The organism is Neochlamydia sp. AcF95 (assembly GCF_018342455.1).
GTDB lineage: Bacteria > Chlamydiota > Chlamydiia > Chlamydiales > Parachlamydiaceae > Neochlamydia.
Genome location: NZ_JAEMUC010000017.1, coordinates 1 through 46,149, shown reverse-complemented (window position 1 = coordinate 46,149; position 46,149 = coordinate 1). Strand labels below are relative to the sequence as shown.

Genomic DNA, 46,149 nt, shown 5'->3' with positions numbered 1-46,149 from the left:
AATTTAGAGGGCCTGAAAGATAGGAGGCCTGTAATAACAGGAAGAAAAAGAGCTTTAACGTTTGAGCAAGAAAAAGCTTTCTTAGAGAGGGTAGAAAAAGGGCCTGAACCTGACGAAAACATCAATGTTTTTCACCTAGTTGATCTGCAAGCTATTCTAAAAAAAGAGTTTGGTAAAAACTTAACCTTGCAAGGAATTTGGACAATCTTACGTCGTTGCCGCTATACACCTTTGGTTCCTCGTCCTCAACATTATAAAGCTAACTTAAGAGAGCAAGAAGCCTTTAAAAAAAAATTCCAAAAGCCATCACCAGCTTAAACAAACGATTTCCCGAGCAAAAGATCGAAATTTGGTTTGAAGATGAAGCAAGGCTTGGACAACAAAGCACCTTTACTAAAGTATGGGCAAAGAAAGGAACGCGGCCAAAAGCTCCTAGGCAGACAGAATATAAGAATTTGTATGTAGCAACAGCTGTTTGCCCACGTTCAGGGCAAGCAGAAGGAATGATTCTGCCTTTCTTAAATAGCCAAGGAGTGGAAATTCTTCTTGAGCAAGTTAGTCAATCACTGTCTGCTTCTTCCCATGCTTTGCTAATTTTAGACCGAGCTAGCTATCATACTAGTAAAACGCTGAAAGTTCCTTCCAATATTCACCTGCTCTTTCTACCTCCTTATAGTCCTGAACTTAATCCTGTTGAAAACTTATGGCATTACTTGCGTAGCCATTTTTGGTCTAATCGTATTTATCGGGGTTATAAAGAACTAGAAAAGATGGCAATAGCTTCTTGGAGAAAGGTATGTCTGGAAGAAAAAAGAATGAAAAGTTTATGTGCTGTATCGTATGCCTAATTGTGTAAGGAGTAATTTAAAAGCGTATTACTAATCTGAAAGAACGCCATAGAATTATCCTTAAATGCTTAGAGTCTCCTTACCAAAAGTTCTATTATTCTGAAATGTGGTGAGAAATCACGGTTATAAGTAAAGAAATGGCTTTAGAAGCCAAATCCACCTAAATTAGGCATACCAGGCAGGCTAGGTATTTTGGGGTTTTGCTCTTTAAGCTTAGTAAAAGCATCTTTATAAGCTGCTTTAATAAGATCTTCAAGCCCTTCCACATCTTCAGGATCTACACATTCAGGCTTAATTTTAATCTGCTTTAGTTCGTGCTCGCCCGATAAAGTAATCGATACAAGACCGTTACCAGCACTTCCTACCACTTCAGTGGCTTGTAATTGAGTCTGCAATTTGGAGAATTGATCTTGTAGCATTTTAGCTTGTTTCTTTTGCTTTGAAAAACCTGTGCCCATATATTTCCTTAACTTAATTTCTTTTGAATGGTTCCTTCTAATTCTACCGCTGCAAACTGCATAATCGTATCATAGCGACTGATCTTGCTAGGATCCAGCTTCTCCTTTGTGACTTTACTATTGGCAAGCAGCCCTTTTTTTTCTACTATTTCTACGATTCCAAGGTCAGCAGGGGAAGGAGTAGGATCAACACTAGTAGAGGCAAACTTATCGCTAGTTTTAGATAATGAAGGTATTTCTTTTGCAGTTCTCTCTGCTAAGGGTTCTAACTTAGGAGCTGGAGGAGGAGGCGCTTCTGGCTTGATAGGTGAACCAAGTGGCGCAGAAGAAGGCTCTTCTAGCTTGATAGGCGAACTGGGTGGCGCAGAAGAGATAGCTGGTGTAGCACCAGGTGGTACAGCCGTAGCTTTAGAAGAGCCTTCTAATGTGGATCCTTCTTTACTTATCTTTTGCTCTAGATCCACTAAGCGACGCACAAGAATGTCTACAGGAATTCGGGATTGAGCACGAATAATCCGCAATAGTAAAGCTTCTAGAGTTGTTTTAGGCGAAGGAGCGAATCGGATTTGATGATGAGCTTCCACTAAAAAGTCTAAAATCATTAAGCAAGCTTCTTGAGAGTACAATTTAGCGGAAACTGCATATTTATCGCGTTCTTCCTCGGATAGATGCAAGAAAGGTGCTTCCTTGCCCGAGAGCTTGACAACCAAGATATTACGAAAGTGCTCTGTTAATTTCTCAACAAAATACACTATATCTTTACCTTGGGTAAATACCTCTTCGCTGATCTCAAAAGCTACCGCTAAATTACTTTCTTGGCTGGCTTTATCTAATTTAAAAAAATATTCGCTTTCCACAATACCTAACATGCAAGCTACCGTGGAAGCCGCAATCAAACCATCATGAAAAGATAAAACTTGGTCAAAAAGAGATTCGGCATCGCGTAGCCCTCCTTCTGCATGGTTAGCTATTAGACGCAGGGCTTCATCTTCAACCTGAATATTTTGCTCTTCTGCAATCTTACGCAGCTTTGCTTGGATGAGCAGGGGAGAGATGCGTTTAAGATTAAAACGTTGACAGCGACTTAAAATAGTAGGCAGAACTTTATGAGCCTCGGTAGTAGCAAATAAAAATTTAACTTTAGGAGGCGGCTCTTCAAGGGTTTTCAACAAAGCATTAAAAGCTTCTTTAGTGAGCATATGGACTTCGTCGATAATGTAGATTTTATATCCACCCGCTGAGGCAGCATACCCCACAGTTTCATTAATTTGACGAATGTCGTCAATTCCTCGGTTAGAAGCTCCATCAATCTCTAGAACATCTAGGGAATGGCCAGAAGTGATTTCTTGGCAAGATTTACATCGATTGCAGGGCTCAAACTGCTCAGTAAGATGATGACAATTTAATGCTTTGGCAAGGATACGAGCTAGGGTAGTCTTGCCTGTTCCTCTAGAGCCACAAAACAGGTAAGCTTGTGCCAGGCGATTATTCTTAATGGCATTTTTAAGCGTTGTTACAATAGCATCTTGGTTTAGAACTTCAGCAAAAGTTTGAGGTCGGTATTTTCTAGCCAGGACTTGATAGGAGGTCATAAAAGATGTTTGAATGTTTTTTTATCTATTTTACTTGCCTTGAGTAATTTTAAGGAAGGAGGAATTTGTGTTAAACAAAAAAACTTCTTAATAATCTACTCAGGATGGGTCCTTAACAGAATTAAGCTCTTCTAAAATGCAATTTTTTATGTAGAAAAATGGCCAATTTTAAGCCATCTTCTTAAGAAAAGGAAAGATTAAACCTAACGGCTAAAGAAGCTATAGCTCTATCCTCCAAAAAGAAAATTTAGCATTTGCAGGCTAGCTCTTTCCTTAAAATTAGGCTTTTATTAAATATAGAATTGCATTAACTCCTGCCTAAGGAGCCTATTGTAAACTTAATAGTCAGTGAATGCCTAAGCTGCCAAATACAAATTAATAAAGCGCATGCCAATGAAAAAAGCAGCTTTAAAGGATAGAATAATCAAATTAATTTTTAAATTAAAAGGCTAGCTTTCCATCTACAGACCAAGTGATTGTTTTATTTATTACTGTTCCAAAGAGGCCCAAGCGTGGTCAATCATCTCTTCAAGGCTAGGGTATTTAATTTGCCAGTTTAATTCATATTTAGCTTTATGAGCATTGGCTACAAGATAAGGAGGATCTCCCGGACGTGGGGGGCCTTCCAGGACTTGAATTTTTCGCTTAGTCACCTTTTCAGCGGCTTGAAGGACTTCTTGTACACTAAATCCCTTTCCATTTCCTAAATTATAAATTTCCGTGGAGCCTCCAGCTAATAATTTCTCCATGGCTTTGATATGTGCAGTAGCTAAGTCGTAGATATGAATGTAGTCTCTTAAACAAGTTCCATCGGGAGTAGGGTAGTCTTTTCCAAAAATAGTGACAGGTCGATTATCTAAAATAGCTTGAAGAACGATAGGAATAAGATTGGAGGAGGCAGAGAAATCATTTTTGATTTTTCCTTCAGGATCCCCACCGGCCGCATTAAAGTAGCGCAGTTTAGCAGATTTAATTCCATAAGTCCTATCCATATCATCTAAAATTTTCTCAATAATAAGCTTGCTTTCACCGTAGGGATTAATAGGATGAGTGGGATGATCTTCAGAAATGAAGTTAGCCTGAGGTAAACCATACACAGCTGCGGAGGAAGAAAATATAAAGACCTTAACACTAAATTCTTTAATACATTTCAATAAATTTAATGTAGAGGAAACGTTGTTAATATAATATTTTTCTGGGTTATGTACAGATTCACCTACATTAATAAAGGCAGCAAAGTGCATCACAGCATCAAACTGCTGGTTAGCAAAAAGTTTTTTTAAGAGAAGGGGATCACCCATGTCGCCTTCAATAAAAGTTCCCCACTTTACACGGTTGCGTTTGCCCTGGCTTAAGTTATCCAAAATGACAGTATCGTAGTCAGCTTCGTGAAGTAACTTGTTCACAGTTGAGCCAATAAAGCCAGCTCCACCGGTAACTAACACTTTTTTTTTATTACTCTTATGCATATGTAGATCGGACGACTAAAGGAATTGAGTAACTGATTTTGAAGAAAGCTGCCAATATGCTGCAAGAAATAAATAATAAAATGGATAATTTTGACCTGTCGGCAAAAAATATTTTTTAGCTAGGATAGGCTTGGGTAGGCTTTTTGCAAGAGAGACGTTAACAAGAAAGAAATAAGCTAGCAGCTGTAAATTAGTGCGTGTAGGCTCTAAAAAATTGTCTCATTTATCTTTGCAGCATGGCATGGCTCATGATTTGAGGGGGCAGCAACAAATAAAAGTGGGGATTAATTTTAATTAATATGTTATGATGGTGACTTGATGTAACTCTTGGTTCACTAAGCATTTTATAGGATGGGAACAAGAATTTATAGAAGATTAGGATAAAACAATATGAATGACAAAGCGAGCGAGATTGCCAACTATAATGAGTTAAAGTTTTCCCGCGAGCAAGGTTTTTTTGACAAAAGTTTTGGAATACGTTTACTCATTGGTACTATTTTTTTCATTTGCTTTTTTGCTTTTCTCCACTTTCGAGAAGTTCGTGTAGAAGTGCTTGAGTTAAATAGTATTGCTCCTAACTATACTGTTACACAAGTAGATTTTGACTTTTATGATGAAGAAGCCACCATCATTTTAAAACAAGAAGTAGTTAAAGATGTAGGCAAGATTTATGCTTTATCTGAAAAGTATGTACGGCAAAGACGAATAGAGTTTGAAAACTTTCTTATTTATAATCAGGATTGGCGCAAATACTCAGAAAAAAGCACTTTTGAAGAAATGTATAAAGGGGTAGATGCCCTGGAAAAAACTCTGTTAAAACTGCGTTTTACTGATCCTCGTACGATGCAGAAGATGCAAGATATAGGGTTATCAACGGAAAATTACTTAGCTTACACTCCAGAAGAAATGGAGGATGTTATCATTCCTTCATCCGTGTGGGATTATGTCAAAGAATTTACTTTTCCTACCACTTTTATATCAAATGTAACGGCTAATTTTATTATTGATTATTTTCAAGCTAAAACCTGGAAAGTTCAAGAAGATTTTCCCGCTTATCGCTACATTAGTAGAAAAATTCAAGCTTTAGTGCCTGATAAGTATACGCATGTAAGTGCAGGAAGTCGGATAATAAATCAGGGCGATAAAGTAACTGCTCGGCACATTGCCATGTTGCAAGCCATGAAAAAAGCTTTAGGGGAAAGCCGCAACCTATGGCATCCTTTGACTTTGCTGGGTAGCTTTGTTATGGCTTTGCTTTTGACAGGTATTTGTGTAGCCTATTTTCATGTTAATAGCCCCTCTATACTAACCTCTAATCGTAAGCTATTTCTCATTGTTACCATTGTGCTCCTCACTCTAGGGTTAACTAAGATTACCGAGTTTTTTTTACTTAACTCTAAAATCAATTTAATTGAAGTGGTGCGATATCCTCTATTCGTTCCCTTTGCAGCTATTTTACTTTGTAGTTTGATGAATTCAGCTGTTGCCACTTTTGTAAGCGCTCTTTTAACCTTTATTTTCACTATGACCCTGGCGTTTGATCGGCAAGGGTTTATGATTCTAAACTTAGCCACTGCCTTAGTGGCCATCTTAAGTACTCATTCGCTGCGTAAACGTAAAGAAATATTTGTAGTCTGTGGCAAAGCCTGGGTTAGTGCAGTGGGGCTGATATTAGCCATGTCTTTCTATAATAATTCTTTATGGAATTTTTCTCTTTTTCCCGATATTATGTGTGTAGCTTTTTTTCTACTTTTAAGTGCTATCCTCGTGGTAGGGCTTCTACCTCTTTTCGAATCAGTCTTTCGTATCATGACCGATGTCACTTTAATGGAATACATGGATCCTAATAACGATTTGCTACGCCGTCTGACTATAGAAGCCCCCGGTACCTATCAGCATTCGGTAGTTGTGGGTAATCTAGCAGAGTCAGCTGCTTCTGCTATAGGAGCCAATGGACTTTTTTGTAGAGTGGCCACCTTGTACCATGATGTGGGCAAGTTGGCAACCCCTCAATATTTTACTGAAAACCAACAAGGAGGGATGAATATTCACCAATTGCTAACGCCTTTAGAATCAGCACAGGTGATTTTGGCTCACGTCAGTGAAGGTGTAGCTATGGGGCGTAAAGCAGGTCTGCCTGAACAATTCATCGATATTATTAAAGAACATCATGGCACTACACGGGTCTATTATTTCTATCGTAAGCAATTAGAAAAAATGGAGGGGGATATCGATCGGGTGGATGAAAAAGATTTCCGCTATTCAGGACCTAGGCCACGTAGCAAAGAATCTGTCATCATTATGATTGCGGATACCCTAGAGGCTGCTTCAAGATCTTTAGATAAAGTAACTGAGCATACTTTATCCGAGTTGTCTAATCGCTTGATTCGTGAAAAAGCAGATGATGGGCAGTTTGATGATTGTTTACTGACTTTTGAAGAATTAGCTATGGTGAAAGAAACATTGATTAAAACACTGGTGGCTTCAGGTCACTCTCGTGTCAAATATCCTACCAAAGAGCTTAAAAAAGAAACAGCTAATGGTGAAACAATTCCTTCCTGTGAGGCGTAGAGTGCCAGCCCCTTCTTTAGCATTAGTGACCGGTGCCACCTCAGGAATTGGCTATGCTCTTTGTGAGGTTCTAGCTTCTGAGGGCATTCGTTTAATTATAAGTGGCCGTCATCTTGTTCAGCTGGAAAAAGCTGCGCAAGTCTTAAGACTAAAAGTAAGCGTGGAAACTGTCCCAGCAGATCTTTCTACCTCAGAAGGAAGGCAAGCTCTCGTAAAGATTATTCGTCAACAAGCTCCGGATCTAATTATCAATAATGCTGGTTTTGCTTTATATAATGAAGCTATTAACTATACTACAGAACAACAGATGCAAATATTAGAGGTTAACGGTGTGGCTTTACTTGAATTAAGCCTTGAGGCCGCTAAAGCTATGGAAAAAGCTAATAAAACAGGGGTAATTATGAATGTCTCTTCGGTGGCAGCATTCTTTACATTTCCTTATCTCTCGGTATATGCTGCCTCCAAAAGTTTTGTGAATAAGCTGTCCTATTCTTTAGATTATGAACTGCGTTCGAAAAGAATAAGAGTTTTGGTAGCTTGCCCAGGCATGGTTGACACTAATTTTAGAATCCGCGCAGGCGGAAATCCTGCGATGAATAAAAAGGGCATTATGACTTCTCAGTTTGCTGCTGAACAGATATGGAAGCAAATTAAAAGCTTAAAAACTATCCATGTTTTTAACTGGAAATACCGCTTAGCTGTCTTCTTTCGTCATTTTATCCCTAGTTTTATATCTATAAAAATTCTTGCGAATAATATTAAAAAACGGTGCCAATGACATTATTTGAAAATATGAACCTTGATCCTTTGATTCTTAAATCTCTTGAAAGGATGCAATACAAACAACCTTCTGCTATTCAAACCCAAGCTATCCCCTTGATACTACAAGGAAAAGACCTTATCGCTTTGTCTAAAACAGGCTCAGGTAAAACAGCCGCCTGCGCAATCCCGATTTGTAATAAAGTAAATCCTGACTCTCCTCACGTACAAGCTCTTATCATTGTTCCCACGCGTGAACTGGCTATGCAATATGCTACCGAAGCTCAAAAAATTGGCTATGAAAAAAAAGTGAAAGCTTTTGCTATTTTTGGAGGGGAAGATGCGACCATGCAGCAAGCTAAACTAAAATCGGGTGTGCAGGTGCTAGTAGCTACACCAGGGCGTTTAATTGACTTTATCTATAGCCGACAAATCGACTTGACACAAGTAGATATCCTAGTATTAGATGAAGCTGATGAAATGCTTGGCATGGGTTTTTATGATGACCTGGCCTTCATTATTAATTGCTTGGTTCATGAGCATCAAACGCTATTATTTTCTGCAACGATGCAAGAAGAGATTCGTAGCATGGCAAAAAAACATATGAAAGCGCCGCAAGAAATCTCTTTGTTGTCAAATGAAGTCTCTCCAGAGTCGATAGAGCATCGCTTTTTATATTGTCGTTATGATCAGCGGGATCAAGCTTTATGTAGCTTATTAGAAGAATTAAAGCCTAAGCAAACCATTATTTTTTGCCATTCAAGAATCCAATGCGAAAAAGTTTGCCGAACGTTGCAACGTAAAATGGGGGATGTTGATTTGTTGCATGCGGGATTGGGTCAAGATGTACGTTCTATAATCACCAATAAATTTCGCCATGGCAAAATACGTCATTTAGTAGCTACTGATATTGCGGCAAGAGGCTTAGATTTTTCTAATATCACCCATGTGTTTATCTATCAACTTTCTGATAGCCCCGATGTATATGTCCATCGCTCTGGCCGTACGGGCCGTCAAGAGCGAGCAGGAGTTGTCGTTACTTTGGTGACAGATAAAGAGCTAAAAGCTTTAAGCCGCGTCTTACACCACATTCGACGCAAGCCTATCTGGATAGGGAGTCCTCCTCCTGAGCGTAATCATCCTAGAAAACGGGCGGTTGCTCATAAAAATAATAAATCATAGGCTTCTTAAGTAACTTCTTAATCACTCATTCATCTTAAAAAAGTAGGCTTTAAAGTAGAGGGAAAATGATCGGAGAGGAGATTTTTTTTCAGGCTATCCACGTAATTTTTTTAAAAATCCCTCATACGTTTTTGAGTTGCTCCTTATGCCGCCCGGTACTTTATAAAATTCCTCTTGTTAAAGTAAAGAGAAGCTTTTTAAAGGATTGGGCATACAGACTTATGTTTTTTTAAACGTATAATAAGCCTTTTAAGCTACTCCCCATTTTATAAGCCCTCTTTTTAAGTAGAGAAATAACTATTAGAAAGTTTACTTGGTAAGCTTAAGTTTTCAAATCCATAATCATATTTTTGAAAGATGCCGAAAGTGCTCTCAAAAAAATTATCGATGAAGTTTTACAGAATTTTTTAAAGCCGCTAAGGCAATTTTGCGGTAGCGATGGGTATTCGCACTGTCGAAAAATATTTTCCAAAAGAGATCGTTTCTTTTAGACAGAAGGAAGTTTAGGGCTTTATCAATTAACTCTAAAAAAAATGTGTGAGCAGTTTGAGCTTTGAGAAATTCAGGATGAAATTGCAATAATATTAGGGGCGTGGCTCCCGAGTATTCAGTTTCAGAGGCCTTCACTAAGCCCTCATATTCTATTAAAGGCTCAATAAATTCAGTGGCTGCTAATTCCGTGGGAATCCCCTGATGGTGGGAGCTTAAGCTAATTATAGGCTTTTTTAAGGCTTTATAAGTAAGCCCGTGATAAAATTTTTTCGCACGATGTAATATTTGTAAAACATTGTTATGCCCCTCCACATGTTGCTCAAGCTGGGCTCCAAAATAAACATTGGCTAGCTGGAAGCCTCGGCAATTAGCCATTAGAGGAAGCCCTTGATGATGGACGTAATGCATCATCGACAATTCTAGAAAAGAACGACGATAATCTCTATCCCATTCTGTAGGCTTTTCCTGTTTTCTTCCATAAAGGGCAGGCGGTATATCTTCACCACCAGGCAGAAAGAAAGAATCTACTTCAGAGGCTAATGTATGAGCTTTTTTTAAAATTGAGGCACAGCTGGGGTAGAGATGAGGGTTTTCAGCTATAGCCTGCATGATGCGTTGAGGAATAGGAGTTTTACTTTTGTGATAGGGGCCTACCTTATTGATTAGAATGTCAGCTTCTTGATTTGTAGCTTCTTTAGTAAGCTTTTGTGGTTGAACGGTAATACGAAGCGGCAGCAAGCCAGCAATCTTATCTAATTTGATGAATACTTTGGGAACACTTAACCCTCGATTCTCAGGATCGACTAAAATAGCTGTAGCGGGTTTAGAAATTATAGCACTTTGACGAGATAGATCATTGGCAGGAAAATCAAACTTATCTAAGTTGCCAAAAAATACTGTATTTTTTAATTCACTTTTTTGGATGGCAGTATCAATGACTACCGCTTCAAGAAAATGTGTGGCTGGCATAATAACTTTATGAAAAGAACATTGGCGTAGAGTGGCGTCCTCAAAACTACAAGTAATAAGCGAGCTGCTTTTAAACGCCGTGTTATGCAGCTCGGCTGCTGTAAACATTACTTCGCGCATTTCACAGTGATTAAAGAAACAATTTGTAAGAGAGGTATTCATAAAAGATATATTCGATAAATTGCATCCCTGAAAAACCACATTTTCTAATTTTGATTTTCCAAAATGATTCCAGCGAAGGGTACAGTGGTTAAAAACAATTCCTTCCAAATCAGCATTCTTAAAAAATTGAAAGTCAGCAGAAAATTCAATATTTTTAAACTCGGCAGCATATCCATGCTCGGTTAGTAATTTTGCGAAGTTGATTTTATGGCTACCTTCCTGAGAGCAGGAGATTGCCTGGAGAAGTTTCAGAAAAGCCAGTTCAGTAATATAGGGTTTTTGTTCTACGGAAGTTTTATTTTTAAATAAAATCTTTTGAGCCACTAAGTGAGTAGCCATAGCAGTCATAATATTGAAAAAAGCTAATAAATGCTTTACCAAGGCTTTGCATTTGGCAAGCATTTGAGAAAGAATGGAATAATTGCGTGTGCTTGTTAAATTAGGCGTTAAATGATGAATGTTTTTTACTTGGCTTTTTAGAAAAAGAAAACTTTTTTTACTAACTTGCGCTTTAGCACCCTGACGAATGATTTTAAGAAGATCTTCTCGCTGGGAATAAGAGAGTTGATTCAAAAATAGCTTTTTTCGAGCAGGATCTATTTCTAAAAAGCTTTGCCTTAAGCAACTAAAAGGCTCATCTGAATTTATAAGCACCATACAAATATCTTTCCTTAATCTACCTTTGAAATAAGAAGCTTAATTATGTTGAAAAGTTAGTTATTTCTTACTAGCTTTGCTATTTGCCTTCACTAAGAACATCGCTTGGAAGAAAAAGTGGGGCTAATCATTGCTTATGCTTCCTAGATAATCTTTATAAAGCTGGCATTGAAAGGCTGTTAGAAGAAATTGAGCATGCTTTTTTCCTTCCGCTGCAGCCTCTTCCACATTTATAAAATTTTTCTTTCTCACCCCACAGTAAACTTTAAGCTTGGGTTCTGTTCCTGAAGGGCGAATGGCTAGTTTAGACTCATCAGCTAAATAAAATACCAAAAATTCCGATTTATGAAGAAAAATTTCCTCACTTTTTCCTGTTTTCAAATCCATTCGTTTGGATGTCAAGTAATCTTCCATCCTAATCACTTCAATCCCTCCAATTGCTTGAGGAGGATTTGTTTGTAATGCACTCATTCCTCTGAGTATTTGCTCTTTGCCAGCGCTAGTATCCTTGAATTTTAAAACAAAAGTTTTTTCTACATAAGTGCCATGTTTTTGCCAAAGCTCGTGGAGTTTATCTATTAATGTTTTGCCTTGAAGTTTAGTGTGTAAAGCCATTTCACAAATTAATAGGGAGGTAAGGACTGCATCTTTATCGCGTGCTAAAGTTCCATAGAGATAGCCGCAAGACTCTTCAACACCAAATAAATACTGATAACAAGGCAATGAGCTTTCCCATTCACGAATTTTTTCCGCTATATACTTAAAGCCTGAAAGTACATTAAAGCATGGTTTACCATAGCTTTCACATATTTTTTGAAAAAGTTCTGAGGTAACGATAGTTTTCACAAAAGCAGCATTTTTAGGAAGACGTTTTTGCTTGGAAAGTGCTTCTAAAATATGATCCAGCAAGAGACAAGCCAGCTGATTACCATCAAGAGAATACATGTGGCCGTGATGATTAATCACGATGCCGACGCGATCGGCATCCGGATCAGTAGCGATTAAAATTTCTCCCTTAACATGCTTAAGAGTATTCTTACCTAGCTTTAAGGCTTCTTCTTCTTCCGGATTAGGTGATTTTACTGTAGGAAAATTCCCATCAACAGTTACTTGTTTAGTCACTAATTTTATAGTTGAAAATCCCCAGCTTTTCATAGCTGTAGGCAAAATTGTAATCCCAGTCCCATGCAAGCTAGTGTAGACAATTTTTAAAGTACTGCCTTCCTTTTTATTTTCTTCTGGATAGAGTTGCAAAGGCATGATAGCTTTTAAATACGCTTGATCGATTTCATCTTTTATCCATTTTATAAGGGGGTGGTTGAGTTCTTTTTCATACTTAATCATTTTAAGAGCGGTAATTTCATTGATTTCTTTAACAATCAGTTGATCATGAGGAGGTGATACCTGCGCTCCATCCTTTCCATACAGTTTATAGCCGTTATATTGCGCAGGATTATGCGAAGCTGTTAGCATAATAGCAGCGTCACATTTTTTATAACGACATCCGAAGGAGACTAAAGGAGTAGGGCGAATATCTTGATAGATATATACCTGAATGCTGTTGCCTGCTAAAACTTTAGCGCATTCTTCTGCAAACTCACGCGAATAATGACGGCAATCGTATCCAATTAATACAGAAAGCTGAGCAGCGTGGGTAGGCTGTTTATTTAAGTAATTAGCCAGGCCCTGCGTACAAGCCCTAATGGTATAGTGATTGATGCGATTGGTTCCTATTCCTATGAGCCCCCGTAGGCCTCCTGTACCAAAAGAGAGATTGGTAGAAAATGCATCAGCTATTTCCTCAGGATGTTCTTTGAGTAATTTCTTTATGGTTAACTTTGTCTGTTCATCATACCCTTCTTTAAGCCAGGCATTGATATTACGATTAGTCACCGCATCAAACTGGGTAACGCACAAAATTTGGGTCATAAATAAAATGAAAAATAGAGAGGTGTTAGTTTAAATAAATGATTTTAATATAAAAAAATATAAATAAAAAGTAAAAAAAGTTAATTGCTTAGAGAAAAAGCAATTAAAAATCTAAGTTAAAAGCCTATAAGCTTACTGGATTTTTTAGGGTAGGCATATTGCCTGAAAGATAAGAAAGCTGCTTGTATGATCAAATAATAATACGCTTTTTGAGCAACTCTTTATGTAGTTATACACTTAATAAAAAGCTTGTTTTTACGGGGAGAGTCAGCTTAGAAAAAGGCTAATTTTTTTGGCTAAACAGACTTAGTTGCTTTAAAAGGTGTAAGCTAAAATTTAAGGTATTCATGCAAGAAACAAAGCTATTCCTTTAAAAGCCCTCTCACAGGTGGGCTATTTCAAACACTTCGTAAAGCAAAGAGGAGGATTTCATGGCGGCAAAGGGTCCTTGATAGAAAAGACATCCCTGCTTCAAAACGGCTACTTGATCGCAAAAACGTTCAGTAGCATATAAATCATGGTTGGCTACAATAATTAATTTATCTTCTTGAGACAATTGGCGCAGTAAATTCCATATTTCTAGTTGATGTTTGATATCTAAATTAGAGGTAGGTTCATCTAATACCAATATAGGCGATTGCGTGACTAACGAGCGAGCAATATAAATTCTTTGCCTTTCTCCTTGCGAGATTTCAGTTATACGTTCATCTCTTAAATGCCAACCATTGACTAATTCTAAAGCCCACTGAACTTTAGCTTTTTTTTCTTTTTTTCTAAGGTCATGGCGAGGATAAGTGCCCATTTCCACCATTTCAGCTACGCTAAAAGCAAAATGGGGCTGTGGATTTTGAAGAACGAGGGATAAGGTGCGGCTAATTGTTGTCCTATCCTGAGAGAGGAGTTCTTGGTTATTCCAGAATACTTTTCCCGCGGTAGCTTTCCATATACCTGTCAAAGTTTTAAGCAAAGTACTTTTTCCTGCACCATTAGGGCCAATAATGCCATAGATAGAGCCAGGTATAAATTTTAAAGAAATATTATCGATTAAGGTTTTATGGCCTACTTTATAAGTTAAATTCTTTAATTCAAGCATTAATTTCCTATAAGTTAGCAGCCAGAATGAAAGCTAGTGGAAGCATACACGCATAGTCTCCTTTTCTGAACAAAGCGTGCCTATAACGACTTCCCATTAATATACAAAGAAAAAAGATTCCTCCCATTATACCTGAGATATTTCCTATAGAAAAAGCTTGCAAGGAAAAAAAGCGCAAGCCTACATCCATAGCAGTTAAAATAGCACCACCGCCAAGAATAGCAAGAGGGATCAGTTGCTGATTATTAGGACCTGCAAAGCGGCGAATAAGATGGGGGAGTAGAAGACCAAAAAATGCTATATTTCCCACCGCGGCAACAGCGCCGCTAATTAATAAAGAGATACTTAAAAATAGCCGCCAGCGAATTTTATCTACTTCTACCCCTAGATTTTTAGCTTCTTCCTCTCCAAAGGCCATGATATTGATTTCTTTGCTATAGAGCCAGCAACTTGAGAGGCCAAAAAGAGTAAGAGGAAGTTGCAAATGCACATGCATCCAGCTGCGATCAGAGGTAGACCCAGCTTCCCATTCGGTTAAAGTTTGTATAATATGCCAGCGATCTCGAAAAGCATAGATAATAGAACTTTGAATAGTAACTATAAGCGTAGACACAGCAATACCTGTCAAGACCATATGGGTTAATTCCACATACCCTTTTCTACGAGAAAGAGAGTAGACGACAAGCAGGGTACCTAAACAACCAATAAATGCGGCAATAGGGATAGCGTAGGGATAATGGTAGTGTAATTCACAAATAAAAATTATCACGACAAGTAGGCTGCCTCCCGCTGGGATTCCTAAAACACCAGGAGAGGCTAGAGGGTTTTGGAAAAGGGCTTGCGTGACCGTTCCTGCTACAGCTAAAGAAGCTCCTGTACATAACAATACAATAAGCCTTGGAAGCCTCTCGTCTAAAAGAGGATTCCAATAGGATGAAGAACCTGATAATTGTGCTAGCGCATCTTTCCACACTTGAATAAATTCTGTCTCGCCACTTGTTAAAGTAAGGATAACAGATAAAAGGAGGATCAAATAAAGGATAACGTATAAAAGATGCTTATGCATTTTAATTGACTCGCGTTAACGCTGTATACAAATCATAATAAGCCAAAACCATATACTGGGAAGGACTTTCTTGAATGGCTTCATTTACAAAAGCAATAGGTTTATTTGTCTTTTCTTTTAATAGGCGGAAGAGCTGGTTTTTAAGGAAACTACGCTTATTAATATCCATATCAGAGGTAGCAATAATGATATAGTCTGGATCCATCTGCCTAATGTGCTCTTGATGGATGGGTAGTGTCCAAGCGTGCTTATGTGAATTTCCCGCGCTGCCCAATAATTGTTTAACGCCCATACGATTGAGTAGCTTGCCTGTAAGGGTATGAGAGGAAGGCGTTGAAAAGGTCAGATGGTGCTTAAGGAAAAGAACTTTAGGGGGTAGATGGGTAGAAGGGAAGGTGCTGCTTATCATGTTAAAGCGATTATCAATAGCTAGCATAGCCGCTTCAACAAAATAATTTAGCAGCTCAGCTTCTATCGGGCGATTGATGATGTGTCCAATACGAAGTAAGGCATTTTGAACTTCTTCAGGTGAGTTAACATGTTTTAAAGTAAAGAGGGGAATCCCTTGTTTTTTTAAGGCTTCCAGTGTGGAGGGGTTTGAATAGTCTGCTACAAAAGCGATATCAGGACGGGCATTGTACAATTTTTCTGTATGATAGCGATCTGCATCTAAAGCAATAAGATGGGTGAGCTTCTTAGGATAGATAGCGGCCTGCTTACGCATTCCAGCGGGTAAAGCAACGATCAATTCGGGCTCACTAAGCGCTAACAAAAAGCTTGCTGCCACAAAAGTTTGCGGAAGAAAGCGTTTATAAGAAGTTGATAAATCAAATATGTTCCCATTATCATCTTGAATAGAGGGAAGACGGTAATGATCATGAAGAAGATTAAGATCTTCTCTAGTACTATTATTAATTTGCCTTGCCAAAAGCTGGCATCTTAGAAAATCCTCTCTTAACAAGCGCTTGACAGTGTTATAGCCATACTGCTCCATGATTTGAGCATCATGGTCCCAGTCAGTGATGAGCTTACTCATCATGGAGTAATCTCCATTTAACGCTTGATGAATGTTTTCACGTTGGAGAGTAGAGAGGTATTTAAATATAGAGGGTAGGGGCTTAGAGGAAGGACAAGGGGGATACAGGTCGGATAATTGATCATTAGATGGTTTAAAAGCTACAGACCACCAGATGAGCATGATACTAACTGGAAGGACATAAAAAGCAAAGGGGCCAAGAAAATATTTTTTTTTCATTTTTAGATAAAAGGAGGCTCAAATTGAAAAACAAGAGAAGTAGAAAAGCAAGAGGAGTGTAAGGGATGCTAAGCTAGAATGTTTTAGTTTTTCTATCCTCTATCTGGCTTACACTCCACCCTTATTATTTCTGTTTTTCTTCCTCTTCTTCAGCATCGCCGATAAGCGCTTCAGAAATCAGCACAATACCTGCTACGGAAGCCGAATAGGTTAATGCATTTTTTATGACTTTAGCCGGGTCTACTACGCCACTAGCTACTAAATCTTCAATCTTTTCACTCATTACGTTGAAGCCAAAATTGGCGCTTGCTTGTCGCACTTCTGCTAGCATTACTAATCCATCATGTCCAGCATTAAATACGATTTGCTTAAGAGGTGCTTCGCAGGCAGTGGCCACAATTTTAGCTCCAAGGGCTTCGTCACCTTCCAGTTTAAGGGTAGGGACAATTTGGCTAGCACGAATAAAAGCCACCCCTCCACCAGGCACAATGCCACCTTCAATAGCAGCTTTGGTGGAGTTTAAACTATCTTCGAAAAGTTGCTTTTTGGGCTTGAGCTCGACTTCAGTCACTGCTCCTACACGAACGACTGCTACTCCACCACTTAATTTAGCTTTACGTTCTTCTAGCTTTTCTTTGTCATAAGTGCTAGTGGTGTTATTAATTTCGTTTTCAATTTGCTTCACTCTGGCTTGGATAGCATCGGGCTGGCCAGCACCATTCATAATAGTGGTATGCTCTTTAGTGATAATAACTTTTTCGGCAGATCCTAGGACATGATCAGGAATTTCTTTCATGGAAATTCCTGTCTCCTCCGACACTACTCCTGCTCCAGTCAAGATAGCAATATCTTCTAGCATAGCTTTGCGTCTATCCCCAAATCCGGGAGCTTTCACAGCGGCTACTTTCAAAGTTCCTCTTAGTTTGTTTACTACCAGCGTAGATAATGCCTCTCCTTCTAGATCTTCAGCAACAATGAGTAGATTTTTACCTGTGGTAGCGACTGACTGCAAGATGGGCAATAATTCATGAATGCTATTAATTTTACGATCGATAAGGAGAATCTGAGGATTTTCCATTTCGACAATCATTTTGTCGTTGTTCGTACAAAAGTAAGCGCTCAAGTAGCCACGGTCAAAACGCATCCCCTCTACCATCTCTAAAGTTGTATCTGTCCCTTTGGCCTCTTCAATGGTGATTACGCCATTCTTACCTACTTTTTTTATAGCTTCGGCAATCATTTTGCCCACTTCTTCATCACCAGAAGCTGCCACATTGGCAATAGAAAGGATCTCCCGATCACTTTGTACAGAGATAGCTTGCTTATCTATTTCGTTCACTATTGCTTCAACAGCTTTGTCAATCCCTCTTTTCACGCTGATAGGGCTTGCACCGGAGGCAATTAATTTAATGCCATTTTCTACCATCGCTCCTAAAAGTAAGGTGGCTCGCGTAGTTCCATCCCCACAGGTTTCCTTCATCTTCTGTACGACTTCTTTAGCCATGGAAATGCCCATGTTTTTATACTGATCTTTTAAGCTAATGTCTTTAACAATCGTGCTTCCATCGTTAGTGATGGTAGGTGCTCCCCAGGATTTTTCTAAGCCAACGTTTCGACCCCGTGGTCCAAGAGTGAATGCTACAATTGTAGAAAGTTCTTTAATACCCGCAAGTAGCTTTTCGCGAGCTTCTTCTTCAAATATGATTTGTTTTGGTGCAGAAGACATTGTTCTTTACTCCTTGTTGTCAACGAATTGTACAAGTTATTTAAAATACAAAATAAGTTTGCTTTAATTGCCTGTTATAGAGCTAGGGGATTAGATAGACTGAAATCATTTACTTGTTAATCTATCCATCCTAAATGCTTTATCCTACGCTTGTAGGGTATATATTACAGTAACCTTCATGTCCGCTTAGCCTAAATTTTGGTTGCTTTTTTAGCTTTCAAAGGATAGAGACCCCTTTATCAAAAGGTAGATTCATTCTAAGGGGTTTTCCTAGCCTTTAAAAAATTCTGTAAATTACCAAGATTTCTAGTTTCAATTTCACCCGGCGAGCGAAGATAGTGTTTACTTAATTTGTTAGCTAGAAAAGCTGAAAATAAAAGATTGCCTATATCTCTATCTGTACTAATCACTGAGTTTGCTAGGCAGTGAATCGCAGAAGTTAAATTCATTTTTCTACCTTAATTTGAAAACCAAAAGATATAGGAATCGGGAAAAGTTTGCAAGGAGTTTTAGATTTTTTTAGCACTTCAATCAAAAGAGTGCTAGTTGTCAAAATTTATTCTCGAAGGTTTAATTTTCTAAATCTTTTATAGAAGGGAAGAAAAATTTAGATGCGCTTGAAGAGCATCAAAATCGTTCCCCACTACTCCTTTTTTCCCTTCGACGCCTTTAGGAGAACGTATAGTTTCAGGAGAAATACGCATCATCCACAGTGAATAGTCGAAAAGGTCGTTTTGGATGCCTTGGTTTTCTTTAAGAACGAATATATAAGGGTGTAAAATGTATTTAAGGTCTTTATGTGGATGGAAGGCCATAGCTAGAATCTCCAGGTGAAAAGTTTAATCAACATAGCAAAATTATAAGTAGTGTGGCAAGTAAAAAGCTTATCGGAGTCTCTAGGGGAGGGTATAAACAAAATTGTTGGCAATCTTTTCTAAGCAGCAGCTTTATAAGAATTCCAGTAAGCTTCCTAATGAGATTATCTAATCTACTATTCTTAAATCCCGCATCGCATGAGCATTTTCTATCTTCCGCCACGTTCCCGCTATTTTCAGCCTCTTTTGGAATGCCTTACGGCGACTTTCTATCTCGCCTTAAGCCAATCGGTAAACCTTTATCTAAAGTGCTTTTATAATTCATCCTATCCAATCTTTTTTTCATCTATCTATAACATCTTATTAATCTTATTAAACCATTCTCCTGCTCAGGTCGATCTAGAGTACTAAACTTATTTTCAATCTCTTTGAAAACCTCTCGGCATTTTCCAGCTTTTAACTTCTCTTTACTCTCTTCTAACCATTCTGTGAGCTCTAAAATAATGCACCCAATCGCACCTTAAGATAAATATCCACATAGATGATAAAAATCAATTAAGTGGCCGCTTCGATTGCAAAATTTTAGCTTTACTTGTTCAGCTATCCAAGGCGCTCCATCACTAATGGCATGCACATAGCTGCCTTCTTTCATGCCCGCTATAAGGGCACATTCTAGCATCTATTGACCTGCTTGTTCTGCCGTTCCAATATCACCAGCATAAAAGCGGTTGGCTCTGTCCCTGCCCCTTGGCAAACTTAAGCAAAAGTTCTTTCCAACATGCTTTTCTTGCTTTTCTTGCATCTTTTTTTGCTTGTTTGTCAGCCTCGTCTATCTCCACAATGGGTACCATACTCCCATCTATTTCATTGATAGTGATTGCTTCTTGACTAACCGCTTCTTTTTTTTAACTTAGCTATTTTGCTTGCATACTTTTGGGTAATCAATCTAACCATGGAAGAAGAAGCTTCGATTCCATAATGCTCCTTCATCTTTTTTCCTACTTTTCCAAACGCAATATCTGCTCCAAAGTCGGTTATTGCTCGCTCTAACGGTAAAGAATCCCCTCTACATCTAACCTTGGAAGAAAAGGAAAAGGGTCTAATCAATTTTCCTGCTTGTAGGAAGCATCTCTCTTCCATACCTACTATCCCAAATGTTGTATGCCAACTTAGTTTTTTTTGGGTGCTGCCTTAATTTCATTTCCCGAGCCTTGGCTTCTTGTTCATTTACTTGATGCTCTGCCCAATCCACAAGGCATTTTTTCCCCTAAGCCTCTAACTTCGGGAATAAGAGCAAATTCAGCATCATCCGCCACTTCAGTCCCTTTAATTCCTTCGGTAATATCTAATAAATCTCTGATAGATTCTAATAAACCGGGATGCTTCTTTAAACGATTAAATACTTTATTAAATTCTTCTTCGTTAAGCATATGCAACCTCCTTTTGCTACGCTTTCAGTATGTATTAATCCTTCCTTATCTTGTTCTTGCCAATACTTCTGTTTAAACCCGTTTTATATTCCACTGCTTCCAAGTTTAGAGTCTAAGGATCTTATTTCTAATATTTTCTTGTGCGTTTTGTGGTTTTTTCTATATATTCCCTAAAAAGCGACTAAAAATATGCATGACATTTAAAGAAGCCATACCATGAACCCTAGCTCTTCTGCCACCATTGAGCATTTACCTAATGAAATACTAGTCCCTATTTTAAAGGCTTGTGCTAGCCCTTCCTTATTTAGCGTGTGCGGAAGATGGTACCAGCTGCTAGCTAATGAAGTCATGCCTTCTCTTTATAAGCAAATAGGTAAAGTGCATGTTCCTCAAGGAGATGTTAGTGAGCAGACTCTTATTTTAAATAAGCTTTATAAGCTAGAAGAAGAGCTTTCTAAAGCAGCAAAGGTAAATGCCATCTTTAAACAAATCTTTACTTTAGCTAGCTCTCTTTCACCTCTAGGATTAGAATTTAAAGATAAACCCAAGGAAAAAAGATATTTTACTCTGGCTAATTACTCCTCTTATCTGGTGAATATTAATCGCCTGTTAATGTGGAAAAAAATTCCTGGCGGAAAAGAGTACTTAGAGCAAGAAGGAATTAAGTGTTTGTCTTTACAACGAAAAGGAGAGCTGTTTAAAGAGTGGATTGTAAGATATGGCAAGGATATGACGAGCTTAGATTTAGCAGAAAGCGGCTTGACTTCTTTACCTGCAGAGATTGGGCAGCTGTCTCAGCTGCATTGGCTTGACTTAAGCAAAAACCAGCTCACAGCTCTGCCTGCAGAAATTAGGCAGCTGTCTCAGCTGCATTGGCTTGACTTAAGCAACAACCAGCTCACAGCTCTGCCTGCAGAAATTGGGCAGTTGTCTCAGCTGCAAGAGCTTTACTTAAGCAATAACCAACTTACTTCCCTTCCTGCTGAGATAAGGCAGCTATCTCAGCTGCAAGACCTTTTCTTCAGCAACAACCAGCTTATCTCCCTTCCTGCCGAGATAGGGCAGCTTTCTCAGCTGCAAGGACTTGACTTAAATAATAACCAGCTTACCTCCCTTCCCGCAGAGATAGGGCAGCTATCGCAGCTGGAAGTGCTTTACTTAGATAACAACCAGCTAGCCTCTCTTCCTGCCGAGATAGGACAGCTTTCTCGGCTGCAAGAGCTTTACTTAGACAACAACCACCTTACGTCTCTTCCTGCCGAGATGAAACAGCTACCAGCTTTACGAAAGCTTCAGGTGAAAGAAAATCTGCTGGAAAATATTCCAGATAAAATAAAGCAGCGTTTTCGCTTGTAGCAAAATGGCTTGCGTCTTCATCAGCTAATAGGTTAAAGGAGTAAATCATATGCTTAAAAGATTCCAAGGATGTAGAGAACCTTCCCGCTCATCAAAAGCCTCTAATATCATTTCTGCTATTTGTTTCTAGATTTTGCTTGCACGTTTTGTTTGTTCATGTATTTTTTGCCCTAAAAACGACTACAACATGATTAATTTAAAGAAGCCATACCATGAACCCTAGCTCTTCTGCCACCATTGAGCATTTACCTAATGAAATACTAGTCCCTATTTTAAAGGCTTGTGCTAGCCCTTCCTTATTTAGCGTATGTGGAAGATGGCGCCATCTGCTAACTAACGAGGTCATGCCTTCTCTTTATTGGCAAATAGGTAAAGTGCATGTTCCTCAAGGAGATGTTGCTAAGCAGGTTGTTGTTCTAGATAGGATTTATAAGCTAGAAGAAGAGCTTTCCAAAACAGCAAAGGTAAATGCCATCTTTAAACAAACCTTCACTCTAGCTAGCTCTCTTTCACCTTTAGAATTAGAATTTAAATGGATAACCGAGGAAAAAAGATATCTTACTCTGACTAATTACTCTTCTTATCTGGTGAATATTAATCGCCTGTTAGTGTGGAAAAAAATTCCTGGTGGAGAGAAATACTTAGACCAAGAAAAAATCAAGTATTTGCCTTTAGAAAAGAAAGGAGAGCTGTTTAGAGAGTGGATCATAAGATATGGCAAAAATATTACGAGCTTAAATTTAACAGGAACTGGCTTGACTTCTTTACCCCCAGAGATAGGGCAGATATCACAGCTAAGAGGCCTTTACTTAAGCAGCAACCAGCTCACTTCCCTTCCTGCAGAGATAGGCCATCTGCTTCGACTGCAAGCGCTTAACTTAAGCAGCAACCAGCTTATCTCCCTTCCTGCAGAGTTGGGGCAGCTATCGCAGCTGCAAAAACTTGACTTAAGCAGCAACCAGCTTGTCTCCCTTCCAGCAGAGATAGGACACCTATCGCAACTGGAAATGCTTAACTTAGAATACAACCAGCTAAACACTCTACCTGCGGAAATTGGGCAGCTTTCTCAGCTGCAAGAGCTTTACTTAGAAGGTAACCAGCTTGCTACTCTTCCTGTAGAGATAGGGCAGCTTTCTCAGCTGCAAGAGCTTTACTTAAACAACAACCAGCTTGCTTTCCTTCCAGCAGAGATAGGGCAGCTTTCTCAGCTGCAAGAGCTTTACTTAAACAGCAACCAGCTTGCTTTCCTTCCAGCAGAGATAGGACACCTATCGCAATTGGAAGTGCTTAACTTAAGCAATAACCAACGCACCGCCTTTCCCGCAGAGATAAGGCGGCTATCGCAGCTGCAAAAGCTTTACTTAAGCAGCAACCAGCTAACCTCTCTTCCTGCGGAAATTGGGCAGCTTTCTCAGCTGCAAGAGCTTTACTTAGAAGGCAACCAGCTTGCTACTCTTCCTGCAGAGATAGGGCAGCTATCTCAGCTAGAATATTTTCACTTAGAAGGTAACCAGCTTGCTACTCTTCCTGCAGAGATAGGGCAGCTTTCTCAGCTAGAATATCTTCACTTAGAAGGTAACCAGATTGCTACTCTTCCTGCAGAGATAGGGCAGCTATCGCAACTAAAAGTGCTTTACTTAAAAAACAATCAGCTTACTGGCCTTCTTGCCGGAATAGGGCAGCTTTCTCAGCTGCAAGAGCTCTACTTAGATAACAACCAGCTAACCTCTCTTCCTGCCGAGATAGGACAGCTACCAGCTCTACGAAAACTTCAGGTGAAAGAAAATCCGCTGGAAAATATTCCAAATATAATAAAGCAGCGTTTTTGCTTGTAACTGAAATGGCTTGCGTCTTCATCAGCTAATAGGTTAAAGGAACAAATCATATGCTTAAAAGATTCCAAGAATGTAGAGAGCTTTCCGTCTCATCAAAAGTCACTAATATCTTTTCTTCTTTCTTAGGTAGCATTCATCTCCTCAAATTTCTCAGCAAGGTTCTACCTAGAAAAACAATCAAACATTGTCTTCCAAGGAGGAAAATCATGAGGAAGATGTCTCCATTGGCATCCAGTATAGTTCATATAAAAGATAGCATTAATAAGTCTCATTTAGAAGATTTACAGTGCTTCCCTTCTTTTTCATAGAAAACAGAGAAAATAGGCTTGATTTCTTCCCACTCTTTATCACTTTAAATCCTCAGGATAGCTTTCACGCATGATGCTCCTCCTTTTTGGAGTCTGCTTTCATTTTATCAATAAGCAAGAGTTTCGAGGCACATTCTTAGAGATGATTGCAAGCTTTTGCTTCAAAAAAAGTTTATAAAAAGGCATTAAAATAAAAAAGGGCTAAAACGTAAGTTTTAGCCCTTAAGCGTTTAATTTATAACAAGATTAAACTTGTCTAATAGGTATGGCCCCAAGAGATGCCAAATACATCGTCAGACTGTTTAATATTGGCTTCTCCTAAGCCAAATGAAGGAGGAATAGAGTTTTTACCCTTAATCTTATGGCTGAAACCATGTCCATAAAATATCGAGATTTCATTACTCGAGTTAAGACAAGCGGTCGCACCTAGTGTAAGGTAATCTTCGATGGTGTCAACAGTCAAAACATTGACAGCTGTTTGAGAGCGTTTGATAGGAGCTCGAGTATGGCGATAGCCAGCACGAACAGTTAACCATTCGGTAAGTTCGTAATCTAAGCCTAAACGATAAAACCATTGATCGCGGAAACCAAAACCGGTACCGTTATGGGCGCCAAGCTTATGAGCTGTTAAGTTATCCTGTAAAGGCCTGTGAAGGGCTTTTACTTTTCGCCAATTGATATATTCGACATCAAAGGCTAAGGTTGCATAGGGGAGTAGACGCCAAGCAAAACCTGCCCCAATTTTTTGAGGGATATTAAGTCTTCCTTTTCCTGCTAAGAAACCCTTGTATTTTTTAAATTTGCTCATGTAAGTTTTTGGCTGATAGGTGACACCAACGCTTAATCTATCTGCCACTTGGCATCTATAACCGAAGGTAAAGCCTACCCCTTGTGAATAGCTATATTTATGGTTCGTCACATATTTTGGAAATTTGCTGAAAATGCCTACGCCAAATGCTTCTTTAGCAAAATTTTGCAACCCTTGAACCCATAGACGTTGAATCATATAATTAAGAGAAACACCAAAATTATGTTTTTCTAATAATTTGATGGAGAATGTGGGGGAAATTGTTTCATGAGCATATTCCATACCTACTTTGGAGGTGCCAAACAAAGGTAATGCATGTTTATATTTGGTCTTGCTAAAGTTGCGGTTATAAACAACTAAGCCTAACGACATGTTGTTTCCCAACATTTTGTTGATACCAAAATCGCCGTTGTAAGCATATTTTGCCTTATGGTTGGCGTCAAATTTGCCATTTACACCGGGAAGAGGTGAAAGATTACCTCTAACTGTAGCTTGGCGTGAGGTACGGGCTACTTCAAATCCTAGATCATAGCGATCTCCCACGTCAGCCATCCCGGCAGGATTAAAAACAGCTGCTTGAGCATCTTGAGGGTAAGCAATACCGGTAGCTGCCATACCAAAGGTTTTTACGCTAGCAATAACAGCGTGGGCACTTGTAGGTGTTAGGACAAGACAGGGCACGAAGCACAGAGAGGCTATCATTTTTTTAAATGAAAACTTTACCACTTTTTCTCCTTTATGTTTGGACTGCTTTAATTAAATAAAGCAGTTTTTAGTGGGTACTGTAGAGTATAAAGGTAAAAAAATCAAATAAAAACTAAAGTTTTTTAGGATGATGAATTATATTGTAAACTTGTCGTTTAGGGATAGAACGCAGGGTAGCGACTTGTTTGATGGCTTCTGGTAAAGAGATAGCATTTTCTTGCTGCAGCCTAAAGACATGTTCTTCAATCGATAGGTCGGCCCATTCTTCATAAGAAGGACCAGAATTCTTAGCAATGAGCAACACAATTTCACCTTTGAATTTCTTCTCTAAATGGCGGGCAATTAATTGTTGTGCTGTTCCACGTACTATCTCTTCAAATTTTTTGGTAAGCTCGCGGGCGATCACAACTTCGCGATGCGCATCTAGACGATGGATGGCTTCTAATGCCTTCTGGATACGTTCAGGGGATTCATAACAAATGGAGGTAAAAGGTTGGTTTAAAATTTCTGAAAGAGCTTTTATTAAGGCGCCTTGTGGACGCGGCAGAAAGCCATAAAATAAAAAATGGTCGGTCTCCAGTCCTGAAATGCAGATAGCGCTTATGGCTGCACAGGCACCGGGAATGGAGAAAACTTTTAAATTTTCTTGTAGGCATCTTTTAACCAGGCGAGCGCCTGGATCAGAAATACCAGGGGTACCAGCATCTGAGATTAAGCAGATGGTTTTGCTGTTTTTTAAATCTTGGATAACTTGTTCTTCTTTATAAGCTTCATTAAATTTATGAAAGCTAATTAAAGGCTTATGAATCTCATAATGTTTAAGTAGAATCAGGCTATGACGTGTGTCTTCACATAAAATATAATCGCAGGCTTGCAGCGTTTCAATTGCTCTTAAGGTAATGTCTTTTAAGTGACCGATCGGTGTTGCAACTAGGTATAACAAACTAAATACCTCGAGGAGAGAAGGTAAAGGGTTTTTAAGAATGAGTTAAAGTTAAGAGTGAGCTTGAAAGCCTAACAAATTAAGGTGGCACCCAGATTCGAACTGGGGATCGAAGCTTTGCAGGCTTCTGCCTTACCACTTGGCCATGCCACCTTAGTTAAGCAAGAGAACTTTATATCCTATCACCTTTTATACCGTCAATATAAAAATGCTGACTGATTTCAAAGGCTTAAGCTTAATTTTTTTTATTTATAAAAATATATTTTTAAATGATATTAGCTTTTATATTTTATTATATTGAAATTTTTAAGGTGATTAACTATAATTTTTCCCATAAATATAGATTTATTACTAATATGGAGATAAAATGAACATTTCCCCTAACGATTCTTACCTCAAGAATCTTTCACCTCCCCGTGAGCCTAAGCAACCACCACCCACGCCAAGTAGAAATAGCGCTTCTAGAGGAAAACATCCTAGAAACGAAGAAAAAGATTTGCTTTTACCTCCTTTTAAATTGCCTAAATTAGAACAAGAGGATACTCCTTCACCCAAAACTAGGCTGGGGATAAAATTAGACTTCGGTGCTTCTTCAAATCAGCCTGAAAAGCTATCTTTCACTCTTGGTACAAAAAGATTAAGAGCCATAGATGAGCTTAGTCATGATGAAAAGGAGGGGAATAGCGCCAATTGTAAGCATCGCAAATTAGATTCTGACGAGACAGCTTTGCCTAAAAATAAGCCTGCGCTAAAAATCGGTTTTGGTACTTCTTCTTCCCTTCCGCCCTCACCATTTGCTGGCACTAAACCTACTATGCTTTCCAAAAGCTCTGTTTTGGCTCGAAAACTTTTTTCCCTTCCTGGTGCGGGTAAAGCTGCTGAGAAGCCCCAGCGCTTGCAATTTTCGCTTCCTCCGAAAGAGGAAAAAAAACAAAATGCTTTTACTCAAAGTGCTCTTCTTCCTCTTTCTTACTACAAGCAAGAATTAGTAAAACCTAGCCTGGAGCTATTGCCGGATGATAAAAAAGGTCTGCACTATGAGGGTCCTGACTTAGAGGATAAATTAGGGAAAATATTGATTAAAAAAGGGGAGAGATTAATTTTAACTTATCTAGGCCATGGAGATTTTCATCATGTATGGAAAGTAGAAAATGTTGATCTGGTTATTAAAATATTAAGAGATGATACTTTAAGTGAAATGAAGAGAAAGCAATCGATTATTACCACTGAAAGGGCCTATAAAAAATTGCTAAAATTGACTCCCCAGATGAAAGGAATATCTGTGGCGCATATTTATAACATTGAGGATATTTGGGAGAGAGGCTACTACATTTATGAATATATTGCCGGTGAAACCGCTTTTAAAGATATAAAGGATGTGTTCTCTCAAATATTTGCTAACCCGGACTATTATATTGCGGACTTATCTCCTGGCAATGTCCGTACCAAAGAAGATCACAGTGTTATTATTGATCCTTATGATGAAGGAGAGATCCCTTTGCAGCATCAAGCCATTGATCTTGCGCGGGTGATTATCCAATGGATAAAGCATGAGATCAAGGTAGCTCCTTCCTTTACTCCAAATATTGCCGAGTCTGAAACCAAAGAAGATCATCAGCAATTCTATGGTGAGCTAAATAAATTTTACAAAGAGATAGAAACCTATTTGAATGAGATGTCCGCTAAAGAGGATGGACTCTGGCAAGAGACTAAGAATAAAATACACGATAAGTTAGAAGCCGGGATAAAAAGAGAAAATTTTAAAATTGAATCCATTTACCTATGAACACACAAGCTTTATAGGTCTCTTTCCTTTCGAAAGCTTTGAAAGCGTTGCCTACACGCCGCATTCAAAGCTTCTTTTTCTTTAGGCATGGGTCATTATTGTTTTAGAAAGCTGCCACCATTTTTTCCAGTCTTGACGAAGGCTTTTTTGTAAGGCTTTCATTTCCTTTTTAATCTCTTTTAATAAAGGAGTTTCGGTGCACTGCGCTTTTAACTCTCCATAACGGCTCTTAAGCTGAGAAAAATCTGTCATCTTTCTGACTATGTTACTAGACAATTCATTAATGATAGGCTCCCATTCTATCCTTTTACTTTCCCATGACTTCACTAATTTTTCTCGAAGCAAGTAGGCATGTTCTGTCACCATCCGCTTTTTGATGGTGTACTTATCTGTCTTACGTAAATGATAGGTTAAACCTAATTTGCTAAGTAACCAGATCAACCATTTCGTAGGATCAAACTGATACCAATAGATACCATTGCGATAATCGTTAGCGTAGGTATGGTGATAGTTATGGTATCCCTCTCCAAAAGTCAAAAAAGAAATGATATAATTGTTAACGGCCGAATGCTCCTGTGAAAAGGGTTGATCTCCCCAGGTATGAGCAAGAGAGTTAATGAACCAGGTGGAATGATAAAGACAAAATAATCTTGCTCCTACGGCAAAGGTTAAAGCCCCTGTATAATCATTTAAAAACCAGCCTAAACTGAAGAAAACTAATGAATTGGTTAAAATAAATAAAAGCGGGTAAAAGCGGTGTTGGAAAACAACTAAAGGATTGCTGATTAAATCAGAAACTACTTTAGGGTTGATGGGCTGAGGCTTCTCGATGATCCACAAGAAGTGAGCGTACCAGAAACCTTTTTGGATAGAATATGGATCCTGGTCAGTATCTACATATGCATGATGCAGACGATGATCATAAGACCAGCGTAGCGCACTTCCTTGGCCTGCCATGGAGCCAAAAAACAGTAAAAACCCTTCTAGAAAAAAATTTGTTTTATAAGAGCGATGAGAATAAAAGCGGTGATAGCCGCCTGTAATGCTTAAGCCTGTAGCATATAAAAGCCCCACGCTTGTCGCCACCATCGAAAAAGTAGGCTTATTATAATAAAAATAAAAAGGAAGCCAGATAATTAAAGCTGCCTGGAAAATGATAAGAAAAATGGTGGGAGACCAATTAACTCCCTTTTTTAAATTTATCATGGAAAACCATAGGTTATAAAGAATAGGTGTTTAAGAGGGGGAGTATAATGCGCTAAAGTATAAAAGTCAATGTAAGAATAAAATTTATTGTTTGCATTTTCATCTTATGCTACAAAATAAAAATTTTGATCAAGCACGTAAGATGACAGATTATGATAAAAGTAGATTTTTTACGCCCCTTTTTATTAATAGCTTTAATATTTTTGCTAGCTGCTTCCTGCGGAGGCGAAAAATCCTTGCCTCCTCCTCCCTTTGTAGAAGTAAGTGCTTTAACTATTCAAAAAACCACTATTCCCTGGATTTATGAATCGGTGGGCTATGCCGAAAGTTCTCACCAGGTTGAAATCCGTGCGCGCGTAGAGGGCTACTTGGAAGAGATTGCCTATATAGAGGGGGCCGAAGTAACAAAAGGGCAGCTGCTTTTCAAATTAGACCAAACTCCTTTTATAGCGGCTGTTGAACAAGCCAAAGGAAACCTAGCAAGAGAAAAAGCTCTTTTAGGGAATGCACAACAAGCTGTAGAGCGCTTAACACCTTTGTATGCCAAGCATGCCGCCAGCAAAAAAGATTTAGATGAGGCCACAGCAAATTTATTAGCTTCCCAAGCTAGCGTGCAAGTAGCAGAGGCCGCGTTAAAAGTGGCAGAAATTAATTTAAGCTATACCCTCCTAACTTCTCCTATTAATGGTCTTTCGGGAAAATCAAGCTATCGTCAAGGCGCTCTTATTTCCCCTGGCTCTAATCAGCTCATGACTTCTATCACTGTTTTGGATCCTATCTGGATTTCCTTTAGCATTTCTGAAAATGAGATTTTAAAAATAGATAAGGAGGTTAAAAATCGTACGTTAGTTTTACCCCAGGATAAAAATTATGGGGTAGAGGTGATATTAGCGGATGGCAGCCGGTATCCTTTTCGCGGAGAAGTTAACTTTTCTGCTCCCACCTATGATCAAAAAACAGGCACCTTGTCGATGCGTGCCCAGCTTCCTAATCCTAAGCTTATTCTTAAGCCAGGCCAATTTGTTCGCGTCAAGGTTAAAGGAGCTATTAAACCTAACACCATCTATGTTCCTCAAAAAGCCCTGTTGGAAAGTAAAACAGGAATGTATGTTTACATCGTAAGGGAAGGGAAAGCTGCCATACAAAATGTGACCGTAGGAGATTGGTATGGTGATGACTGGATTATAGAAGAGGGATTGAGAGAGGGGGACCAAGTGATTGTCGATGGTATTAACAAAGTGGGACAGGGCACTCCCATCAAGGTCACCAAGGAAATTAAGGTGGATAAGAGTCACAAGCAAGAGCTTATCTTGCCCCAATTAGGGGAATAAAGGATGAAAATTTCCAACTTTTTTATCGACCGTCCCATCTTTGCTAGCGTTTTGTCCATTATTATCATGTTTGCCGGTTTTATTGCTTTAATGAATTTGCCGATTGAGCAGTACCCCAATATTACTCCTCCTCTTATCCAAGTTTCCACCTATTATCCAGGTGCGGGTGCCCAAACCATTGCTGATAGCGTGGCCGCTCCTTTGGAGCAGCAAATCAATGGGGTAGAAAATATGATTTATATGTCTTCCCAAAATTCATCTTCGGGTAATTATCTTTTGAATGTTTATTTCGAAGTGGGTTCTGATCCTAAAAAAGCCCAAATTGATGTCAATAACAACGTAAGTAAGGTGTTGGCTCAATTACCTGAGGAAGTGCAGCGTCAGGGGGTAATCGTGCAAAAGCAGACTCCTAATATTCTTTTGTTTGTAGCTTTGCAATCGCCGGATGGTCGTTATAACGATATTTTTATGAGCAATTATGCCACTATTAATGTGGTAACTGAATTACAGTTGATTCCGGGAGTAAGCCAAGTTAGCATTATAGGAGCTCGAGATTATGCGATGCGCATATGGCTTAAACCTGACCGCATGGCACAGTTGGGAATTACTACGTCCGATGTTGTGGACTCTATTAGGGAGCAAAACAGCCAAGTACCCGCTGGTATGATAGGAGGGAACCCTACCTCTCTACCTATTGAGCTAACTTTACCCATGCTAGCTACAGGGCGACTGACGACGGCAGAAGAATTTGAAAACATTATTATCAAAGCAAATGCCGATGGTTCGATGGTCTTTGTGAGAGATGTAGCAGAGGTCGAGCTGGGTGCTGCTAATTATGATGTCAATGCTAAGCTTAATAATAAGTCGATGACAGCCATTGCTATTTATCAGCAATATGGAGCCAATGCTCTAGAAGTTGCCGATAAAGTTAAAGCGAAGATGAAAGAATTAGCTACCAGCTTTCCCAACGGGATCGAATATACTATTCCTTATGATACCACCAAATTTGTAAAAGCCTCTATTCATGAAGTGGCCATCACTATTTTAGAAGCTGCCATTTTAGTGGTTTTAGTCGTGCTTCTTTTCTTGCAAAATTTGCGGGCTACCTTAATTCCGATGCTTGCCATGCTTGTATCTATTGTAGGAGCATTTGCAGGGATGCTTGTACTAGGATACTCCATCAATACTTTAACATTATTTGCTATGGTTTTGGCTATTGGCATTGTAGTCGATGATGCAATTGTCGTTATTGAAAATGTTGAACATAATATGCGCGCCTTAAAATTGCCTGCTCCAGCAGCTGCTAAAAAAGCCATGGCCGAGGTATCGGGTCCTGTAATAGCCATTGTTTTTGTGCTGTGCGCAGTTTTTATTCCGGTAGCCTTTCTGGGTGGAATTACAGGCGAGCTCTATCGTCAATTTGCTATTACTATTTCCATTGCCGTGGTGATTTCAGGTGTTGTCGCCTTAACCTTAAGTCCTGCGCTGGCCGCTCTATTATTAAAGCATAAAAAAGAGGATTCAAAATTTACGATTAAATTTAATCATGCTTTTGAAAGGTTGGGAAATCGATATGTAAAAATTGCACGCCTACTCCTTATGAATCCTCTATGGGCTCTATCTATTTTTGTGATCGTTTGCTCTGCTGTAGGTTTTATATATAAGCTAGTCCCTTCTAGTTTTGTTCCTATCGAAGATCAAGGCTATATCATGGCCGTCGGCATGCTACCCGATGGGGCTAGCCTACATCGCGTCGATGCTGTAACTAGCCAGATAGATAACCTAACCAAGACTCATCCTGCTGTCACCGATGTGGTTGCCCTAGATGGTTTTGGATTATTAGATGGTTTAAATAGAAATAACCAATCTAGCTATTTTATCGTATTCAAAGATTGGAGTGAGCGAACGGGCAAGAATCAAGCGGCTCCAGCCTTATTGCAGCAGTTAGCTCCTAAATATGCAGCTTTGCAAGAGGCGGTGGTTATTCCTTTCAATCCACCTGCTATTCAAGGCATAGGCAGTGTGGGCGGCTTTGAATTTTGGGTACAATCCAGGTCTTCAGGTAATATTGAATCATTGGAAAAATACGCAAAAGAAATTGTTGCTAAGGCTAACCAAAGCCCTATTCTTAGGGGTGTTTCTACCAATATCGACGCTACGGCTAAACAGTTTTTCCTTTCCTATGATCGTGAAAAATCTAAAAGCATGGCTGTCTCCATTGCTGAGGTTTATCAAACTCTACAAGCCATGATGGGCTCTTTATATGTTAATAATTTTAACAAATTTGGCCGCGTATATAACGTCTATGTTCAAGCAGAAGATATTTACCGTAGCACTCCTTATAAGCTTGGAGAAATCTATGTCAGATCTTTAAATGCAAGCATGGTTCCTTTGAAGTCTTTGATAAATATACGCAATATCAAAGGACCTTCCCTGATTAGCCGCTTTAATAGTTTTAATGCCGCCAGAATCAATGGAAGTGCAGCGGCAGGCTTTAGCTCGGGTCAGGCTATGGCTGCTATGGAGGAGATAGCGCGGGAGATACTCCCCCCTGAAATGTCATTTTCATGGGGCGGGCAATCCTATCAAGAGAAAAAAATGGTAGGCACAGGCCTTAAAGTCATGGCGGCAGGTTTGTTCATGGTTTTTCTCATACTGGCAGCCCTTTATGAGAAATGGTCTTTGCCTTTTTCCATTTTAATGGTGGTGCCTTTTGGCCTCTTGGGAGCCTTTTTGGCTGTGTGGATGAATGGAATGAGCAATGATGTCTATTTTCAAGTAGGCTTAATAACCTTAATTGCTCTTTCTGCAAAAAATGCAATTCTCATTGTAGAGTTTGCAGTGATCAAGCACCAAGAAGGCTTGCCTTTAGCAGAAGCGGCTTTAGAAGCTGGAAAGCTGCGCTTAAGAGCCATTTTGATGACTTCATTAACATTTATATTAGGCGTTGTGCCTTTATTCATCGCCAAAGGAGCAGGAGCTGCCAGCCGCAACTCGGTGGGTACGGGCGTCTTAGGAGGAATGATAACAGCTACCTTTCTAGCTATTTTTTTTGTTCCTTTTTTCTATAAGTTATTAGAAGAAATAGCAAATTGGAAAGGAAAGAAACAAGGCTATTTATCCTCACATACTTCTAAAGAAATATCGGACAAGACAAATGTATAATTTAAAGACAAAGGCTTATCAAGGCGGGCGTTTTTTTCTCGCCTGTATAGGTTTATTAATAATTTCCTCTTGTGTTTTTAGGCCCAATTATACGCGCCCTCCCGTGAATATACCAGAAAATTGGCGCTTGCCTATGCATGAGGCCTGTAGCTTAGCAAACATCTATTGGTGGCAGCAGCTTGGCGATCCGGTATTAGAGGCTTTAATTAGGGAGGCTTTAAAAAATAATTACACTCTGCAAGCAGCGATGGCTTCGGTAGAAGCCTATCATAGCCAATTCAGAGCTACCAATTCCCAGCTTTTTCCTCAAATTACGGGGGATGGTAGCGCCTTAAGGCAAGGGCTTTCGGCTCAGTCTAATTTAGGTCTTGCGCAAAACTTACGCTTAATAAACAGCTTTTCTGCCTTGTTGTCTTGTGCTTATGAATTAGATATTTGGGGGCGTCTAGGTTCTGCTTCTGATGTGGCTTTAGCTCAATATTTAGGAGAAATTCAAGCACGCCGCACCGTTATCCTTACCTTAGTAAGTGCGCTAGCCAACAGCTATATCACCTTACGGCAATATGATGAGCAATTGCAAATAGCGCAGCAAACTCTAAACTCCTTTCAAGAGTCTTTGCAATTAATGACAGACCAATGGGAGGAAGGGGAAAGCTCTGAATTACCTATTATGCAAGCAAGCGCTGAAAGAGATACAGCTGCTAGCCTTGTTAAACAATTAGAAATTAATGTAGCTCAGCAAGAAAATCTTTTGTGCATTTTATTAGGGCGTAATCCCGGTAATATTAGGCGGGGTAAAATACTTGAAGAGCTTGCGCAACCTCCTTCCATTCCAGCTGGATTGCCTTCCGACGTGCTAGAACAAAGGCCAGATGTGATGCAAGCCGAATTGAATTTGATAGCTGCCCATGCCAATGTGGGAGTGGCTAAAGCTAACCTATTTCCTCGTATATCTCTTACCGGATATTATGGAAATCAAAGCTTTGCATTAAATACGCTTTTTAAAGGTGCTGCTTGCGCTTGGCAAGTCGGTACAACTTTTAGTGAGCAGATATTTAATGGGGGGCTTTATATTGCTCAATTAGATCAGGCGCATGCGCAAGAAAAGCAAGCTCTGTTTTCCTACTATAACACTATACAAACTGCTTTTAAAGAAGTGGAAAATGCGTTAATTGGTCATTCTAAGAGCTTAGAGGTATTAGAAATACAAAAGGATCAGGTGCAAGCTTTGCAAAAATCTCTTGCTCTGGCTTTACTAGCCTATGACAATGGCCAGGTGGATTACTTAAATGTTCTAGATGCCCGAAGAAATCTGTTGTCTGCACAGCTTAACTTAGTTCAAGCTCGCAGTGCTACCTATACTACCTTTATTGGAGTCTATAAAGCTTTAGGAGGGGGATGGGTACAAGAGGCGGATACATTAGCTACTGAAGGGTAAAAGTGCGTTTATCCCTAAAAAATTATGTTTTTATTCAAACTCTTTACTCCTTGTTTAGCCTAAATTTCTAATTATCAGAGGATTATAAAATATTTAACTTCTAAAGATTTAAGCTTGTCTATTCAATAAATCGAAAAAAAGTGAAGGGAATTTAGTCTAAGATATAGCCGTTTAAATTTTATTTTTCTAAGGATATATGTATAATTAAATGGCATGGTATAGTCACACGATTTAAGAAAAAAAGCTTTAAATTATATAGAGAATGGCGGCTCAATCACCACAGCTAGTGAGGTGTTTGGCGTAACAGTTCGCACGTTAACAAGCTGGATTAAGTGGAAAAAACAAGGTTGCCTAGCTCCTAAAAAAAGACGGCAGAGCCCCAGCAAAATTAATAGTGAATAGCTAAAATTGTATATGAAACAAATAGCTGAAGCAATCAAAAAAAGGATTAAAAATGAGTAAGTTATTTAAAGGGCTTAAAAAAGGGCTTGAAGAAGCTCTAGCATTCACAGAAAGAAAGGTTACGCTTAAGTCAGAGCTTATCGAAATCCCTGAGCCTCCAAATGAATATAAGGCTATCGATATTAAGAGAATCAGAGAGAAAAATCATTATTCCCAAGGAATTTTTGCAAAAGTATTAAATGTAAGTGTAAAGACAGTTCAATCTTGGGAATCCGGAACCCGCGCTCCAAGCCATGCAGCGCTGCGACTTTTAGAAATTGTAGACAAAGGTTTTTATGATCCTCAAATTTTTAAGCCTCTATAATGGTGATAGTTTCATGGTCGTTTTTCCAATTAAAAGCTGAGTCTGCTTACAGAATGTAGGGATTAGCCAAGTAGGTTTTTGAAAATGCTCGGTTTCTTCCAAAGTTGAGATGTTTGGGTAGGCTATGATAATTAGCGAAAATTTTTCTATTACTTAAATTTGTTATACAAGTACTTGTAATTCCTTTTCATTTTACTTTTGGCTAGGAAAATATTGATGCCACAGCTTAAAGCAGGTCAGCTTGTAATTATGGACAATACTATCTTTCATAAATACCAAACCACCCATGAGCTTATCAAAAAGGCAGGATGTAAGATTTTGTTTTTGCTGCCTTATTCTCTGAATTTAAATCTTATTGAAATCTTTTGAGCTAATTTGAGAAGGTTACTATAGCGAACTTAAATAAATTTTCTACTCTTGCTTAAACCATTGATTTCTCTTTTTTAAGTATACGTTAATGGAAAGAAATATAGGATTTAAATCACTATTTTTTCTCCTACTCTGCCAGTTATGCATAACATCCTTTTTACCAAAAAGTTTGCGAAGAGACTACTTTTTTCAACAGGAGCATGCCGACTTGGGTGTAAACAAAAGTGTTGGCAATTCTTTTTAAGCAGCAGCTTTGTAGGAATTCCAGTAAGCTTCCCAATAACCATTTAATCTACCTATTCTTAAGTTCAGCATCGCATTAGCATTTTCTGTCCTCCACCAAGCTCCCGCTATTTTCAGCCTCTTTTGTACCACAGCCTTAAGGCTACTCTCTATCTCGCCTGACCCAATCGGTAAGCCTTTATCCAAAGCGCTTTTATAATTCATCATATCCAGTCTTTTTTCCATGTACCTATAGCATCTTACTAAGCCATTCTCCTGCTCAGGATGATCTAGCGCCTTGAACTTAATTTCAATCTCTTTGAAAACCTCTCGGCTTTTACCAGCTTTTAACTTCTCTTTACTTTCTTCTAACCACTTTTTTGGCTCAAAAATATTGCACCAAATGGCAGCCTCGGATAAATATCCACACAGATGATAAAAATCAATTAAGTGGCCGCTTCGATTGCAAAAGTTTAGTTTTATTTGTTCAGCTATCCAAGGAGGGCCATCACTTATGGCATGCACATAGCTGCCTTCTTTCAGACCCGCTATAAGAGCACATTCTAGCATCTGTTGACCTGCTTGTTCTGCCGTTCCAATACTACCAGCATAAAAGCGGTTAGCTCTGTCCTTGCCTCTTGCCAGACTTAGTTTGGCTTCTTTCCAACACACTTTCCTTGCTTTTCTTGCATCTTTTTTTGCTTGTTTGTCAATCTCGTCTATCTCCACAATGGGTACCATACTCCCATCTGTTTCACTGATAATGATTGCTTCTTGACTAACCGCTTCTTTTTTTAGCTTAGCTATTTTCCTTGCATGCTCTTGGGTAATCAATCTAACCATGGAAGAAGAAGTTTCAATTCCATAATGCTCCTTCATCTTTTCCCCTACTTTTCCAAAAGCAATATCTGCTCCAAAGTCGGTTATTGCTCGCTCTAATGGTAAAGAATACCCTCTGCATCTAACCTTGGAAGAAAAGGAAAAGGGTCTAATCAATTTTCCTGCTTGTAGGAAGCACCTCTCTTCCATCCCTACTATCCCAAATGTTGTATGCCAACTTAGTTTTTTTTTTGAGTGCTGCCTTAATTTCATTTCCCGAGTCTTGGCTTCTTGCTCATTTACTTGATGCTTTGCCCAATCCTCTAGGCATTTTTTCCCTAAGCCTCTAACTTCGGGAATAAGAGCAAATTCAGCATCATCCGCCACTTCTATTCCTTTAACTCCTTCGGTAATATCTAATAATTCTCTAATGGATTCTAATAAGTTGGGATGATTCTTTAAGCGATTAAATACTTTATTAACTTCTTCTTCGTTAAGCATATGCAACCTCCTTTTGCTACGCTTTCAGTATGTATTAATCCCTCCTTATCTTGCCAACACTTTTAATTACACCCTGCCGACTCTTACGAAGGGATTAGGGGGGAGCCTAAAAGCGGGATTTAAATTAAAAAAGATGAGCGTATTTATCCTCCTTTAGATGTTTTCTGCTTAAGAAAAAGCCTCCAGTCATAAGTTGAATATTTAGCAAGGGAAAAATCTTTTATTTTTCTTGCTTGGAATAGCTCAGCAGCTTAACCTATTATTTTTCTACTAACCTTATTAGTACTCTTATTTTTTGCCATAAAATTTATGCACAGTTTTCATGTTCAAGAGCTTGCGTCTATCTTTGGCATGCCGATGCCAAAAGATCAGGCTGTCTTTACAGGGGTTAGTGTAGATAGCCGTTTGCACCGGCCAGAAAATTTGTTTTTTTCCCTTCCTGGCGCTCAAACTGATGGGCATCATTTTTTAGAGAAAATAGCTTCTCAAGGGTCGAAAGGAGCCGTAGTTAGCAGGGATTATGATGGCCCAGATTATGGCATGCTATTAATCCGAGTAGAAAATCCTTTACTAGCTCTGCAAAATTTAGCTCGATTGATTATTAAGCAGTCTAAAGCTCGCGTGGTAGCAGTGACCGGCTCTGTAGGTAAAACGACTACTAAAGATTTTATTACGACAGTTCTTAAAGAAAAATTTAAGGTATCCTCTTCTCCCGGCAATAGTAACTCACAGATTGGCGTGCCCTTAGCTATTCTTAATCATACAGAGGGTCAAGAAGAGATCATCGTTTTAGAAATGGGGATGAGCCATCCGGGAAATCTAAAAGCACTCATTGATATAGCCCCGCCTGAATGCGCCATAATTACCCAGGTTGCCTTGGCACATGCTTGTAACTTTGATTCATTAGAGGCAATTGCCTACGCGAAAGCTGAAATATTAACCCATGCTAGTACCGCGTTAGCGATCCTTCATCGAGACATCATTAATTATTCGGAGATAATAAAAATAGGGTCTTGTCGAAAATTATCTTTTTCTTTTGATCATCCCCTAGCTGATTATAGTATTGCTGCTACTCAAACAGATGGTCTAGCTGTTAGATCAAAAGAGCAAATTTATAAGCTGGGTAGCTTTCCTATCTTAGGGAAGCATCATCAAGCTAATTTTTTAGCTGCAGTCGCTTGTGCAGAATATTTCGGTATGAGCCCCAAGGAGATTGCTTTGGGTATGAGCAAGCTAGTTCTGCCCGCATCAAGAGGGCAGCTGATAGAAAAAAAAGGAATTCTTTTTATCAATGATGTGTATAATGCTTCACCACTTTCTGTAAAAGCTGCTCTTAAAAATATCCCTTCTCCTAAAAATGGGGGGCGTAAGGTAGCCGTTTTAGCCGATATGCTAGAGTTAGGTCAATTTTCTAAAAAAGCCCATGAAGAAATTGGAGAGTATGCTTTAAATCAGGTAGATAGTATGTTCTGTTATGGTGCAGAAAGCCGCCTGATATTTGATTGTTGGCAGAAGTATGGTCGACATGCATATTGGTATAATCATCGTGCGGAGTTGGTAGATGCTTTAAAGAGCTATTTACAAGAGGGGGATGTGGTGCTGATTAAAGGCTCAAAAGGGACCCAGATATCAAAATTATTAGAGGAATGGGAGAGTAGCCCCAATGATCATATTTTTAGTTGACTGGTTGAAATACACATTGAATATTAAAGTTCCCATGGTGTTTACCTACTATTCCACTCGCATGATATTGGCAGCTATAACTTCCTTAATCATTAGCATTTTCTTGGGACCCTATTTTATTAAAAAACTTTACGAGCTTAAAATTGGCCAAACTATTCGAGTCGAGGACTGCCCTTTACTAGGTCAGTTGCATGAAAAGAAGAAAGATACTCCTACAATGGGAGGAGTATTAATTCTTTTTTCAATGTTAATTTCTATGTTCTTATGGATGGATATCAGCCATGTGTTTACCCTTATCTTATTTATCACTACCGTTTGGCTAGGAGTAGTGGGTGGTTATGATGATTACTTGAAACTTAAACATAAAAATCCTAAAGGGTTATCAGGTAAGAAAAAATTATTTTATCAATTTACCTTATCAGCCTTTATAGCCTTATATCTGCTTTGTCCCTCCGTTTCTTCTTCTATTCAGATGAAAAATTGGTTTGCCCCTCCTATTGTTAAAGAGCAAACAGCCACTAAGACTAAATGGGGTCCGCTAGTGGTGAAACAAGAGGCTACCCATTCCTCGGGTCCTACAGCAATCTCTTTGAAAGATTATGCGACACGCATTTATTTACCTTTCATTAAAAACCACTGGCTGGTTCTTAAGGGGGCCTTGACTCTAGTAGCCGCTTTGTTTATCATGTTTGTAATCACCGGTTCTTCTAATGCGGCAAATTTGACAGATGGCTTAGATGGTTTAGCGGCAGGCTGTTTAATTATTGTAGCGGGTTGCTTAGCTTTAATTGCTTTCGTTTCTAACCATATCCAGATCGCGGGCTATTTAAACATCCTTTATATTGAAGGAAGTGGGGAAATAGCTATTTACTTAAGCGCGTTGATGGGCGCCTGCTTAGGCTTTCTATGGTATAATAGCCACCCCGCTCAAGTTTTTATGGGCGATACTGGCTCCCTAGCTTTAGGAGGGATCATAGGTGTATCGGCTGTATTGTTAAAACGCGAATTGCTCTTAGGTCTTGTTGGAGGAATCTTTGTCGCTGAAGCGCTATCAGTCATCCTTCAAGTGCTAAGTTATAAATATCGCAATAAAAAGCGTATATTTTTATGCGCGCCTTTGCATCATCATTTCGAGTATATGGGGTGGGCTGAAACGAAAGTGGTAACCCGTTTCTGGATCATCGGCTTGCTGTTAGGCATACTTGGCATCGCGTCGCTCAAATTTCAATAAGAATTCTAACAATGAAGCTAAAGAAAAAGAGAGTCTTAATAATTGGATTAGGTTTAAGTGGACGTGCAGCTGCAAGCTTCTTGCTTAAAAGACAAGCTTATGTATGGGGCGTTGATGACAACTTAGAATTATTGAAAAATCACCAAGAAATCAAAGATTTGATAACTTTAGGACTTGTAGCCAGACATGAGGCTGAGAAAATTGAAATTCAAGATTTTGACTTTATTGTGGTTTCACCTGGCGTTCCTCCTTCCAATCCCTATTATATCCAAGCTCGGCAAGCAGGTATTGAAATCGTGGGTGAAGTAGAATTAGCTGCACGTTTTATTAATCAGCCCTTATTAGCCATTACCGGTACCAATGGTAAAACCACTACCACCTTGCTAGTCGCTCATGTTTTAAATGCCAGTGGTAAAGCTGCACGTGCACTAGGCAATTTAGGGGCCCCCCTAACGGCAGAATTAGATGCCTTAACAGTGGGTGCAGAAGAGGATATATTGGTGGCAGAATTGAGTTCCTTTCAATTAGAAACTCTCCAAAGCGCTGTAATAGATGCAGGTGTGGTCTTAAATATTACCCCTGATCATCTCGATCGTTATCCTGACCTGCAAGCGTATGCGGCGACAAAACTCCATCTTAAAAATTGTTTAAAACCTAAAGGGAATTTATATGTTTATGAGGCTGTATATAACGAATATAAAAAGCTTTTAGGAGATTTTAAGCCTTTAACCTATGGCTACTCTTCTTCTTGTAACTTTTACCTCGATCACCAATTTATCTATGGAAAAGGTCAAGATCCTTATCCTCTACCTTTAGCTTATCAGGGTGTAAAAAATCATGATGTAGAAAATATGCTGGCTGCTTACGCATTATGCAAGGAAAGGGGAGTCACTTCTGAACAATTCTTTAACGCCCTTTCAGCTTTTAAAAAGCCTGCCCATCGTCTTGAATTTGTGCGTTCTTTCAAGGAAATAGCCTACTATGATGATAGCAAGGGAACTAATGTAGATGCTGTTATCCGTGCGGTCACTTCTTTAAAAGGTGAAATAATTTTGATTGCAGGAGGTGTGGATAAAGGAGCTGCCTATACACCTTGGATCAAAGCTTTTGCTGGCCATGTTAAATATGTATTTGCCATTGGCCAAGCTGCGATAAAAATAAAAAATGATCTAGCCTCTAGCCTTCCTGTCGAGGAGCGGCCTACCCTAGAAGCAGCAATAAAAGATGCGACAGCGCTTGCAAAACCTGGCCAAGTTGTATTACTATCTCCAGGCTGTTCCAGCTTTGATATGTTTCGCGACTATGTACATAGAGGAGAAGAATTTAAACGTATAGCTAATACCTTAGAATAAAAGATTACCCTTGATGAGGTTCAACAATGAATCGTAGAGATACCATAATTATCGCTGTCCTATTAAATGCAGCGTTGCTAGCTATATTATTTATGATGGCCGTCCGTCATGAGGACCCAACAGATGAATTTCATAACGCTCCTCAGATTATCATGGATGCTAATAAACAATTGACCCCTTCCTCTCAAGCGTTAGTTAACTCACCCTCTGATACTTCTATAGGCTCTACCCAGACAGGTGATGAAATTGATAATGTGCTGAAACACTATGCCGATAGTCCTCATCTTATCCTTGTGGAAGAGGAAGGCGAATTAGGAGATAAGGAAGTACCCGCCTCTCTTCCTACCGATAGGTCAGAGTCTCGGCAAATTTCTACTTTAGAGACATCTACCCAACCTTCTCAACTGGTGACCATCACGGTTAAAAAGGGAGATGCCTTAGAAAAAATTGCTCGAGCCAACAATACGAGCGTAGAAGCTATCAAAAAAGCCAACCATTTAACTAGCAATCGCTTAAATATTGGCCAGCTATTAAAAGTGCCTGTAGGCACCAAAAAAAGCCATTTAGATCATGAGCAACAAAAGCCTTTAGCCATCAAAGAGCCTACTTCTATTTCTTCGGCAGGGCCAGAGCTTTACACCATTAAAAGTGGGGATAATCCTTGGAAAATTGCCAAACAATTTAATGTTAAGTTTGATGATTTATTGAAGATGAATAACTTGGATGAAGAAAAAGCCCGCAACCTCCAAGTCGGTGATAGAATTCGTGTAAGATAATAGATATAGGGATAAATGGATGAGGATTCTACCTTTGATGGATGCGCACAAAAAAGTGATAGGAAAAAAGTCTACTCTTTCCTTTCCCCCTATCTTTTGCCTGCTCTTTTTATGTGTCTCTATCATTTATGTGCTAGGCCTCATCATGGTCTATAGCACGACTTCAGCTGAAGTGATGGATATGGAATTAAACAAAAGCACTCATCAAGCCTTACTCAAGCAGCTTATGTATGCAGCTATAGGCCTTAGTTTAGCAGGGGGAATAGCAAAAATAGGCTATCGTACCTTAATAACCTTGAGCCCCTGGCTTTTAGGCATTTTTAGCTTTCTATTATTTATAACTTTAATTCCAGGCATTGGCCGCGAAGTGAATGGCTCTAGGCGCTGGCTAGCTATTTTAGGCTTATCTTTACAGCCTTCAGAGTTTGTCAAATATATCATCCCCGCCTACTTTATTCATTATTATCTAAAATTTTTGGGGAAAGCATTTACTTTTTATGCCTTCCTTAAGCTGGTAGGCACGATAGCTATTCCTATGCTTTTAATATTAGTAGAACCTAATAATGGTACCACCGCAGTAATAGCTATGTCTGTTTTAGTGCTTTGCATTTTGATGAAAATCAGCTGGAGGTACTGGGCCCTCCCTTTGCTAGCCTGTCTATGTGTAGGAGGAGCCTTTGCTTATCATCTTTCTTATGTCTCAGCACGCCTGAAGGTTTATTTAAATCCCGAGCTAGATCTTAAAGGTAAAGGGCACCAACCTTATCAAGCTAAGATTGCCGCTGGGTCGGGAAGATTATTAGGTAGGGGACCCGGCAATAGCATGCAAAAGCTAAGCTATTTACCGGAAGCTCAGAATGATTATATTGCCGCTATCTATGCCGAGGAATTTGGTTTTATAGGAGTGTGCATATTAATTACTCTTTATCTATCTATTGCTTGCCTAGGCTTTTATATTGCTAATGCCTCCTCAAGCCTAGAAGGATTTTATTTTTGTGCTGTCATCACTTTCTTAATTACCTTCCAAGCTTTTTTAAACCTAGGCGTGGTATCTGGTTTATTGCCGAGCACAGGCTTAAATTTGCCTTGGTTTAGTCAAGGGGGCAGCTCTTTGGTGGCTAATATTTTAGGCTTAGGGATTATCTTAAATATTTCACAGGATGGGAAGCGTCATTTGAGTGATTTTTCCACTATAGCTTAAGCTTAATGCTCTGCGCTTTTTTTGTATATTCAGTTGCCTTTTTGGAATTTCCTTGTGCTTTGTATATCTGTGCCAGCTTGCGATAAAGAAGTACCACATTGAGATTATCCTCACCTAATAGCTTAATATTGATTTTGAGCGCTTGATTGATGAACTTAGCTGCTTCCTCTAAATTTCCTTGTTTTTGGTAGATTGATCCTAGGTCATCATAGCCTAATGCCACAGTAGGATGATTTATACCCCAATGTCTAATATTAATTTCGAGCGCTTTTTTATTATACTCAACCGCCTTATCTAAATGGCCTTGGGCTTGGTAGATTTTTCCTAAATTATTGTAAAGAGCTATCACTCTGGGATGATATTCACCAAAAAGCTCAAGGTCAATGGCAAGCGCTTTGTTAATATACTCTTCCGCCTGGCCTAAATTGCCTTGGTCTTTGCAAATTTGGCCTAAATTATTGTAAGAGGTTGTCACATTGGGATGATTTTCACCAAAAAGCTTAAGAGCAATGGTAAGCGCCTTGCTGCTATACTCTGCCGCTTTGCCTAGGTTGCCTTGATCTTTATAGATTAGTCCTAAGTTATTATAATCTCTTGTCACCTTAGGATTATTTTCACCAAAAAGTTTAAGGTGAATGGCAAGAGCTTTCTTGATGTGTTTGGCTGCCTGTTCTAAATTGCCATAATCTTGATAAATGTGGCCTAAGTTATTGTAAGAGGTTGCCACAGTAGGATGATTTTCACCAAAAAGCTTGAATTTAATGGCAAGAGCTTTCTTAGCATATTCAACCGCATGTTCTAAATTACCTTGCTCTTTGTAAATTTGGCCTAAGTTACCATAAGAGGTTGCTACAGTGGGATGATTTTCACCAAAAAGCTTAAGGTGAATGGCAAGAGCTTTCTTAGTATATTCAACCGCCTGTTCTAAATTACCTTGCCCTTGGTAAATTTGGCCTAAATTATTGTAAGAGGTTGCCACAGTAGGATGATTTTCACCAAAAAGCTTGAAGTTAATGGCAAGAGCTTTCTTAGTATATTCTATTGCCTGTCCTAAATCACCTTGCCCCTTGTAAATGATGCCCACATTATTGTAAGAGATTGCTACAGTGGGATTATTTTCACCAAGAAGTTTAAGGTGAATGGCAAGAGCTTTCTTGATGTATTTGGCTGCCTGTTCTAAATTGCTATGATCTTGATAAATGAGGCCTAAGTTATTGTAAGAGGTCGCTACAGTGGGATGATTTTCACCAAAAAGCTTAAGGTGAATGGCAAGAGCTTTCTTAGCATGTTCAACTGCCGGTCCTAAATTACCTTGCCCTTGGTAAATTTGGCCTAAATTATTGTAATCTCTTGCCACAGTAGGATGGTTTTCATCAAAAAGCTTAAGGTTAATGGCAAGAGCTTTCTTAGTATATTCAACCGCCTGTTCTGAATTACTTTGCTCCTTGTAAATGATGCCCACACTATTGTAAGAGATTGCTACAGTGGGATTATTTTCACCAAAAAGCTTAAGGTTAATGGCAAGAGCTTTCTTAGTATATTCAACCGCCTGTTCTAAATTACCTTGCCCTTTGTAAATGACGCCTAAGTTACCATAAGAGGCTGCTATAGTGGGATGATTTTCACCAAAAAGCTTAAGGTCAATGGCAAGAGCTTTCTTAGTATATTCTATCGCCTGTCCTAAATTACCTTGCCCTTGGTAAATTTGGCCTAAATTATTGTGATCTCTTGCCACAGCGGGATGATTTTCACCAAAAAGCTTGAGATCAATGGCAAGAGCTTTCTTAGCATATTCAACCGCCTGTTCTACATTACCTTGCCCTTCGTAGATTTGGCCTAAGTTATTGTAAAAGGTTGCTACAGTGGGATGATTTT

The 46,149-nt window shown here is 39.0% G+C and carries 39 protein-coding genes, 1 tRNA gene and 1 pseudogene; 19 read left to right on the top strand and 22 right to left on the bottom strand.

The window, feature by feature from the left end:
* Both NEOC95_RS01050 and NEOC95_RS01045 read left to right on the top strand, forming a co-directional pair.
* On the top strand, positions 1-318 hold a 318-nt coding region (locus NEOC95_RS01050), incomplete at its 5' end, for a winged helix-turn-helix domain-containing protein (protein ID WP_213151064.1).
* Positions 294-848 (top strand): IS630 family transposase, encoded by a 555-nt coding sequence (locus NEOC95_RS01045; RefSeq protein WP_213151068.1) that lies wholly within the window; start codon positions 294-296, stop codon positions 846-848. The genes NEOC95_RS01050 and NEOC95_RS01045, both read left to right, overlap by 25 nt.
* Before the next feature lie 143 nt (positions 849-991).
* Here the strand turns inward: NEOC95_RS01045 and NEOC95_RS01040 are convergent, their stop codons facing one another.
* The 3 genes from NEOC95_RS01040 to galE all read right to left on the bottom strand — a co-directional run bounded on the left by NEOC95_RS01040 (position 992) and on the right by galE (position 4,367).
* On the bottom strand, positions 992-1,306 hold the full coding sequence (locus NEOC95_RS01040) for a YbaB/EbfC family nucleoid-associated protein (RefSeq protein ID WP_166154767.1): 315 nt from the start codon (positions 1,304-1,306) through the stop codon (positions 992-994).
* Positions 1,307-1,314: 8 nt separating this feature from the next.
* Positions 1,315-2,898, bottom strand: coding sequence for a DNA polymerase III subunit gamma/tau (dnaX, locus tag NEOC95_RS01035; protein ID WP_213151062.1), 1,584 nt, complete (start codon positions 2,896-2,898; stop codon positions 1,315-1,317).
* A gap of 488 nt (positions 2,899-3,386) precedes the next feature.
* On the bottom strand, positions 3,387-4,367 hold the full coding sequence (gene galE, locus NEOC95_RS01030; protein WP_213151060.1) for a UDP-glucose 4-epimerase GalE: 981 nt from the start codon (positions 4,365-4,367) through the stop codon (positions 3,387-3,389).
* Positions 4,368-4,757: 390 nt separating this feature from the next.
* Here galE and NEOC95_RS01025 point away from each other — a divergent pair, with 390 nt between their 5' ends.
* From NEOC95_RS01025 to NEOC95_RS01015, 3 genes are read left to right on the top strand one after another with little or no spacing between them, the layout of a single operon-like run.
* Positions 4,758-6,938, top strand: a complete 2,181-nt coding sequence (locus tag NEOC95_RS01025) for an HD family phosphohydrolase (protein WP_213151059.1) — start codon at positions 4,758-4,760, stop codon at positions 6,936-6,938.
* On the top strand, positions 6,907-7,716 hold the full coding sequence (locus tag NEOC95_RS01020) for an SDR family NAD(P)-dependent oxidoreductase (RefSeq protein ID WP_213151058.1): 810 nt from the start codon (positions 6,907-6,909) through the stop codon (positions 7,714-7,716). The genes NEOC95_RS01025 and NEOC95_RS01020 overlap by 32 nt, the downstream gene beginning before the upstream one ends.
* Positions 7,713-8,879, top strand: a complete 1,167-nt coding sequence (locus NEOC95_RS01015; RefSeq protein ID WP_213151057.1) for a DEAD/DEAH box helicase — start codon at positions 7,713-7,715, stop codon at positions 8,877-8,879. Before NEOC95_RS01020 ends, NEOC95_RS01015 begins: the two co-directional genes overlap by 4 nt.
* A 381-nt stretch (positions 8,880-9,260) precedes the next feature.
* On the opposite strand, the gene NEOC95_RS01010 is transcribed toward NEOC95_RS01015, so the two are convergent.
* From NEOC95_RS01010 to NEOC95_RS00960, 12 genes are all read right to left on the bottom strand, one after another.
* Positions 9,261-11,159 carry a gamma-glutamyl-gamma-aminobutyrate hydrolase family protein gene (locus NEOC95_RS01010; protein ID WP_213151056.1) on the bottom strand — a complete coding sequence of 633 codons (1,899 nt, stop codon included), beginning with the start codon at positions 11,157-11,159 and terminating at the stop codon, positions 9,261-9,263.
* Between the two features lie 123 nt (positions 11,160-11,282).
* Positions 11,283-13,088: a phospho-sugar mutase gene (locus NEOC95_RS01005; protein ID WP_213151055.1), complete on the bottom strand. Its 1,806-nt coding sequence runs from the start codon at positions 13,086-13,088 to the stop codon at positions 11,283-11,285.
* A gap of 382 nt (positions 13,089-13,470) precedes the next feature.
* The gene (locus NEOC95_RS01000; protein WP_213151053.1) at positions 13,471-14,181 is read right to left on the bottom strand and encodes an ABC transporter ATP-binding protein; all 711 of its coding nucleotides are present in this window, start codon (positions 14,179-14,181) and stop codon (positions 13,471-13,473) included.
* A 7-nt stretch (positions 14,182-14,188) separates the two neighbouring features.
* Positions 14,189-15,247: a FecCD family ABC transporter permease gene (locus NEOC95_RS00995; protein WP_213151051.1), complete on the bottom strand. Its 1,059-nt coding sequence runs from the start codon at positions 15,245-15,247 to the stop codon at positions 14,189-14,191.
* A 1-nt stretch (position 15,248) separates the two neighbouring features.
* Positions 15,249-16,502 (bottom strand): ABC transporter substrate-binding protein, encoded by a 1,254-nt coding sequence (locus tag NEOC95_RS00990; RefSeq protein ID WP_213151049.1) that lies wholly within the window; start codon positions 16,500-16,502, stop codon positions 15,249-15,251.
* Positions 16,503-16,626: 124 nt separating this feature from the next.
* On the bottom strand, positions 16,627-18,228 hold the full coding sequence (gene groL / locus NEOC95_RS00985; RefSeq protein ID WP_166154789.1) for a chaperonin GroEL: 1,602 nt from the start codon (positions 18,226-18,228) through the stop codon (positions 16,627-16,629).
* 257 nt (positions 18,229-18,485) lie between these two features.
* On the bottom strand, positions 18,486-18,677 hold the full coding sequence (locus NEOC95_RS00980) for a hypothetical protein (protein ID WP_213151047.1): 192 nt from the start codon (positions 18,675-18,677) through the stop codon (positions 18,486-18,488).
* 138 nt (positions 18,678-18,815) lie between these two features.
* Complete coding sequence (locus NEOC95_RS00975) at positions 18,816-19,043, bottom strand: hypothetical protein (protein WP_213151044.1); 228 nt, start codon at positions 19,041-19,043, stop codon at positions 18,816-18,818.
* Between the two features lie 520 nt (positions 19,044-19,563).
* Positions 19,564-19,722, bottom strand: a complete 159-nt coding sequence (locus tag NEOC95_RS00970) for a hypothetical protein (protein WP_213151042.1) — start codon at positions 19,720-19,722, stop codon at positions 19,564-19,566.
* Positions 19,723-19,845, bottom strand: coding sequence for a hypothetical protein (locus tag NEOC95_RS09455; protein ID WP_283248231.1), 123 nt, complete (start codon positions 19,843-19,845; stop codon positions 19,723-19,725).
* Between the two features lie 86 nt (positions 19,846-19,931).
* Positions 19,932-20,183, bottom strand: coding sequence for a hypothetical protein (locus tag NEOC95_RS00965; protein ID WP_213151040.1), 252 nt, complete (start codon positions 20,181-20,183; stop codon positions 19,932-19,934).
* 83 nt (positions 20,184-20,266) lie between these two features.
* Entirely contained in the window at positions 20,267-20,473 is a 207-nt protein-coding gene (locus tag NEOC95_RS00960; RefSeq protein ID WP_213151038.1) for a hypothetical protein, read from the bottom strand.
* A 216-nt stretch (positions 20,474-20,689) separates the two neighbouring features.
* Between NEOC95_RS00960 and NEOC95_RS00955 the strand changes: the two genes are divergently transcribed.
* Positions 20,690-21,829: a leucine-rich repeat domain-containing protein gene (locus NEOC95_RS00955; RefSeq protein WP_213151036.1), complete on the top strand. Its 1,140-nt coding sequence runs from the start codon at positions 20,690-20,692 to the stop codon at positions 21,827-21,829.
* 212 nt (positions 21,830-22,041) lie between these two features.
* Positions 22,042-23,664, top strand: a complete 1,623-nt coding sequence (locus tag NEOC95_RS00950; protein ID WP_213151034.1) for a leucine-rich repeat domain-containing protein — start codon at positions 22,042-22,044, stop codon at positions 23,662-23,664.
* A 161-nt stretch (positions 23,665-23,825) separates the two neighbouring features.
* Here NEOC95_RS00950 and NEOC95_RS09680 read toward each other — a convergent pair whose 3' ends face one another.
* The 4 genes from NEOC95_RS09680 to NEOC95_RS00930 form a co-directional block, all read right to left on the bottom strand.
* Positions 23,826-23,936 (bottom strand): transposase, encoded by a 111-nt coding sequence (locus tag NEOC95_RS09680; RefSeq protein ID WP_213151033.1) that lies wholly within the window; start codon positions 23,934-23,936, stop codon positions 23,826-23,828.
* 292 nt (positions 23,937-24,228) lie between these two features.
* Complete coding sequence (locus tag NEOC95_RS00940; RefSeq protein ID WP_213151032.1) at positions 24,229-25,506, bottom strand: OmpP1/FadL family transporter; 1,278 nt, start codon at positions 25,504-25,506, stop codon at positions 24,229-24,231.
* Positions 25,507-25,597: 91 nt separating this feature from the next.
* Positions 25,598-26,428 (bottom strand): 16S rRNA (cytidine(1402)-2'-O)-methyltransferase, encoded by an 831-nt coding sequence (rsmI, locus tag NEOC95_RS00935; RefSeq protein ID WP_213151031.1) that lies wholly within the window; start codon positions 26,426-26,428, stop codon positions 25,598-25,600.
* Between the two features lie 82 nt (positions 26,429-26,510).
* Positions 26,511-26,581 (bottom strand) — tRNA-Cys (locus NEOC95_RS00930).
* A 214-nt stretch (positions 26,582-26,795) separates the two neighbouring features.
* Between NEOC95_RS00930 and NEOC95_RS00925 the strand changes: the two genes are divergently transcribed.
* Positions 26,796-28,214: a hypothetical protein gene (locus tag NEOC95_RS00925; RefSeq protein WP_213151030.1), complete on the top strand. Its 1,419-nt coding sequence runs from the start codon at positions 26,796-26,798 to the stop codon at positions 28,212-28,214.
* 81 nt (positions 28,215-28,295) lie between these two features.
* On the opposite strand, the gene NEOC95_RS00920 is transcribed toward NEOC95_RS00925, so the two are convergent.
* On the bottom strand, positions 28,296-29,420 hold the full coding sequence (locus tag NEOC95_RS00920; protein ID WP_166154803.1) for an acyl-CoA desaturase: 1,125 nt from the start codon (positions 29,418-29,420) through the stop codon (positions 28,296-28,298).
* A 152-nt stretch (positions 29,421-29,572) separates the two neighbouring features.
* On the opposite strand from NEOC95_RS00920, the gene NEOC95_RS00915 reads away from it, so the two are divergent.
* From NEOC95_RS00915 to NEOC95_RS09670, 6 genes and pseudogenes are all read left to right on the top strand, one after another.
* Positions 29,573-30,751 carry an efflux RND transporter periplasmic adaptor subunit gene (locus NEOC95_RS00915; protein WP_166154805.1) on the top strand — a complete coding sequence of 393 codons (1,179 nt, stop codon included), beginning with the start codon at positions 29,573-29,575 and terminating at the stop codon, positions 30,749-30,751.
* Positions 30,752-30,754: 3 nt separating this feature from the next.
* Positions 30,755-33,916 (top strand): efflux RND transporter permease subunit, encoded by a 3,162-nt coding sequence (locus NEOC95_RS00910; RefSeq protein WP_213151029.1) that lies wholly within the window; start codon positions 30,755-30,757, stop codon positions 33,914-33,916.
* Complete coding sequence (locus tag NEOC95_RS00905) at positions 33,909-35,354, top strand: efflux transporter outer membrane subunit (RefSeq protein ID WP_166154809.1); 1,446 nt, start codon at positions 33,909-33,911, stop codon at positions 35,352-35,354. The genes NEOC95_RS00910 and NEOC95_RS00905 overlap by 8 nt, the downstream gene beginning before the upstream one ends.
* A 234-nt stretch (positions 35,355-35,588) precedes the next feature.
* Positions 35,589-35,756, top strand: a pseudogene (locus NEOC95_RS09675) (IS630 transposase-related protein); the annotation flags it as partial.
* Positions 35,757-35,808: 52 nt separating this feature from the next.
* Positions 35,809-36,120 carry a helix-turn-helix domain-containing protein gene (locus tag NEOC95_RS00895; RefSeq protein ID WP_166154811.1) on the top strand — a complete coding sequence of 104 codons (312 nt, stop codon included), beginning with the start codon at positions 35,809-35,811 and terminating at the stop codon, positions 36,118-36,120.
* 216 nt (positions 36,121-36,336) lie between these two features.
* Positions 36,337-36,489, top strand: coding sequence for a transposase (locus tag NEOC95_RS09670; protein WP_166154813.1), 153 nt, complete (start codon positions 36,337-36,339; stop codon positions 36,487-36,489).
* Positions 36,490-36,729: 240 nt separating this feature from the next.
* On the opposite strand, the gene NEOC95_RS00885 is transcribed toward NEOC95_RS09670, so the two are convergent.
* On the bottom strand, positions 36,730-38,031 hold the full coding sequence (locus NEOC95_RS00885; protein WP_213151027.1) for a hypothetical protein: 1,302 nt from the start codon (positions 38,029-38,031) through the stop codon (positions 36,730-36,732).
* 357 nt (positions 38,032-38,388) lie between these two features.
* On the opposite strand from NEOC95_RS00885, the gene NEOC95_RS00880 reads away from it, so the two are divergent.
* From NEOC95_RS00880 to NEOC95_RS00860, 5 genes are read left to right on the top strand one after another with little or no spacing between them, the layout of a single operon-like run.
* Positions 38,389-39,714: a UDP-N-acetylmuramoyl-tripeptide--D-alanyl-D-alanine ligase gene (locus tag NEOC95_RS00880; protein ID WP_166155556.1), complete on the top strand. Its 1,326-nt coding sequence runs from the start codon at positions 38,389-38,391 to the stop codon at positions 39,712-39,714.
* Positions 39,695-40,945, top strand: coding sequence for a phospho-N-acetylmuramoyl-pentapeptide-transferase (gene mraY / locus NEOC95_RS00875; protein WP_166155559.1), 1,251 nt, complete (start codon positions 39,695-39,697; stop codon positions 40,943-40,945). Before NEOC95_RS00880 ends, mraY begins: the two co-directional genes overlap by 20 nt.
* Positions 40,946-40,956: 11 nt before the next feature.
* Positions 40,957-42,297 (top strand): UDP-N-acetylmuramoyl-L-alanine--D-glutamate ligase, encoded by a 1,341-nt coding sequence (murD, locus tag NEOC95_RS00870; protein WP_213151025.1) that lies wholly within the window; start codon positions 40,957-40,959, stop codon positions 42,295-42,297.
* A 26-nt stretch (positions 42,298-42,323) separates the two neighbouring features.
* A complete protein-coding gene (locus NEOC95_RS00865) occupies positions 42,324-43,073 on the top strand; it encodes a LysM peptidoglycan-binding domain-containing protein (RefSeq protein WP_213151022.1) in 750 nt (249 codons plus the stop codon).
* 37 nt (positions 43,074-43,110) lie between these two features.
* A complete protein-coding gene (locus tag NEOC95_RS00860) occupies positions 43,111-44,274 on the top strand; it encodes a peptidoglycan glycosyltransferase FtsW (protein ID WP_249270131.1) in 1,164 nt (387 codons plus the stop codon).
* Here the strand turns inward: NEOC95_RS00860 and NEOC95_RS00855 are convergent.
* The coding region (locus tag NEOC95_RS00855) for a tetratricopeptide repeat protein (protein WP_213151020.1) at positions 44,264-46,149 on the bottom strand (1,886 nt) is incomplete at its 5' end. The two genes, NEOC95_RS00860 and NEOC95_RS00855, sit on opposite strands and share 11 nt — an antisense overlap.

Coding starts and splice junctions, on each gene's coding strand:
- NEOC95_RS00990 (WP_213151049.1), bottom strand. CDS start 16,502: ATGAAAAAAAAATATTTTCTTGGCCCCTTTGCTTTTTATGTCCTTCCA.
- NEOC95_RS09455 (WP_283248231.1), bottom strand. CDS start 19,845: ATGCAAGAAAAGCAAGAAAAGCATGTTGGAAAGAACTTTTGCTTAAGT.
- NEOC95_RS00880 (WP_166155556.1), top strand. CDS start 38,389: ATGCCAAAAGATCAGGCTGTCTTTACAGGGGTTAGTGTAGATAGCCGT.
- NEOC95_RS00995 (WP_213151051.1), bottom strand. CDS start 15,247: ATGCATAAGCATCTTTTATACGTTATCCTTTATTTGATCCTCCTTTTA.
- NEOC95_RS00950 (WP_213151034.1), top strand. CDS start 22,042: ATGAACCCTAGCTCTTCTGCCACCATTGAGCATTTACCTAATGAAATA.
- NEOC95_RS01015 (WP_213151057.1), top strand. CDS start 7,713: ATGACATTATTTGAAAATATGAACCTTGATCCTTTGATTCTTAAATCT.
- NEOC95_RS00960 (WP_213151038.1), bottom strand. CDS start 20,473: ATGCTTAACGAAGAAGAATTTAATAAAGTATTTAATCGTTTAAAGAAG.
- NEOC95_RS00895 (WP_166154811.1), top strand. CDS start 35,809: ATGAGTAAGTTATTTAAAGGGCTTAAAAAAGGGCTTGAAGAAGCTCTA.
- NEOC95_RS00910 (WP_213151029.1), top strand. CDS start 30,755: ATGAAAATTTCCAACTTTTTTATCGACCGTCCCATCTTTGCTAGCGTT.
- NEOC95_RS00975 (WP_213151044.1), bottom strand. CDS start 19,043: ATGGCCTTCCATCCACATAAAGACCTTAAATACATTTTACACCCTTAT.
- NEOC95_RS01005 (WP_213151055.1), bottom strand. CDS start 13,088: ATGACCCAAATTTTGTGCGTTACCCAGTTTGATGCGGTGACTAATCGT.
- NEOC95_RS00920 (WP_166154803.1), bottom strand. CDS start 29,420: ATGATAAATTTAAAAAAGGGAGTTAATTGGTCTCCCACCATTTTTCTT.
- dnaX (WP_213151062.1), bottom strand. CDS start 2,898: ATGACCTCCTATCAAGTCCTGGCTAGAAAATACCGACCTCAAACTTTT.
- NEOC95_RS00970 (WP_213151042.1), bottom strand. CDS start 19,722: ATGCTAGAATGTGCCCTTATAGCGGGCATGAAAGAAGGCAGCTATGTG.
- NEOC95_RS00980 (WP_213151047.1), bottom strand. CDS start 18,677: ATGAATTTAACTTCTGCGATTCACTGCCTAGCAAACTCAGTGATTAGT.
- mraY (WP_166155559.1), top strand. CDS start 39,695: ATGATCATATTTTTAGTTGACTGGTTGAAATACACATTGAATATTAAA.
- NEOC95_RS00965 (WP_213151040.1), bottom strand. CDS start 20,183: ATGGAAGAGAGATGCTTCCTACAAGCAGGAAAATTGATTAGACCCTTT.
- NEOC95_RS09680 (WP_213151033.1), bottom strand. CDS start 23,936: ATGAGACTTATTAATGCTATCTTTTATATGAACTATACTGGATGCCAA.
- murD (WP_213151025.1), top strand. CDS start 40,957: ATGAAGCTAAAGAAAAAGAGAGTCTTAATAATTGGATTAGGTTTAAGT.
- NEOC95_RS09670 (WP_166154813.1), top strand. CDS start 36,337: ATGCCACAGCTTAAAGCAGGTCAGCTTGTAATTATGGACAATACTATC.
- NEOC95_RS00865 (WP_213151022.1), top strand. CDS start 42,324: ATGAATCGTAGAGATACCATAATTATCGCTGTCCTATTAAATGCAGCG.
- NEOC95_RS01000 (WP_213151053.1), bottom strand. CDS start 14,181: ATGCTTGAATTAAAGAATTTAACTTATAAAGTAGGCCATAAAACCTTA.
- NEOC95_RS00885 (WP_213151027.1), bottom strand. CDS start 38,031: ATGCTTAACGAAGAAGAAGTTAATAAAGTATTTAATCGCTTAAAGAAT.
- NEOC95_RS01020 (WP_213151058.1), top strand. CDS start 6,907: ATGGTGAAACAATTCCTTCCTGTGAGGCGTAGAGTGCCAGCCCCTTCT.
- NEOC95_RS00955 (WP_213151036.1), top strand. CDS start 20,690: ATGAACCCTAGCTCTTCTGCCACCATTGAGCATTTACCTAATGAAATA.
- NEOC95_RS01040 (WP_166154767.1), bottom strand. CDS start 1,306: ATGGGCACAGGTTTTTCAAAGCAAAAGAAACAAGCTAAAATGCTACAA.
- NEOC95_RS01025 (WP_213151059.1), top strand. CDS start 4,758: ATGAATGACAAAGCGAGCGAGATTGCCAACTATAATGAGTTAAAGTTT.
- NEOC95_RS00905 (WP_166154809.1), top strand. CDS start 33,909: ATGTATAATTTAAAGACAAAGGCTTATCAAGGCGGGCGTTTTTTTCTC.
- NEOC95_RS00860 (WP_249270131.1), top strand. CDS start 43,111: ATGGATGCGCACAAAAAAGTGATAGGAAAAAAGTCTACTCTTTCCTTT.
- NEOC95_RS01010 (WP_213151056.1), bottom strand. CDS start 11,159: ATGGTGCTTATAAATTCAGATGAGCCTTTTAGTTGCTTAAGGCAAAGC.
- NEOC95_RS00925 (WP_213151030.1), top strand. CDS start 26,796: ATGAACATTTCCCCTAACGATTCTTACCTCAAGAATCTTTCACCTCCC.
- groL (WP_166154789.1), bottom strand. CDS start 18,228: ATGTCTTCTGCACCAAAACAAATCATATTTGAAGAAGAAGCTCGCGAA.
- NEOC95_RS00915 (WP_166154805.1), top strand. CDS start 29,573: ATGATAAAAGTAGATTTTTTACGCCCCTTTTTATTAATAGCTTTAATA.
- galE (WP_213151060.1), bottom strand. CDS start 4,367: ATGCATAAGAGTAATAAAAAAAAAGTGTTAGTTACCGGTGGAGCTGGC.